General features: G+C 66.6%; 50 protein-coding genes and 2 pseudogenes. 11 read left to right on the top strand and 41 right to left on the bottom strand.

All coding sequences use genetic code 11. The features are described from left to right. Positions 1-316: 316 nt before the first annotated feature. Positions 317-709, bottom strand: a complete 393-nt coding sequence (locus AC1DCU_RS20305; protein WP_025878689.1) for a VanZ family protein — start codon at positions 707-709, stop codon at positions 317-319. Next, positions 706-1,890, bottom strand: a complete 1,185-nt coding sequence (locus tag AC1DCU_RS20300; RefSeq protein ID WP_025878690.1) for a class I SAM-dependent methyltransferase — start codon at positions 1,888-1,890, stop codon at positions 706-708. The genes AC1DCU_RS20305 and AC1DCU_RS20300 overlap by 4 nt, the downstream gene beginning before the upstream one ends. A gap of 59 nt (positions 1,891-1,949) precedes the next feature. Here AC1DCU_RS20300 and AC1DCU_RS20295 point away from each other — a divergent pair, with 59 nt between their 5' ends. Continuing rightward, positions 1,950-2,687: a pteridine reductase gene (locus tag AC1DCU_RS20295; RefSeq protein ID WP_025878691.1), complete on the top strand. Its 738-nt coding sequence runs from the start codon at positions 1,950-1,952 to the stop codon at positions 2,685-2,687. 76 nt (positions 2,688-2,763) lie between these two features. Here the strand turns inward: AC1DCU_RS20295 and folK are convergent, their stop codons facing one another. After that, positions 2,764-3,249 (bottom strand): 2-amino-4-hydroxy-6-hydroxymethyldihydropteridine diphosphokinase, encoded by a 486-nt coding sequence (folK, locus tag AC1DCU_RS20290; RefSeq protein WP_032975383.1) that lies wholly within the window; start codon positions 3,247-3,249, stop codon positions 2,764-2,766. Between the two features lie 93 nt (positions 3,250-3,342). Here folK and AC1DCU_RS20285 point away from each other — a divergent pair. Beyond that, positions 3,343-4,041: pseudogene (locus AC1DCU_RS20285) on the top strand (proteasome-type protease); the annotation flags it as partial. A 24-nt stretch (positions 4,042-4,065) separates the two neighbouring features. Here the strand turns inward: AC1DCU_RS20285 and AC1DCU_RS20280 are convergent. The 4 genes and pseudogenes from AC1DCU_RS20280 to AC1DCU_RS20265 all read right to left on the bottom strand — a co-directional run. Continuing rightward, positions 4,066-5,577, bottom strand: coding sequence for a hybrid sensor histidine kinase/response regulator (locus AC1DCU_RS20280; protein WP_032975381.1), 1,512 nt, complete (start codon positions 5,575-5,577; stop codon positions 4,066-4,068). A gap of 4 nt (positions 5,578-5,581) precedes the next feature. After that, positions 5,582-6,022, bottom strand: coding sequence for a response regulator (locus AC1DCU_RS20275; protein WP_208081819.1), 441 nt, complete (start codon positions 6,020-6,022; stop codon positions 5,582-5,584). Continuing rightward, the gene (locus AC1DCU_RS20270; RefSeq protein WP_025878696.1) at positions 6,019-7,836 is read right to left on the bottom strand and encodes a sensor histidine kinase; all 1,818 of its coding nucleotides are present in this window, start codon (positions 7,834-7,836) and stop codon (positions 6,019-6,021) included. The genes AC1DCU_RS20275 and AC1DCU_RS20270 overlap by 4 nt, the downstream gene beginning before the upstream one ends. 200 nt (positions 7,837-8,036) lie before the next feature. Next, positions 8,037-8,273, bottom strand: a pseudogene (locus tag AC1DCU_RS20265) (BON domain-containing protein); the annotation flags it as partial. A 335-nt stretch (positions 8,274-8,608) separates the two neighbouring features. On the opposite strand from AC1DCU_RS20265, the gene AC1DCU_RS20260 reads away from it, so the two are divergent. Then, on the top strand, positions 8,609-9,652 hold the full coding sequence (locus AC1DCU_RS20260; RefSeq protein ID WP_032975380.1) for an oxidoreductase: 1,044 nt from the start codon (positions 8,609-8,611) through the stop codon (positions 9,650-9,652). Positions 9,653-10,029: 377 nt separating this feature from the next. Here the strand turns inward: AC1DCU_RS20260 and gnd are convergent, their stop codons facing one another. The 7 genes from gnd to AC1DCU_RS20225 form a co-directional block, all read right to left on the bottom strand. Next, the gene (gene gnd, locus AC1DCU_RS20255) at positions 10,030-10,935 is read right to left on the bottom strand and encodes a phosphogluconate dehydrogenase (NAD(+)-dependent, decarboxylating) (RefSeq protein ID WP_032975379.1); all 906 of its coding nucleotides are present in this window, start codon (positions 10,933-10,935) and stop codon (positions 10,030-10,032) included. A gap of 10 nt (positions 10,936-10,945) precedes the next feature. Further along, positions 10,946-12,184, bottom strand: coding sequence for a hypothetical protein (locus AC1DCU_RS20250; protein WP_032975378.1), 1,239 nt, complete (start codon positions 12,182-12,184; stop codon positions 10,946-10,948). 17 nt (positions 12,185-12,201) lie between these two features. Then, on the bottom strand, positions 12,202-12,825 hold the full coding sequence (locus AC1DCU_RS20245) for a DUF2242 domain-containing protein (protein WP_032975376.1): 624 nt from the start codon (positions 12,823-12,825) through the stop codon (positions 12,202-12,204). A 175-nt stretch (positions 12,826-13,000) separates the two neighbouring features. Next, a complete protein-coding gene (locus tag AC1DCU_RS20240; protein WP_025878702.1) occupies positions 13,001-15,178 on the bottom strand; it encodes a carboxy terminal-processing peptidase in 2,178 nt (725 codons plus the stop codon). A gap of 318 nt (positions 15,179-15,496) precedes the next feature. Beyond that, on the bottom strand, positions 15,497-16,507 hold the full coding sequence (lipA, locus tag AC1DCU_RS20235) for a lipoyl synthase (protein ID WP_059065144.1): 1,011 nt from the start codon (positions 16,505-16,507) through the stop codon (positions 15,497-15,499). Positions 16,508-16,524: 17 nt separating this feature from the next. Further along, positions 16,525-17,169, bottom strand: coding sequence for a lipoyl(octanoyl) transferase LipB (lipB, locus tag AC1DCU_RS20230; RefSeq protein ID WP_244439085.1), 645 nt, complete (start codon positions 17,167-17,169; stop codon positions 16,525-16,527). A gap of 56 nt (positions 17,170-17,225) precedes the next feature. Continuing rightward, positions 17,226-17,504, bottom strand: coding sequence for a YbeD family protein (locus tag AC1DCU_RS20225; RefSeq protein ID WP_032975372.1), 279 nt, complete (start codon positions 17,502-17,504; stop codon positions 17,226-17,228). A 291-nt stretch (positions 17,505-17,795) separates the two neighbouring features. Here AC1DCU_RS20225 and AC1DCU_RS20220 point away from each other — a divergent pair, with 291 nt between their 5' ends. Next, positions 17,796-18,854 (top strand): lipid A deacylase LpxR family protein, encoded by a 1,059-nt coding sequence (locus tag AC1DCU_RS20220; protein ID WP_373695685.1) that lies wholly within the window; start codon positions 17,796-17,798, stop codon positions 18,852-18,854. Between the two features lie 166 nt (positions 18,855-19,020). Here AC1DCU_RS20220 and AC1DCU_RS20215 read toward each other — a convergent pair whose 3' ends face one another. The 5 genes from AC1DCU_RS20215 to rodA (AC1DCU_RS20195) all read right to left on the bottom strand — a co-directional run bounded on the left by AC1DCU_RS20215 (position 19,021) and on the right by rodA (AC1DCU_RS20195) (position 24,447). After that, positions 19,021-20,238, bottom strand: coding sequence for a D-alanyl-D-alanine carboxypeptidase family protein (locus tag AC1DCU_RS20215; RefSeq protein ID WP_032975369.1), 1,218 nt, complete (start codon positions 20,236-20,238; stop codon positions 19,021-19,023). Positions 20,239-20,340: 102 nt separating this feature from the next. Then, positions 20,341-21,579, bottom strand: a complete 1,239-nt coding sequence (locus tag AC1DCU_RS20210) for a septal ring lytic transglycosylase RlpA family protein (RefSeq protein WP_032975368.1) — start codon at positions 21,577-21,579, stop codon at positions 20,341-20,343. Then, positions 21,576-22,721 (bottom strand): lytic murein transglycosylase B, encoded by a 1,146-nt coding sequence (mltB, locus tag AC1DCU_RS20205; protein ID WP_032975367.1) that lies wholly within the window; start codon positions 22,719-22,721, stop codon positions 21,576-21,578. The genes AC1DCU_RS20210 and mltB overlap by 4 nt, the downstream gene beginning before the upstream one ends. A gap of 272 nt (positions 22,722-22,993) precedes the next feature. After that, positions 22,994-23,179: a hypothetical protein gene (locus tag AC1DCU_RS20200; protein ID WP_152543281.1), complete on the bottom strand. Its 186-nt coding sequence runs from the start codon at positions 23,177-23,179 to the stop codon at positions 22,994-22,996. Positions 23,180-23,370: 191 nt separating this feature from the next. Further along, positions 23,371-24,447 carry a rod shape-determining protein RodA gene (rodA, locus tag AC1DCU_RS20195; protein ID WP_032976536.1) on the bottom strand — a complete coding sequence of 359 codons (1,077 nt, stop codon included), beginning with the start codon at positions 24,445-24,447 and terminating at the stop codon, positions 23,371-23,373. Positions 24,448-24,869: 422 nt separating this feature from the next. On the opposite strand from rodA (AC1DCU_RS20195), the gene AC1DCU_RS20190 reads away from it, so the two are divergent. Next, positions 24,870-25,280 carry a hypothetical protein gene (locus AC1DCU_RS20190; protein WP_032976537.1) on the top strand — a complete coding sequence of 137 codons (411 nt, stop codon included), beginning with the start codon at positions 24,870-24,872 and terminating at the stop codon, positions 25,278-25,280. A 311-nt stretch (positions 25,281-25,591) separates the two neighbouring features. Here AC1DCU_RS20190 and rodA (AC1DCU_RS20185) read toward each other — a convergent pair whose 3' ends face one another. The 5 genes from rodA (AC1DCU_RS20185) to AC1DCU_RS20165 all read right to left on the bottom strand — a co-directional run bounded on the left by rodA (AC1DCU_RS20185) (position 25,592) and on the right by AC1DCU_RS20165 (position 31,560). Next, the gene (rodA, locus tag AC1DCU_RS20185; RefSeq protein WP_025877247.1) at positions 25,592-26,704 is read right to left on the bottom strand and encodes a rod shape-determining protein RodA; all 1,113 of its coding nucleotides are present in this window, start codon (positions 26,702-26,704) and stop codon (positions 25,592-25,594) included. Next, positions 26,701-28,779: a penicillin-binding protein 2 gene (gene mrdA, locus AC1DCU_RS20180; RefSeq protein WP_032976538.1), complete on the bottom strand. Its 2,079-nt coding sequence runs from the start codon at positions 28,777-28,779 to the stop codon at positions 26,701-26,703. Before mrdA ends, rodA (AC1DCU_RS20185) begins: the two co-directional genes overlap by 4 nt. 3 nt (positions 28,780-28,782) lie before the next feature. Further along, positions 28,783-29,268, bottom strand: a complete 486-nt coding sequence (gene mreD, locus AC1DCU_RS20175; protein ID WP_025877251.1) for a rod shape-determining protein MreD — start codon at positions 29,266-29,268, stop codon at positions 28,783-28,785. After that, complete coding sequence (gene mreC / locus AC1DCU_RS20170) at positions 29,265-30,392, bottom strand: rod shape-determining protein MreC (protein ID WP_442252015.1); 1,128 nt, start codon at positions 30,390-30,392, stop codon at positions 29,265-29,267. Before mreC ends, mreD begins: the two co-directional genes overlap by 4 nt. A gap of 121 nt (positions 30,393-30,513) precedes the next feature. Then, a complete protein-coding gene (locus tag AC1DCU_RS20165) occupies positions 30,514-31,560 on the bottom strand; it encodes a rod shape-determining protein (protein WP_025877255.1) in 1,047 nt (348 codons plus the stop codon). A 282-nt stretch (positions 31,561-31,842) separates the two neighbouring features. On the opposite strand from AC1DCU_RS20165, the gene AC1DCU_RS20160 reads away from it, so the two are divergent. Next, positions 31,843-32,781: a carbohydrate kinase family protein gene (locus AC1DCU_RS20160; protein WP_059065157.1), complete on the top strand. Its 939-nt coding sequence runs from the start codon at positions 31,843-31,845 to the stop codon at positions 32,779-32,781. Positions 32,782-32,965: 184 nt separating this feature from the next. On the opposite strand, the gene AC1DCU_RS20155 is transcribed toward AC1DCU_RS20160, so the two are convergent. The 5 genes from AC1DCU_RS20155 to ubiE all read right to left on the bottom strand — a co-directional run bounded on the left by AC1DCU_RS20155 (position 32,966) and on the right by ubiE (position 39,635). Continuing rightward, the gene (locus tag AC1DCU_RS20155; protein WP_442252016.1) at positions 32,966-34,936 is read right to left on the bottom strand and encodes an LTA synthase family protein; all 1,971 of its coding nucleotides are present in this window, start codon (positions 34,934-34,936) and stop codon (positions 32,966-32,968) included. A gap of 231 nt (positions 34,937-35,167) precedes the next feature. Beyond that, a complete protein-coding gene (locus AC1DCU_RS20150; RefSeq protein WP_345774644.1) occupies positions 35,168-35,797 on the bottom strand; it encodes an HAD family hydrolase in 630 nt (209 codons plus the stop codon). Then, positions 35,785-36,516: a lipoprotein gene (locus AC1DCU_RS20145; RefSeq protein WP_032976539.1), complete on the bottom strand. Its 732-nt coding sequence runs from the start codon at positions 36,514-36,516 to the stop codon at positions 35,785-35,787. Before AC1DCU_RS20145 ends, AC1DCU_RS20150 begins: the two co-directional genes overlap by 13 nt. Positions 36,517-36,642: 126 nt before the next feature. Then, a complete protein-coding gene (locus AC1DCU_RS20140) occupies positions 36,643-38,571 on the bottom strand; it encodes a M1 family metallopeptidase (RefSeq protein ID WP_442252017.1) in 1,929 nt (642 codons plus the stop codon). Positions 38,572-38,873: 302 nt separating this feature from the next. Next, a complete protein-coding gene (gene ubiE / locus AC1DCU_RS20135) occupies positions 38,874-39,635 on the bottom strand; it encodes a bifunctional demethylmenaquinone methyltransferase/2-methoxy-6-polyprenyl-1,4-benzoquinol methylase UbiE (RefSeq protein ID WP_025877269.1) in 762 nt (253 codons plus the stop codon). Between the two features lie 80 nt (positions 39,636-39,715). On the opposite strand from ubiE, the gene AC1DCU_RS20130 reads away from it, so the two are divergent. The 4 genes from AC1DCU_RS20130 to AC1DCU_RS20115 all read left to right on the top strand — a co-directional run bounded on the left by AC1DCU_RS20130 (position 39,716) and on the right by AC1DCU_RS20115 (position 41,524). Then, positions 39,716-40,168: a nucleoside deaminase gene (locus tag AC1DCU_RS20130; protein ID WP_005411083.1), complete on the top strand. Its 453-nt coding sequence runs from the start codon at positions 39,716-39,718 to the stop codon at positions 40,166-40,168. A gap of 199 nt (positions 40,169-40,367) precedes the next feature. Beyond that, positions 40,368-40,628: a hypothetical protein gene (locus AC1DCU_RS20125; protein ID WP_025877271.1), complete on the top strand. Its 261-nt coding sequence runs from the start codon at positions 40,368-40,370 to the stop codon at positions 40,626-40,628. A 74-nt stretch (positions 40,629-40,702) separates the two neighbouring features. After that, complete coding sequence (locus tag AC1DCU_RS20120) at positions 40,703-41,029, top strand: hypothetical protein (protein WP_025877273.1); 327 nt, start codon at positions 40,703-40,705, stop codon at positions 41,027-41,029. A 72-nt stretch (positions 41,030-41,101) separates the two neighbouring features. Next, positions 41,102-41,524: a low affinity iron permease family protein gene (locus AC1DCU_RS20115; RefSeq protein ID WP_025877275.1), complete on the top strand. Its 423-nt coding sequence runs from the start codon at positions 41,102-41,104 to the stop codon at positions 41,522-41,524. Positions 41,525-41,627: 103 nt separating this feature from the next. Here AC1DCU_RS20115 and smeF read toward each other — a convergent pair whose 3' ends face one another. The 3 genes from smeF to smeD form a co-directional block, all read right to left on the bottom strand. After that, positions 41,628-43,028 carry a multidrug efflux RND transporter outer membrane subunit SmeF gene (gene smeF, locus AC1DCU_RS20110; protein ID WP_117311417.1) on the bottom strand — a complete coding sequence of 467 codons (1,401 nt, stop codon included), beginning with the start codon at positions 43,026-43,028 and terminating at the stop codon, positions 41,628-41,630. A gap of 110 nt (positions 43,029-43,138) precedes the next feature. Beyond that, positions 43,139-46,264: a multidrug efflux RND transporter permease subunit SmeE gene (smeE, locus tag AC1DCU_RS20105; protein WP_080149814.1), complete on the bottom strand. Its 3,126-nt coding sequence runs from the start codon at positions 46,262-46,264 to the stop codon at positions 43,139-43,141. Positions 46,265-46,276: 12 nt separating this feature from the next. Continuing rightward, the gene (gene smeD / locus AC1DCU_RS20100; protein ID WP_032976547.1) at positions 46,277-47,458 is read right to left on the bottom strand and encodes a multidrug efflux RND transporter periplasmic adaptor subunit SmeD; all 1,182 of its coding nucleotides are present in this window, start codon (positions 47,456-47,458) and stop codon (positions 46,277-46,279) included. Positions 47,459-47,684: 226 nt separating this feature from the next. Between smeD and smeT the strand changes: the two genes are divergently transcribed. Continuing rightward, the gene (smeT, locus tag AC1DCU_RS20095; RefSeq protein ID WP_025877280.1) at positions 47,685-48,344 is read left to right on the top strand and encodes an efflux transporter SmeDEF transcriptional repressor SmeT; all 660 of its coding nucleotides are present in this window, start codon (positions 47,685-47,687) and stop codon (positions 48,342-48,344) included. A 164-nt stretch (positions 48,345-48,508) separates the two neighbouring features. Here smeT and hslU read toward each other — a convergent pair whose 3' ends face one another. The 9 genes from hslU to AC1DCU_RS20050 form a co-directional block, all read right to left on the bottom strand. Continuing rightward, positions 48,509-49,885 (bottom strand): ATP-dependent protease ATPase subunit HslU, encoded by a 1,377-nt coding sequence (gene hslU / locus AC1DCU_RS20090; protein WP_025877282.1) that lies wholly within the window; start codon positions 49,883-49,885, stop codon positions 48,509-48,511. A 76-nt stretch (positions 49,886-49,961) separates the two neighbouring features. Beyond that, a complete protein-coding gene (hslV, locus tag AC1DCU_RS20085) occupies positions 49,962-50,513 on the bottom strand; it encodes an ATP-dependent protease subunit HslV (RefSeq protein WP_025877284.1) in 552 nt (183 codons plus the stop codon). 74 nt (positions 50,514-50,587) lie between these two features. Further along, positions 50,588-50,788 carry a DUF3079 domain-containing protein gene (locus AC1DCU_RS20080; protein ID WP_313115464.1) on the bottom strand — a complete coding sequence of 67 codons (201 nt, stop codon included), beginning with the start codon at positions 50,786-50,788 and terminating at the stop codon, positions 50,588-50,590. 176 nt (positions 50,789-50,964) lie between these two features. After that, positions 50,965-51,858 (bottom strand): tyrosine recombinase XerC, encoded by an 894-nt coding sequence (xerC, locus tag AC1DCU_RS20075; RefSeq protein WP_032976548.1) that lies wholly within the window; start codon positions 51,856-51,858, stop codon positions 50,965-50,967. Positions 51,859-51,874: 16 nt separating this feature from the next. Further along, complete coding sequence (locus AC1DCU_RS20070) at positions 51,875-52,549, bottom strand: DUF484 family protein (protein ID WP_025877290.1); 675 nt, start codon at positions 52,547-52,549, stop codon at positions 51,875-51,877. Further along, entirely contained in the window at positions 52,546-53,397 is an 852-nt protein-coding gene (gene dapF / locus AC1DCU_RS20065) for a diaminopimelate epimerase (RefSeq protein WP_033832253.1), read from the bottom strand. Before dapF ends, AC1DCU_RS20070 begins: the two co-directional genes overlap by 4 nt. Further along, the gene (gene lptM, locus AC1DCU_RS20060; protein ID WP_025877294.1) at positions 53,390-53,629 is read right to left on the bottom strand and encodes an LPS translocon maturation chaperone LptM; all 240 of its coding nucleotides are present in this window, start codon (positions 53,627-53,629) and stop codon (positions 53,390-53,392) included. Before lptM ends, dapF begins: the two co-directional genes overlap by 8 nt. A 128-nt stretch (positions 53,630-53,757) precedes the next feature. After that, complete coding sequence (locus AC1DCU_RS20055) at positions 53,758-54,180, bottom strand: YbaN family protein (RefSeq protein WP_032976551.1); 423 nt, start codon at positions 54,178-54,180, stop codon at positions 53,758-53,760. 56 nt (positions 54,181-54,236) lie between these two features. Continuing rightward, positions 54,237-56,369 (bottom strand): S9 family peptidase, encoded by a 2,133-nt coding sequence (locus tag AC1DCU_RS20050; protein ID WP_313115457.1) that lies wholly within the window; start codon positions 56,367-56,369, stop codon positions 54,237-54,239. Positions 56,370-56,491: the final 122 nt, after the last annotated feature.

The following is a 56,491-nucleotide window of genomic DNA, read 5'->3' as shown; positions in this document are numbered from 1 at the left end:
ATCCACGCATGGCGTGGATCTACTGTAGAGCCAGGCCATGCCTGGCTGCCTTGGTAGACGCCAACCTTGGTTGGCGCCGCCGAGATTCATCCACGCATGGCGTGGATCTACAGTAGAGCCAGGCCATGCCTGGCTGCCTTTGGTAGATGCCAACCTTGGTTGGCGCCGCCGAGATCCATCCACGCATGGCGTGGATCTACTGTAGAGCCAGGCCATGCCTGGCTGCCTTTGGTAGTCGCCAACCTTGGTTGGCGCCGGCGAGATTCATCCACGCATGGCGTGGATCTACCGCGGAGCCAGGCCATGCCTGGCTGCCTTACCCCCGCCAGCGCAGCAGCATGTCGCGCAGCGGGGTCAATGCGGTAGCCATCCCCGCCAACACGCCAACGGTGTTGGCCACCGCATCCATCGGATCGGCCATGCGGTTGCTGGTCAACGCGCCCTGCGCGAACTCGATGCCGACGCCCATCAGCACCAGGCCAGCACCTACCCACAGCAGCGGGCGGCCTCGTCGGAACAACTGCACCGCGCTGCCAGCCAGGATGAAATAAGCCAGGAAATGCTCGCCCTTGTCGCTGTTTTCCGGCAACGGGATCGGCGGCGGCGGAATCAGGCAGACCACGATCACCGTCAGCACCGCCAACACCCACAACGCGGTCCACAGTCGCGGCCGCCGCAGCGGCTTGATCACCGGCAACGCTGCACTCACAGGCGCCAGCTCAGGTCGCCCAGTTCGAAAGCCGGTTCGAAATCGACGTCGCGCTGCAGGCCAATGGCCTGGAAACGCTCGCCCATCTCCGTTGGCAGGGTCAGCTTCTTCACCTGGTCGCGCAACTGGATGCGGCCCACCTCATCGGTGCGCTCCTCGGCCAGGGTCAGTACCTGGTCCAGGCCGTTGCCGAGCAGGAAACTGGCCTGGCTGCAGTACCCGGCCAATTCAAATCCGCCATGCAGGCCGGCCTCGGCCATGGCAGTGAAATCGACCGATGCGGTGATGTCCTGCAGGCCCGGCCAACGATGGATCTCGTTGTGCACGTGGTGACGGTAGAACGCGCGCACGGTGCCGTCATCGCGTTCTTCCTGGTAGAACTCGCCCCGGTTGTAGCCGTAGTCCACGAACAGCATCGCGCCACGCCGCAGGCCACCGGCCACCGCCTGCAGCCAGTACGGCAGCTGCGGCAGCACTTCAGAACGGTAGCCGTCGGCAAAGGGCTTTTCCAGGTAGCGCTCGAGATGGCGCACCGCGCCGTTGAGCAGCAGGTCGGCCGGCTGTGCGCCACGGATGAAGTTGCCCTGCCCGTCCAGTTCGACGGTTTCCTCGTATACCTCGCCGTCCTTGATGAGGAAGCGCGGTGTCGGCAGCGCATCGATCACCTCGTTGGCGAACACCACGCCGTCCCAGTCGTCCTCGAACGGACGATCAAGCCATTCCACCCGGCCGGCCAGTTCGGGCGGCAGGTTCTGCTGCAGGCGCTCCTGCTGGCGCTGGCGCAGGTCCGCACTGGGTTCGAGGATCGCGTAACGGGCCGGCAGCGCCTCCAGCTCGGCCAGGCGCAGCAGCACCGCCTCGGCGAAGGCGCCGGTGCCGCCGCCCAGTTCCAGCATCCGTGCGTGCGCATCGAGCTGGCCGAACACCGGCGCCAGTGCATTGGCCACGCTGCCGGCGAACAGGCTGCCGAGTTCCGGTGCGGTGGTGAAATCGCCGCTGCCGCCGAATTTGCTGGCACCGGCGCTGTAGTAGCCCCAGCCCGGCGTGTACAGGCACAGCTCCATGAAGCGGGAGAACGGCATCGCCCCACCCTGTGCGAGGATCTCGGCACGCAGGGCGGCGGCCAGTTGATCGCTGTGGGCCAGGGCATCGGCTTCGGGCAGGGGGAAGGTAGGCTGCATGGCGTCTTCGAATGCGGTGACAATGGTGCACAGGATAGCCGAGCCTTGGAGGACCCTCGATGAGTGACACCGCCCCCGTGGCCCTGATCACCGGCAGCGCACGCCGGATCGGCGCCGCCATCGCCCGCCAGTTCCACGCCTGTGGCTGGTCGGTGGTGCTGCACGCCCATACCTCCAGCGCCGAACTGCAGCAGGCCGCCTTCAACCTGGACAACGAGCGCCCCGGCAGCGTGCTGGCGTTGCAGGCCGACCTGCGCGACGCCGATGCCCTGGCCGATCTGGTCGAGCAGGCGGTCACCCACTTCGGCCGCCTGGATGCGCTGGTCAACAACGCCTCCAACTTCTTCCCCACCCCGCTCGGCCAGGTCACCGCCGAGGCGATGGACGAGCTGTACGCGGTCAATGCGCGGGCGCCGCTGCTGCTGGCCCAGGCCGCCGCGCCTTACCTGCGCCGCCAGCACGGCTGCATCGTCAACCTGACCGACCTGCACGGCACCGACCCGATGCGCGACCACATCGCTTACACGATGGCGAAGGCCGCGCTGGAAATGGCCACCCGCTCGCTGGCGCTGGAACTGGCGCCGAAGGTGCGGGTGAACGCGGTGGCACCCGGTGCGATCCTGTGGCCGGAACAGGGCAAGGACGATTTCGCCCGCGAGGCGCTGCTGGCGCGCACGCCGCTGGCGCGGATCGGCACGGTCGAGGAAATCGCCGAAGCGGTTTACTGGCTGGCGGCCGAGGCCAGCTTCGTCACCGGCCACACGTTGCGCGTGGATGGTGGGCGTACGGTCAGCTGAAATGTTGCCGGCCAGCGGCCGGCACTACCGGTAGCGCCGGGCCATGCCTGGCGAGCGCAGCGGCAACAACAACCCGTCATTCGAGGTCCACGACCTCGAACGCTTCGCCAAACTGCTTGTGCGCCCGCCACAGCGTGGCCAGGTCCAGGCCGCTGACCGGATCGACGAAGCCCGGGGCGATGTCAGCCAGCGGCTTCAGCACGAAGGCATGCTTCAGTTCCGGGCGCGGAATGCGCAGATGGCCGGGGCCCTCCACCACCAGGTCGCCATAGAACACCACATCGACGTCCAGGGTCCGGTCGGAGAAGCGCGGGCCGCTGCGGTCACGACCATGCGCATCTTCCAGCGCATGCAGCCAGTCATCCAGTTCCTGCAGCGGCAGGTCGGTCTCGAGGGCAACGCCGTTGTTGAGGAAGGCCGGACCGTCGAAACCGACGGCAGCGGTGCGGTAGGCGGCAGACACCTGCAGCGCGCCAAAGCGCTCGCGCAGGGCCGCCACCGCAGCGTGGAGGTAGCGGCGGGGATGGACGTTGCTGCCCAGGCTCAGGAGCACGGTGGTCATGCGGTTCCGGTGACGGCAATCAGGTGGAGCGCGGGCATGCCATCGTCACAACGGCCTGCCTACAATCCGGGACGCATATGATAGGGCACCGACATGACCTATTGCGTTGGAATCGAGGTGGACGAGGGCCTGGTCTTCGCCGCCGACACCCGCACCAATGCCGCGCTGGACGATGTCCGCGTGCACCGCAAACTGCACGTGTTCGAATATCCCGGCCAGGCCGCCTATGTGGTGATGGCCGCTGGCAACCTGGCCACGACCCAGTTGCTGGTGTCGCGGCTGAAGCGCGATGCCGAGGAGCGGCGCACGCCGAACCTGCGCGACATGGCCCATCTGTTCGAGGCTGCGGCCTACGTCGGCTCCCTGCTGGTGGACAGTCAGGTACAGAGCCAGCACACCGAGCATGGCCACGACGGGGTGAACACCCAGGCGACGCTGATCTTCGGTGGACAGATTGCCGGTGAACAGCCCGGCCTGTACATGGTCTATCCGCTGGGCAACGCCATTGCCGCCTCGCCGGAGACGCCCTATCTGCAGATCGGTGAGTCCAAGTACGGCAAGCCGATCCTGGACCGCATCCTGACCCCGTCCACGCGCCTGGAAGATGCCGCACGCACGGCGATCGTCTCGCTGGATTCGACCATCCGTTCCAACCTGTCGGTGGGCCTGCCGGTCGACTTGGCGCTGCTGCGCGCCGGCGAACTGCGGATCAGCCAGCAGCTGCGGCTGGGCGCCGATTCGCCGCTGTATGCCGACATCCACCAGAACTGGTCGCGACGGCTGGAACAGGCGCCGCGGCCGGCACTACCCCTGATTTCAGCCCAGCGCGTCGGCCACCGCGCGGAAGACCTGCTGCATCTGCAGCGGCTTGCGCAGCAGGTGCACCTCGATGCCAGCGGGGAACACATCTTCGGGCATCTCCCCGGCAGCGTCTTCCAGCACCAGCGCCGGGCCGCGGTAGCCGAGCGTGGCCATTTCGCCCAGCAGCTGGCTGGCCGACAACAGCTTGGAGCCGGCATCGGCAATCACCAGCGCCGGCATCGCCTCCTGCTGCATCCAGCGCAGCGCAGCCGGGCCATCGGAGGCCAACTGCAGCTGATAACCCTGGCTGGACAGTGCATTGCCCAACAGCGACAGGCGGGTGGCTTCACCATCGACCACCAGGATCGACTGGCCACTGCCCAGTGCCACCAGCTGTTCGATCGGTTCGCCGCCCTCGGCGCTGGCATGCATCGGCAAGCGCAGCTCGAAGCAGGTGCCCCGCCCCAGCTGGCTGTCGACGTGGATACTGCCACCGGCACCTTCAACGATGCGCTTGCAGGAAATCAGGCCCAGCCCGGTGCCATCGGCCTTGGTTGTGAAGAACGGGTTGAACAGGTGCGACAACGTGTCCGCATCCATGCCGGTGCCTTCATCGACCACCGCGATGCGCAGCCAGTCCTCGCCATCGCGCTGGCCACCATGGCTGGCGGTCAGGCTCAGGTTGCCACCCTGGGGCATCGCCTGGATCGCGTTGAGCGCCAGGTTCAACAACACCTGCTGCAACTCGGTGTAGTTGGCATCGACCACCAGCCCCTCATCCTCGACCACCAAGTCCAGACGGACGCCATCGGGCACGTTGCTGCGCAACAGCAGCGCCACGGCCTGGAACAGGTCATCGATGTGGATGCGTTCGCTGGCCTTGCGCGAGCCGCGCACGAACGACAGCATCGATTCGGCCATCTCATGGCCACGGCGACCGCATTCGGCGATCACGTCGGCCAGGTGGTGCAGCTGCGGATCTTCGGTACGCGCCTTCAGCAGGTCCGGCATGATCAGCAGCGGCTGCAGGATGTTGCGCAGATCGTGGCTGAGCCCGGCGGCCAGCAACGACAGGCTTTCCAGCCGTTGCGCGCGCATCAGCTCGGTTTCCACCCGCGAGCGCTCGATGGCGCTGCGTGCCTCACGCACCGCGCGCGCCACGGCCGACGGCAGGCGCGCCGGCTGGTGCTTGATGATGTAGTCGTTGGCTCCCTTCTGCAGGGCCGCCACCGCATTCTCCTCGCCCATGGTGCCGGAGACGAAGATGAAAGGTACCTCCGGCAACGCATCGCGCACGATGCGCAGCGCGTCGTCGCCGGAGAAACCGGGCATGCTCAGGTCGGACAGCACGATGTCCGGCTGGAAGCGCGCCAGCGCATGGCGCAGGTCGTCCGCGCTCTCGACACGCTCGAAGGTGGCCTCAAGGCCTGCATCGAGCATCTGTTCGGACATCAGCTCGGCATCCTCCGGGGAATCTTCCACCAGCAGGATGCGCAATGCGCCGAGCGCGGGACCGGTCAGGGGCATGGGCCTACTCGATCTCCGGAGCCTGGTTGATCAGTGCCCAGAACTTGCCCAGGGTCTGCACTGCGCCGAAGAACTGGTCCACGTCCACCGGCTTGACCACGTACGCGTTCACGCCCATGTCCCAGCTGCGGGCCAGGTCGCTTTCCTCGCGCGAGGAGGACAGGATCACCACCGGCAACCGCTTCAGCTCATCGTGTTCGCGGATCTGCCGCAGCACTTCCAGGCCATCCATGCGCGGCATCTTGATATCCAGCAGCAGCACCGCCGGCAGGCCATCTTCGCGGCTGGCGAAGGCGCCACGGCGCAGCAGGTAATCCATCACTTCCACGCCGTCTTCGACGTGCACGATGGGATTGGCCAGGCGCGCTTCCTGCAGCGCATCGATCGCCATTTCGGCGTCGGCCGGGCTGTCTTCGGCCAGGAGGATGGTGCGCAGCGTCGTCATGCGATGGGGCCCTGTTTGTCCGTGTCGAGCACGGGGGGAAGATAGAAGTGGAAGGTGGCGCCGGCATCCGGTGCGGCTTCGGCCCAGATGCGGCCGCCATGGCGGGTCAGCACCCTGCGAACGCTGGCCAGGCCGATACCGGTGCCGGGATAGTCGCTGGCCTTGTGCAGGCGCTGGAATACACCGAACAGCTTGCCGGCGTAGGCCATGTCAAAGCCTGCACCATTGTCGCTGACCGTGAACTGATGACCGCCATCGGGCTGCTGCTGGTAGTCCACGCGGACCTTGGCCGGCTCGCGGTTGGCTGAATACTTCACCGCGTTGCCCAGCAGGTTCAGCCAGACCTGGCGCAGCATGTTTTCGTCGCCCACCACGATCGGCAGCGGCGCGATGCTCCACTCCACCTGATGGGCGTGGCCACTGCTCTCGGCTTCGCTCTGCACGTTCGCGTCGAGCATCGCGCGCGTATCGGCCACCAGCGACTGCATGTCCACGGTCTGCTGGCGCATCGCCACACGGCCCAGGCGCGAATAGACCAGCAGGTCGTCGATCAACGTGGCCATGCGCCGCGCTGAACCGGAGATCACCCCCAGGTAGTGCTGGCTCTTCTCGTCGGCAGCCTCGCCCAGATGGCGCGACAGCTTGTCCGAGAAACCGGCGACATGGCGCAGCGGCGCGCGCAGGTCGTGCGACACCGAGTAGCTGAACGCTTCCAGTTCGCGGTTGACCTCCGAGACCTGGGCAACCTTGCCCTCCAGCTGCCGGTTCAGTTCTTCAACACGTGTCTGCACCGCACGCTGCACGGTCACATCGCTGACGGTCAGCAGCACCACTTCATCGTCGGTGTCAGGCAGCGGCATGCGCCGGGCGTTGAGCAGCATGTAACGGGACATGCCGTCGACGGTGCGTTGTTCGTGTTCGAAATCCCACAGTTCGCGGCCGCGCAGCAACACATCGGCCAGACGCTGGCGCACCACCGGGTCACGCCACGCGCCCTCGCCTACGTCTTCCAGCAGCAGGCCGTCGGCGCGCTCATCCTGCAGCCCGTACAATTCGGAGAACGCGGGATTGTGCAGCTGCACGCGCAGCTCGCGATCCAGCAGCACGATCGGTTCGCGCACGGTCTGCAGCACCGACGCCGCGCGTGCCGCCGCGCGCTGCGACTGCCGCTCTGCCTGCAGGCGGCGGCCGATCTGCCGTTGCAGCAGCCACAGCACCAGGCCGAGCAGTGCCAGCTGCACCAGCAGCGAGCTCCACGACACGAAGTTGGTCTGCCGCTTCTGTCGCTCCGCCTGCGCGGTGCGCTGGGCCAGCAGCGCTTCCTCACTGGCCTGCAGCTCTTCCACCAGGCCGCGGATCGGGTAGCGCGTGCTCAGGTCCTGCACCAGCTCGCGCTGGTCGCTGTTCGGCTCGGACTTCGCCAGTTCACGCGCAACCCCCAGCCGGCCTTCCAGCATCGACTGGATGCGGCCGATGCGGATCAGCTGGTCGGGATTGTCGCGGGTCATCCGGCCCAGTTCGGCCAGACGCTCGGGGATGTCGTTGGCCTTGCCCATGCGCTCGCGCAGGCCCGGCGCGTCCACGCCCTTGGACAGCGTCAACGCAGCAGATTCGATGTCGCGCACGTCGGTCTGCAGCTGCTGCAGGGCCACGGTCACCTGCTGGGTATGGGTCACCCAGCCCATGGCCAGTTCGTTGTCCTGCTGCAGTTTGCGCAGGGTCAACCACGGGACCACGATGATGGCTGCCGCTGCCAGTGCCAAAGCAGGCAGTCGCCAGCGATCCCAGATGTCATCACTGAAAACCAGCGCCATAGTTCCTCGTCAGCTCAGCCGGGGAGTGCGATCCGGGCAGGACCGGCCACGGCGGAACCGGCAATATAGCGCAGCCGGTCACATCTCTGGGGCAATGGGTCATTCGGCGAGGCGCCCACCAGCACGTATCGAGCAGGCGCCACAGCACAAAACAGGGGCGCCCCCGTGGGAGCGCCCCTGCCGATAACCTGCGGCGTCGATCAACGCTTGGCGGCACTGACCTTCAGTGCGGCGGCATCAACGCGGGTCACGCCCTTGATGCCCTTGGCCGTGGCGATGGCCTTGTCATGCTCCGCCTTGGTGGCAACGGTGCCACTCAGGCTGACCACGCCATTGACCGTCTCCACCTTTACTTCGGTACCCGGCACATTGCTGCTGGCGAGCAGATCGGCCTTGACCTTGGTGGTGATCCAGCTGTCGGTGACCGGCTCGTTGGAATCATGGCGGTCTGCATGGGTCATCGCCGAATGATCGGTTTTCGGCGGGCTCTTCGCTGCGGCGTCCTGGGCGAATGCGGCCGAGGAGGACAGCGCCAGGCCCAGGGTGAGGGCGGAAGCCAACAGCGTACGGGTCGTGGTGCTCATCGTTTGGTTCTCCTACTGGTTGGTACGCCCAGTGTCGCCAAGTGCTTGTAGTGCAGGCGTGGCGCTGCGGTCACGCTCACGTGAATGGGCGCACCCGCAGCGGGAATGGTTCAGCTTCCGGGCGCGTAGTCATCTCGTTTACCCTGAGGTTCCTGTCCTGCACTTCACGATCTGCGCGGAGTCTTCCCATGCGCCCTGAGCTGCAACTGGCCCTGATCGGCTACGGCCTTGCCGGCCGCGTCTTCCACGCCCCGCTGATCCAGCACACGCCGGGGCTGGCCCTGCACAGCGTGGTCAGTTCGCAGCGCGATACGCTGCTGCGCACCTTCAGCGACGTCCACGTACGCGCTACCGCACAGGAGGTCTTCGATGACCCGGCAGTAGATGCGGTGGTCATCGCCACGCCGAACGAACAGCACGCGCCATTGGCCATCGCCGCGCTGGCCGCCGGCAAGCATGTGCTGGTGGACAAACCGTTCGCCGTGAGCGTGCGCGAAGCCGAACAGGTGCTGGCCGCAGCGCGCGATGCTGGACGCATCGCTACCGTGTTCCAGAACCGGCGGTTCGATGCGGACTTCCTGACCCTGCGGGCGCTGCTTGCCGACGGCACGCTCGGTGACATCGCCGAATGCCACGCACATTTCGACCGCTACCGTCCGCAGGTGCGCGAACGCTGGCGCGAGCAGGACGGACCGGGCAGCGGCCTGTGGTACGACCTGGGGCCACACCTGCTGGACCAGATGCTGGTGCTGTTCGGCTGTCCGCAGGCGATCGATGCGGACCTTGCGGTGCAGCGCGAAGGCGGCGCTGGTATCGACTATTTCCATGCGGTGCTTCACTACCCACGCCATCGTGCGATCGTGCATGCCGGTTCACTGGTCGCTGCGCCTGCCCCCCGTTTTTCCGTGCATGGCACGCGGGCCAGTTGGATCAAGCATGGCCTGGACGTGCAGGAGGGGCAGCTGCGTCGCGGCATCGCGCCAGGTGCGCCGGGATGGGGTATCGATCCGCGCCACGGCGAGCTGCTGCACTGCGATGCGGAGGACAACGTCCTGCGCAGCACCGTGGACAACCTGCCGGGCGACTACCGGCGCCTGTATGCCGACTTCGCGGCGGCGATGCAGGGTGAGGGCGAGCCGACGGTCAGCGCGCAGCAGGCGCTGCAGGTGATGCGGCTGCTGCAGGCGGGGATGGATAGCGCGCGCGAAGGGCGGCGGGTGCAGGTGGGGTGATCGGCAGGGCTGCGCCCTGCACCTGCCGAATCAACGTCAACGTCAACGTCAMCGTAAACCCATCCCTGGGGGCTTGGCCGCGGCATCCATGCCGCGGACACCCCCGCAACCGGACCCACCCCGCCTTCGACAGTTGTCCGCTGCTCTTGGGGGTGTCGACCTTGGTCGACACGGCATGGCCTGCTCTTGGTGGGGGTCGACCTTGGTCGACACGGCATGGCCTGCTCTTGGGGGGTGTCGACCTTGGTCGACACGGCATGGCCTGCTCTTGGTGGGTGTCGACCTTGGTCGACACGGCATGGCCTGCTCTTGGTGGGTGTCGACCTTGGTCGACACAGTAGATCCACGCCATGCGTGGATCTACATAAAACCGGTGCTTACGACTTCTTGATGGCGTGGCCGCCGAATTCGTTGCGCATCGCTGACAGCAGGCGGTCGGTGAACGAATTGGATTCGCGCGAACGCAGGCGTTCGAGCAGCGACAGGGTGATCACCGGGGCCGGTACGTCCAGCGCGATCGCTTCGGCGACGGTCCAGCGGCCTTCACCGGAATCTTCCACATACGGTGCGATGCCATCCAGCGAGGGATTGCGCTTGAGCGCTTCGGTGCTGAGGTCCAGCAGCCACGAACGCACCACGCTGCCGTGGCGCCAGACCTCGGCCACCTGGGCCAGGTCCAGTTCCATCTCCTGCTTGCGCTCCATCAACGCGAAGCCTTCGGCGTAGGCCTGCATCATTCCGTACTCGATGCCGTTGTGGACCATCTTGGTGAAGTGGCCTGCGCCGGAAGGGCCGACGCGCGCCCAGCCGCGGTCCTCGGCCGGTGCCAGCGTGCGCAGCAGCGGTGCGATCTGTTCGACCACCGCTGCATCGCCACCCACCATCAGGCTGTAGCCTTCCTGCAGGCCCCACACGCCGCCGCTGGTGCCACAGTCCACGTAGCCCAGGTCATCTTCGGCCAGCGCCTTGGCGCGACGGATCGAGTCCTGGTAGTTGGAGTTGCCACCGTCGATGACGATGTCACCTTCGGCCAGGTGCGGGGTCAACTGGCCCAGCGTCTGGTCCACGGTATCGCCGGCGGGCACCATCAGCCACACCACGCGCGGCACCGGCAGCGCGGCCACTGCTGCGGCCAGCGAATCAACCACCTCCAGGCCGGCCTCGGCGGCGCGCTGGCGGGCGCCCTCGCCCGGGTCGTAGCCGACAACGCGGTGGCCACCGCGGTGCAGGCGCTGGGCCATGTTGGCGCCCATCCGGCCGAGGCCGATCATTGCAATATCCATTGTTTCACCTTCAGTTGGGGTCTAGGGTCAGGCTGCCTGGCCTGCCGGTGGCTGCGCAATGGCGCAACTGCGCCTCGCGCCAACGCCGGTAGAGCGTGGTATGCAGATTGTGCAACGCTAGGTCGATGGAAAACGGCGTGCGCGGATTCCGGTCGAGCAGGCGAATGATGTGGTAGCCGACAGGACGTATACCGCGTGGGTGCGCGTAGATCACGAACTGCTGGTAGAACGGATCGTCCAGCAACTGGTCCATCTGCTGCACGACGTCACGATAGCGCGGGGCCAGCTGCGCACGCAGCGCTGGATCGCGTTCGTACAACAGCCGCTCGAAATAGCGTTGGCCGACACGCGGAATGCCCTGCGCCAGCTGCCACAGGGCACGGTTGCGCTGGTCATACCAGGCCAGGCCACCGTGCTCCGCCAGTGCCTGCGCAGCGCCTGCGCCCACCTCCACCACGACGAAGTTCTCCGCCTGGTTGCTCAGATCGTCCAAGGTGCTTTTGTCGAAGACGTGTTCGATGAAGCCCGGCAGCCCGACAAAGGCCTGCCGCCCCATCGCCGACGTGCGCACGGCCTTGCCGTCGGCCATGAACTGGCCGGCCTGCGCGCCCAGCAGGATGCTGTCGGTGTCGTGCAGGCCAAGGAACGTGCCGATGGACAGTTCGGCGGGCGCGAATTCCGCATCGAAGGCCGCATCGCCGTACAGCTCGCGCTGCGTAGCCAGCTGCGCGACTTGGCGGCCGACACCGCACTCGGCACGAACGTGGCCCGTATAGAACGCATCCAGTGCGCGGCTGTTGCTGGCGGCAGGTACATAGCCGCGGCCGAAGCTGCGCACCCGCTGCCAACCCTGTGCCGGGGCGCCGCGTGCGCCAAAGCCTATCCAGCCCAGCTGCACACCGGTGAAGCGGAAGGATTCATTGTCCTGCAGTGCCTGCGTAGCGCGTTGCACGGCGCCGCCCAGTTCAAAGGCGTAGGCGCAGACCGTGGCCGGGTCATCCAGCAACTGCTGCAACAGGGCCTTCCTGTCGGCCTCGGCCAGCGTTCCCGGCCAACGCACGCGCAGATCACCGGCCGCCTGCGCCTCGGCCAGCGAGGCACGCGTACACACCGGCCCACCCTGTACCTGTGGCGTGGTGATCGTTGCGGTTTCAAAGCGCCATCCCAGCCGCTGCAGCAGGCCTTGGCTGCACTCGGCTGTAGCGGCCAGCGTGCTCAGGGGCCAGCCCAGCAGCAGGGCCCACGCCATCACCCTGCCGCGCACGCTCAGCCCTGGTCCGTTGCTGCCGGCGCTGGTTGGGGCTCAGGCCCGGCAGGAGGCTGCGGCGACGCGGCCGGTTGCGGTTGCGGTTGCGGCTCTGGCTTCGCTGCCGCTGGCAGGTACTGCTGCAGGCGCTGGAAGAAGCGCCGATAGAACTCGGCATCGGTGATCGTGCTGCTGGCCACTTTCACCAGTGAGTCGTCATTGCTGCCGAACGGCAGCGACACCGAGCCCAGCGCGCCCACGCCAACACTGGCCGAGGTCGGGCTCTTCTTCAGTGCATAGCGGTCCTGCACGGCGCTGACGAACACCAACGCCTGGCTGCCACGCGGCGCGCACGAGATACGCAGCACCAGCTGCTCATGGTCGTCCTCGCGCGGCTGGAAGTTCTTGTTGCCTTCCACCTGCGCATCGTCCGAGCGTGCGATCGCATAGCCCTGGCTGAGCAGCGTGCGCCGGGCTGCTTCGCAGGCTTCGGCGGGACGGCCATCGACGGTGCGCGAAAAGGTGTCGCCGGAGTCGAAGGACTCCCGCAGCAGACTGCTGTCGGCGGCACGACCGCCACAGGCGGTCAATGCCAAGGCACTGGTGGCAGCCAGCAGGGAAGCAGAAAGAAGGGAGGCCCGCATGGGTACTCCTGCGAAGACGTTATCCCCGAGGGTAGCCCCGTGCCCGTGTGCGCCGGGTCGAAAACACCGGTCCCGTCCGCCACCGTTGTACCCGGTTCATGCAAAAAGGGGACGGAAGGATCAAGTCGTTTGTGCCACTAACGACCTGATCCCTCCGTCCCCCTTTTTCAGTCAATCAGTCGGCCCAGCGGCCTGCGGCGGTGGACTGCGGCAGCACCTGCGCCGACAGCGGACGGTCGGCCTCCAGCAGGTTCACCGCGTCGGCCAGGATCGAGGCCGATTCACGCAGCAACGGATCCGGACGCTTCTCGGCGGCCTTCTCGCGGGCGGCATCCTTGACGATGTCGCGCTCGTTGCCGGTCAGGCCGTCATCGCTGCTGTCATCGGCCAACGGGTCCAGGGCCAGGCCCAGTTCCTTGCGCACGATCTGGCGCTGCTTGCGCTGGGTGTCCTGGCGCTCGCGCTCGGCACGTCGGGTCGCTTCATTCAGCGAGACGTACTTCTTCGCCGCTTCAGTACGGAACTGCTCCACGTCCTCGTTCCACCACTGGAATTCCTTGTCGGTGGCGATGCGCGCGTCATGGCGCGTTTCCAGCTTCGGCAGCAACGGCGCGAAGTTGCCGTACTGGGTGTGCGGCACCGCGGCGATACGGGTCCACGGCAGGGCATTGTCGTAGGTGCTCTCGCCGAACTCGGTGGCATCGACGCTGGCCGGGAACGCCAGGTCCGGCACCACACCCTTGTGCTGGGTGCTGCTGCCGCTGATGCGGAAGAACTGGGCGATGGTCAGCTTCACCTGGCCAAAGCGCTGGGCTTCGCCACTCGGCCAACGGTCCAGGTCGACGATGTTCTGCACCGTGCCCTTGCCGAAGCTGGTTTCACCGATGACCAGGCCGCGGCCGTAGTCCTGGATGGCACCAGCAAAGATCTCCGACGCCGAGGCCGAACCACGGTTGATCAGCACGGCCAGCGGACCGTCCCATGCCACGCCCTGGTTGCGGTCGCTGTTGACGGTGACCCGGCCACCGGATTCGCGCACCTGCACCACCGGACCCTGCTCGATGAACAGACCGGTCAGCTCGATGGCCTCATCCAGCGAACCGCCACCGTTGTTGCGCAGGTCCAGCACCACGCCGTCCAGCTTGTCGGTCTTGAAACCGGCCAGCAGCTTGGCCACATCGCGGGTGGCCGACGCGTAATCGGTGGCGTTGCGACGACGGCCTTCGAAGTCCTGGTAGAAGGTCGGCAGCTTGATCACGCCAACCTTCCGTGCCGGCTCGCCATTGACGGCCGGAATGGTCATGGTCTCGCCCTTGGCGGCCTGTTCGGCCAGGCGCACCTTCTGCCGGGTCAGCACCAGGGTGTGGTGCTTGCCGTCGACGCCCGCTTCGGCCGGAATGAACTCCAGCTTCACCTGGGTGTCCTTGGCGCCACGGATCTTGGCAACGACATCATCGATGCGCCAGCCGATCACATCTTCCACCAGCCCGGACTTGCCCTGGCCGACGCCGACGATGCGGTCACCCGGCTTCAGCGTGCCGTCCACGGCCGCCGGACCACCGGCGATGATCTCGCGGATCACCACCACGTCGTCCTGGCGCTGCAGCTGCGCGCCGATGCCTTCCAGCGACAGCGACATCGCCTGGTTGAAGTTCTCGGCGGTACGCGGGGTGAAGTAATCGGTGTGCGGATCAACCGCGCTGGTGTAGGCGTTCATGAAGAACTGGAAGGTGTCTTCGCCCTTCAGCTCGTTGACCGACTTTTCCAGGGTGGCGTAACGCTTGTCCAGCGTCTTGCGGATGTCATCGGACTTCTTGCCGGCCAGCTTCAGGCGCAGCCAGTCATTCTTCACCGACTTGCGCCACAGCTCGTCGAGTTCGGCGTTGGACGCTGCCCACGGCACGTCCTTGCGGTCGTACTCGAAGCGCTCGTCGGTGGTGAAATCCGGTTCCTGCTTCAGCAGCTTGCGCGCATAGGCCACGCGCTCGCCGACGCGCTGCTTGTAGACCGCGAACACCTGGAAGGCCGGCTCCAGCTCGCCGCCGCGGATGGCATTGGCAATGCCGGCCTGGAACGGTGCGAAGCGGGTGATGTCGGCCTGGGTGAAGTACTGCTTGCCGCCGTCCAGGGTCTCCAGGTAGCGCTTGAACACATCCTTGGAGGTGGCTTCATCGAGCGCACGCGGGCGATAGGCGTAGCGGCTGTCGGACAACAGGCCGTATACCAGCTTGGAGGTGGTCACCTGATCGGCGGTAGCCGCCGCCGGCAACGCCGGCGAGTCGGCCTTGGCCGCCAGCGCCAACGGCGCGACCAGCGCCAGGGCCATCAGGAATGCGGGGGCTTTGAATTTCATTGACGTGCTCGAAGGCGCCTTGCCAAGGGGGAGACTGCAGGGTGTTCAGACACCACGACAGTGCCGAAAGTTGCCGGGTTTGTCACCCGTCCACTTCCAGTGGAAAACCAGCCTAGCGGGGCCGGTGTAGCAAATTGTGAATGGCTGAAGAGCGGCCCACCTTGCGGTGACGTCTATCAGGTTACGGAGGCCGTCGGGTTGCAAGCCCCCTGAGTCAGGGGGCGGCCGCGAAGCGGCGGGGGTGTGGGTGGTGGTAAGCCGGGGCCCACGGTGTGCGCAGCACACCGTGGGAAGCGGTAGCGCGCATCGCGCAACCGCTTACTGGACGCCGGCACCCTTGGCCTGTACGTCGGCGTGGTACGACGAGCGCACCATCGGGCCGGAGGCCACGTGGCTGAAGCCCAGCTCGTAACCGTAGACTTCCAGCGCCTTGTAGTCGTCCGGGGTCCAGTACTTCAGCACCGGGTGGTGGTGCGCGGTCGGCTGCAGGTACTGGCCGATGGTGATCATGTCCACATTGTGCGCACGCAGGTCGCGCATGGTGGCCTTGATCTGTTCGAAGTCTTCGCCCAGGCCCAGCATGATGCCCGACTTGGTCGGTACGTCAGGGTGCTGCGCCTTGAAGTTCTTCAGCAGGTTCAACGACCACTGGTAATCGGCACCCGGGCGCACGTTGCGGTACAGGTCCGGCACGGTTTCGATGTTGTGGTTGAACACGTCCGGCGGGTTCTGCGCGAGGATCTCCAGCGCGCGCTCCATGCGGCCCTTGCCGCGGAAATCGGGGGTCAGCACTTCGATGCGGGTGCCCGGCGATTTCTCGCGGATGGCGGTGATGCAGTCGACGAAGTGCTGGGCACCGCCGTCGCGCAGGTCATCGCGGTCGACGCTGGTCACCACCACGTACTTCAGGCCCATGTCGGCCACGGTCTGGCCCAGGCTGGCCGGCTCGTTGGCATCGGGCGGCTTCGGCCGGCCGTGTGCCACGTCGCAGAACGAGCAGCGGCGGGTGCAGACCTCGCCCAGGATCATGAAAGTGGCGGTGCCGTGGCCGAAGCATTCGTGGATGTTCGGGCAGCTGGCTTCCTCGCACACGGTCACCAGGCGGTTCTCGCGCAGCTTGGCTTTCAGGTTCTGCACGGCATTGCCCGAAGGAATGCGCACGCGGATCCAGGAGGGCTTGCGCAGCACCGGCACGTCGGCGAACTGCACCGGCGAACGGTTGATCTTGTCCCCACCCATCTGCTTGACCCCGGCCTGCAACGGCGCGGTGGACGGAAGCTCGGCCTGCACGATCTGCAGGGGAATGGTGCGGGCAGTGGTTTCAGTCATGGCGTTTCCGGGGGCGGTCAGGCGGCCGCAGAGAGATCAGGCAGTTCAGGCACGGGCTGCAGCAGCAGGCCGAACTGGCGGGCCAGGTGGTCCAGCAGCACCGGCTTGACGGCGTCCATCCCGGACGGACCACCCAAGTCTAGCACCGTGGTCACCTGCAACCCCTCGTAACCACAGGGGTTGATGCGGTGGAAAGGGTCGAGGTCCATGGCCACGTTGAAGGCCAGGCCGTGGAAGGTGCAGCCGCGCCGCACGCGGATGCCGAGCGCGGCGATCTTGGCGCCGCCGACGTAGACGCCCGGGGCGCCATCGAGCCGTTCGGCACCGATGTTCCATTCCGCCAGGGTGTCGATGATGGCCTGCTCGATGCGGCATACGTAGTCGCGCACGCCGATGCCCAGCCGCGGCAGCCGCAGCAGCGGATAGATCACGATCTGGCCGGGGCCGTGGTAGGTCACCTGGCCACCGCGATCGACGTGGACCACCGGGATCTCACCCGGCGCCAGCACGTGTTCGACCTTGCCGGCCTGGCCCAGGGTGAACACCGGCTCGTGCTCGACCACCCACAGCTCGTCCAGCGTGTCATCGTCGCGCTGGTCGGTGAAACGCTGCATGGCGTGCCAGACCGGCTCGTAGGCCTGGCGCCCCAGGTCACGGACCACCGCCGGGCGCGGCGGGCGCGCCTCGGGGGCAGCCGCTTCGGCAGCGCAGCTGACGGCTACACCGTCCACTTCACTTCCGGGTGGTCGCGCAGGGCCTGGTGGGCCACGTCGTACTGTTCACGGTTCTCGGCCCGGAAGACCAGGCGCACCGAGACGTACTTGCCGTTGGACGAATGCTTCCAGCTGATGCGCTCGTTCACCACGTCGACGCCAGCAGCCAGCAGCAGGCGGGGGAGTTCATGCTCCAGGCCGCGGTTGGCCGGGCCCATCGCGCTGAGCTCGAACTGACCGGGGAACTGGAAGCCGTGTTCGGGGTTGTCGGACTTGATTTCCATGCGCCCATTATCGGGCCGCAGGGCAACAAACCCAAGAGTATTCATGTAAGCCGGCGGCACTGCGGGCGGGCCGCTGCGTTGCAGCTGAACATCCATTCAGGCTGGGACCCAGCTCCCAGGGTGCCCCATCGCTGCGGCTTCACCTGCGGTAATCGATTGTATCGATCAGACAATGTTGTTTTCGGAACAGACAAGTGATCCCAGCGCGCTCGTTCCATCACAGCGCCGGGAGTACCGTGTCGTTGCATAAAACGACAGACAAAAGCCCCCTTCCCGATGATCATCCCATCCATGCGCTACCTCGCATCCTTTGGATTGTCCGGCCTGCTGGCCACCGCCCTCCCCCTTTCCGCCTACGCAGCCGAGCAATGCGGCCCGGACGCGATGCGCGAGCACCCGCCGCAGGTCAATTTCCGCGTCGACAACGACCTGTTCGGCGGCCGCCACCAGGACCAGGGCTATACCAACGGCGCCCAGCTGACCCTGGTCTCGCCCAACCTGGTCGATTACACCGACGACCCGTGCCTGCCGCGCCTGGCCCGCTGGGTGAACAGCCACCTGGAGGCACTGCACCCGGGCAGGTTCGAACAGCAGAACATGATCTTCAGTCTGGCCCAGGGGATCTTCACCCCCACCGATTTCACCCGGAAGGACCTGATCGAAGACGACCGCCCGTATGCGGGCGTGCTGGTGGCCAGCTTCGGCTACAACGCACGCAGCGGCGACCACCTGCAGACCACCCAGCTGACCCTGGGCGTGGTGGGCCCGTGGGCGCAGGGCCGGCAGGTGCAGAACGCGGTGCACGACGTGCTGGGTGATGAGAAATTCCAGGGCTGGGACAACCAGCTGCACAACGAACCGGTGTTCATGCTGACCCACGAGCGCATGCGCCGCTGGCCGGGCGATGCCAGCATCAATGCCGACGGCTGGGGCTGGGATGCGATCAGCCATTACGGCGGCTCGATCGGCAACCTGGAAACCAAGGCCAACGTCGGCGGCGAAGTGCGTTTCGGCTGGAAGCTGCCCGACGATTTCGGCAGCACCCCGCTGCGCCCGGCCGGCGAGAACACCGCGCCGACCCGGGGTGGCAAGCCCAGTGGCTGGTCGTGGCACATGTTCGCCACCACCGATGCGGCGTGGGTGATCCGCGATATCACCCTGGACGGCAACACGTTCCGCAACAGCCACAGCGTGGACAAGCGCCACGTGGTCGCCTACGGCGGTTACGGCGTGGCAGTGATGCGCGGCCGCTGGAAATTCGCGGTAGCCCGTTACCACAGCACCCGCGAGTTCAATGGCCAGCGCGAAGCCCCGGTGTTCGGCAGCTTCACCATCAGCCGCTCGCTGTAAGCGAGGGGCTGATGGTGAAGCGGGTAGGTGCCGACCGTTGGTCGGCACACCGGATTGAATCGCTCGCTGTAATCCGGGACTGCGTCCGCCGGGCCATGCCCGGCGGAATCCCACGAAAAAGGCCGGCATTCGCCGGCCTTTTTCATTCACCGCAGCAGGCTGCGGATCATTCCGATTCCCACCACATCCAGAAGCTGTCCCACAGGCGCTTGAAGAAGCCGGCCTGCTCGACGGCGGCCACAGCCACCAGCGGCGCTTCGGCCACCAGCTTGCCATCCAGGGTGACCTTGACGGTGCCGATCTGCTGGCCAGCGGTGAACGGCGCTTCCAGGGTCTTGGGCACGTCGATGCTCGGCTTCAGGTCGTTGTAGCGACCGCGCGGCACGCTGACCAGCATCGGCTGCGCCACGCCCAGCTGCACCTTGTCGGTGGTGCCCTTCCATACCTTGTGCTCGGCCACGGCCTTGCCCGGCTCGTACAGGCGGTGGGTCTCGAAGAAGCGGAAGCCCCAGTTCAACAGGGCCAGGCTGTCATCGGCGCGCTGCTTTTCCGACGCGCCGCCCAGCACCACCGCGACCAGGCGCTGGTCACCGCGCTGGGCCGAGCTCATCAGGCAGTAGCCGGCCTCGGAGGTGTGGCCGGTCTTGATGCCGTCCACGCTGCCATCGCGCCACAACAGCAGATTGCGGTTGGGCTGCTTGATGGTGCCGACCTGGAATTCCTTGATCTTGTTGTACGCGTAGGTTTCCGGGTAGTCGCGCACCATCGCGCGGCCCAGCAGGGCCAGGTCGTAGGCACTGCTGTGATGGCCCGGGGCGGTCAGGCCGTGGGCGTTCACGAAGTGCGAGTTCTTCATGCCGATCTTGGCGGCGTAGCTGTTCATCAGCGAAGCAAAGGCTTCTTCGCTGCCGGCCACGTGCTCGGCCAGGGCGATCGCGGCGTCATTGCCGGACTGGATCGCCATGCCCTTTTCCATGTCTTCCAGGCGCGCGGTCTGGTTGACCGGGAAGCCGCTGTAGCTGCCATCGGTGCCGGCACCACCTTCGCGCCAGGCGCGTTCGCTCATCATCACCTGGTCATCGGGACGGACCTTGCCGTTCTTGACCTCGGCGGCGATCACGTACGACGTCATCACCTTGGTGATGCTGGCCGGGGCCAGCTGTTCGTTGATGTTCTCGCCTGCCAGCACCTGGCCGGTGGCGTAGTCCATCAGCACCCAGGCCTTGGAAACGCTGGGTGCAGGCGCCGGCGGCGTGGCCACGGTGGCGGGGGCAGCAGCGGCGGCAGGCGCCGGGGTGGCCGGGGTCGGCAGCGGCGTCTGGGCGGAGGCCAGGCCCACCACCAGGGTGGCGGCCAGGGCAGTGGCGGCGGAACGGAAATTCATGGGACAGCAGGCTCCAGGGGACGGCCGGAAAATGAAGGATGGGGCGAGGTGGCCATTGTAAGGCCGAGGTGGCAAGGGCCGGCAGCACCGGCCCGAGCGGAATCAGTCCTTGACGATCTGTGGCGAGCCAAAGCCCAGACCCGAGATGCGCCCGGCAAGTTCCGCCGCGCTGGCATGGTCGCTGGCGGGAACCCGCAGGCGCCACAGGGTACGGCCGCCCGCAGCGATGTCGCTGATGGTGGCACCGACGATGCCGGCAGCGTTGAGCTGGCCCATCGCCCGGTTGGCGTTGTCGCGGTTGGAGAAGCTGGCGACCTGCAGCATCACCGCGCCCACCACCTTCTGCGACAGGCTGGGGCTGCTGGCCGGGGCCGGGCTGCGCGGCATGGCGGTGGCCACGACCGGCGCTGCCGGACGCGACGCGGGTGCGCTGGGCGGCAGGCTGCTGACCGCCACTTCCGGCATCGTGCTGACAGCGGCCTGGGTGGTAGCCGGCTGGCCGCGCTCGGGCGCGGCGTCGGCCGGCAGGCGCTTGACCAGTCGATCGATGTCGCTGTCGGCAACCGCACGTGCGGCGGGTGCGGGGCGTGCGCTGGCAACGGCAGCGGCAGCCGCTTCAGCAGCACGGCGTTCGCGGCGCGACGGCTTCTGCGCCATCAGGTTGGTTTCACCCGGCTGCACTGCGCGCACTTCCACGTTGCCGGTACCGCGCTGGGTGATGCCCAGGCGCACAGCGGCGGCGTAACTGAGATCGACCACGCGGCCATCGTGGAACGGGCCACGATCATTGACGCGCACGATCACCGATTCGCCGTTGTCCAGGTTGGTCACGCGGGCGAAGCTGGGCAGCGGCAGGGTCTTGTGCGCAGCGGTGAACTGGTACATGTCGTAGACCTCGCGGTTGGAGGTCAGGCGGCCATGGAACTTGGCGCCGTAGTACGAAGCGGTGCCGCGTTCAACGTAGTTGCGGGTGTCGTCGAGCACCTTGTACTGCTTGCCCAGCACCACGTAGGGCGACTTGTTGCCGATCGCCGAGCGGTCCTCATTGGTCACCACCGGCTCGGGAATACAGGCCACGTTGGGCACGTAACTGGGCGTGGTGTCTTTCACGCCAGGCTTGTACAGGCCACCGGCAGTGTAGTTGCCACGGGTGGACAGGTCCTCGGTGGCGGCCGCGTACGGCGAGCCCTCCGGACAATGCGCTGGACGCCCGCCCTTGCCCTGCACCACCGTGCCGGACGGCTTGCCACCGTGGCCGGCGGTCGCCGGCTTTTTCGGCGCGCTGCTGCAGGCGGCCAGCGCGAGGACGATCAATCCAGGGACCAGCCATCTGATGTTCATGCCGGGGGCAGCTCCTGTCCGGCAATGGCCTGCGACAACTGGAACACGGCCATCGCGTACATCTTCGAGAGGTTGTAGCGGGTGATTGCGTAGTAGTTCTGGAAGCCCAGCCAGTACTGCTTGCCGGTGCTGCCTTCAAGGGTGATCGGGGTGGCGGTGGCACCCGGCTGCACCGGCGCGCTGGGCTGGTAGCCGCGCTGGGCCAGGTCGGCCAGCGACCAGGTGGGCATCCACTCGGTCGGGTTGAACTCCTCGCGGCCGGCGGCGAGCGTGGCCGGCACGGCAACCTGGCCGCCGCGCACCCAACCGCCCTTCTTCACGAAGTAGTTGGCGATGGACGAGAACACGTCGTCGTAGCTGGTGAACAGGTCACGGCGACCATCGCCATTGCCGTCCACGGCGTAATCCAGGTAGCTGGAGGGCATGAACTGGCCCATGCCCATCGCACCGGCATAGCTGCCCTTGAGCGTGGTGATGTCCAGCTTTTCCTCGCGACCCAGCTCGAACAGCTTGGCCAGTTCATCGCGGAAGAACAGCTCGCGGCGCACTTCGCGCTCCAGCTTGGCCGGGTCGCCACTGCGCGGGTAATAGAAGGCCAGGGTGTACAGCGCATCGAGCACGCGATGGCTGCCGGCATTCTTGCCGTAGCTGGTTTCCACGCCAATGATCGCCACGATCACTTCCGCCGGTACGCCGGTGCGCTGCTGCACACGGTCCAGTTCGGCGCGATGCCGGGCAAGAAACGCCTTGCCGCCATCGATGCGTGCCTTGCTGATGAACATCGGCCGGTATTCGTTCCACGGCTTGACCCGTTCGGCCGGCCGCGACATGGCGGCGATGATCGGCTGGCGCACCTGCGCCTGGTCGAGCACGTTGCGGATCTCGTCGGGCTTGAGTCCGTAGCGCTTGGCGGTGTCGGCAATGAATCTGGCGCGCGCGGTCTCGAAGGGCACCGGGGTGAGATCGACCGGTGCTGCCGTGGCCGCGGTCGCTTCCGGCGCGGCCTCGGCCGGGCCGTGGGGCTTGGCAGCCGGGTGGCGCGGCGTACTGCTGGCCTGTGGCGAAGTCGGTGGGGACGTCGGCTGGGTCGCGCAGGCGACCAGGCCGAGGGTGAGCATGCAGGCCAGAGAACGTCGAATCATCACCGCAGGTTAGCAGGTCATGGATGAATTAAAACCCCTAACACCATGAATCACAACGATTTGCACGCGTTCAGTGCGAAATGTGAAGACGTTGTGATTGACCTGCCCCATTCAGGCAGAGGTTGCCGGTTGCGTCCCCATCCCCGCAGACGCAACCGGCCGCCGGACCCGGTCGGTACCTGCGCGGCTGCCGCTCCCCAGTGGCAGTGCTCCGCGCTCCCTGTACCCGTTGGATCAGTACTGCTTTCCCATCCGACGCCCCTCGCGCTGCATCAAAGACTGCGCGCCATGCCGAACGGGCCGCCATTGTGCAGGCCGATTGCGACAAGTCCATTGATCAGGATCAACGCGGCGTCAAAATGTGAATTGGCGCCCACTTTTAATGGAACTTCGTCAGCGGCGATGCTGCTGTGCGGCGTTGTGGGAACGATTACAGAAATGCGCTTGCGCAGATTCATGCGCGCATCGGCGGCGAAGGTCGGCCAACGGCGCAGCCCCTCGTGGGTGAGCGCTGAAAGCAACAGCCGTGGTTGGCCGGGCGGGTGGGGTTCGCGGGGGACTATCCACCCGCCCGGCCAGCCCTCAGCAATCCAGCTTTCCACGACCCGCCCGCCCCCACCCACGAGGGGCTGCGCCGTTGGCTGGAAACCTACGCGTGCACCGGCCGATGCCCCCGCACCGCCATCACCAGCCCGATCCCCGCCAGCAACGACACCGCCGAGGTGCCGCCATAACTGATCAACGGCATCGGAATGCCCACCACCGGCAGCAATCCGGAAATCATTCCGCCGTTGACCAGCACGTACACGAAGAACGCCAGGCCGAGGCTGCCGGCCAACAACCGCGCGTGCGTGTCGCGTGCCTGCACCGCGATCGACAGGCAACGCCCGACCACGAACAGATACAGGGCGAACACCACCACCACGCCAATCCAGCCGAATTCCTCGGCCAAAACCGAGAACGCGAAATCGGTGGTGTACTCGGGCAGGAAATCCAGCGTGGCCTGTGTGCCGTGGCCCCAGCCGCGCCCCTGCATGCCACCCGAGCCGATGGCGATGCGCGACTGCAGGATGTTCCAGCCGGTGCCCAACGGATCGGCAGCCGGATCCAGGAAGGTCAGCACGCGATTCTTCTGGTATTGCCGCAGCAGCCCGAACCACGCCAGTGGCGCAGCCACCGATACCGCACTCAAGCCGGCCACCACCCAGCGCCACTGCAGTCCAGCCAGCAGCAACGCAAACACGCCACTGGCCGTCACCAGGGTGGCGGTACCCAGGTTGGGCTGCATCAGGATCAGCACGGCTGGCACCCCGATCAGGACCGCTGCCGTCAGCACCGTGCGCGGCGATGGCGGCAGCGGCTGGCGGTGCAGATACCAGGCCATCATCAACGGCAGGCTGAGCTTGAGCAGTTCCGAAGGCTGCAGGTAGAACACGCCGAGGTTGAGCCAGCGCTGCCCGTATTTGCCGGTGCCGATCACGTACACCGCCATCAGCGGCAGCATCGACAGTGCATAGATCGCCGGCGTCCACGCGCGCAGGCGCAGCAGCGAAACCCGCGACAGCAGCCACATCGCTGCCAGGCCACCGGCAAAGCGCATCGCCTGCCCGTGCACCGGCCCGTTCACGCTGTGCAGCACCGCCAGGCCTGCGCCCATCAGGATCAACAACGCGATCAGCAACGGCAGATCGATCGTGCGCAGCGCCTCACGGCAGCCACCAAGCATTCGTTTCCATTTCACCCGCGGCACGGTAGCAACCGGCGCTTTCGCGAAGCTGTCAGCGCTGTTTGACGCTATCGACTCCTTCGGCGACAACTGCCTTGGGCGCCCGGATTTTTCGGGTTTCAAACAATTCTGATTGGAGCCGCAAGGGCCCCGTGCACATCATGTGCGGCCACCGACAACGGGTGGCACGGGACTCCAATCCCGTTTGATAGATGCGTTGTTTACGCTTGCCAGCCGGCGTCGCTTTTTCTTGTTGAGCGGCGTCGGCTGGCAATCCGTCCGTGCGTCTTTGGCGGGCGGTGCGTGGAGGGCCTCGTGCCCGCCGGCGTTCCAGCGTCTATCACCGGTATTGGAGCCACGCATCGCCTGCCACCCTCGCCTCCACGCGGGGTGGCCCTTGCCGACCGCACGAGGCCCCCGCCATGTCCGCTTCCACCTACCCGTACCTGTTCGCCACGCTGGGCGAGGCTGCTCACCAGCTGCCGCATGACATCGCCCGCGCGCTGGAAACCACGCTCACTGCAACGCAGGCCGCCAACGCGCCTGGCGGCCCTACCCTGCTGGACTGCCTGCAGCGCATCCGCCAGGTGGAAGCGGCAGATGGCCAGCCGTGGCCGAGCCAAGGGCGAACGCAGGCGCAGTGCATGGCGATGGCGCGCATCGACCGCGCCAATGCCGGGCTGACCTTCCTGCTGGAACTGCTGCACGCCAGCGAACGCGTGCGCGTGGACGGGGACGACACGCAGCACCTGCCCGACGACGCCCGCGAAGGCCTGCTGCTGGCCTGCCGAGGCCTGTCGGAATACGTGGCTGTGCAGTTGCAGGCCGCGTAATGCGCACGTCGCTGTGCCCTCGCCTGCCTCTCGTACAGCGCATGCCGGCCCTGAGCCGAGCATGGCTCGGCACTACAAAGAGCGAAGCGACCCGCTTCTGCTCTGCTTTATTTCTCTTTGCGTGGGTGGCCACCGCAGGAAACTGTCAGAGGCCGGGCGGGGTGGGTTCGCGGGGGTGTCCGCGGCATGGATGCCGCGGCCAAGCCCCCAGGGATGGGTTCACGGCGTCCCCCGCGAATCCACCCCGCCCGGCCAACCACGGCTGTTGCTTTCAGCAACCACCCACGAGGGGCTGCGCCGATGGCTGGAAACTACCCGTAACCGCCATGCACCGGATTGTGACGACGCACCGCCATCACCAACCCGAACCCCGCCAGCAGCGACACCGCCGACGTACCGCCGTAACTGATCAACGGCATCGGCACACCCACCACCGGCAGCAGGCCGGAAATCATCCCGCCGTTCACCAGTACATAGACGAAGAACGCCAGACCCGTGGCACCGGCCAGCAGGCGCGAGTACGAATCGCGCGACTGGCTGGCGATCCACAGACAGCGCCCGATCACCACCAGGTACAGCGTCAGCACCAGCGCCACGCCGATCCAGCCGAACTCCTCGCTCAGCACCGAGAACGCGAAGTCGGTGGTCTGCTCGGGAATGAAATTCAGGTGCGACTGCGAGCCTTCGCCCCAGCCCTTGCCGTCGAAACCGCCGGAACCAATGGCGATCTTCGACTGGATGATGTTCCAGCCCGCGCCCAGCGCATCCATTTCCGGGTCGAGGAACATCATGATGCGGTCCTTCTGGTACGGCCGCAGCAACCAGAACCAGGCGACCGGCGCCACCGCTGCCACGCCGCCCACGCCCAGCCCCACCCACCACCACGGCAGGCCCGCCAGCAGCAGCACGAACACACCACTGGCGGCGATCAGCACGCCGGTGCCGAAGTCCGGCTGCAGCATCACCAGCCCGGTCGGCACACCGATGATCACCATCGCCACCAGCACCGTGTTGAAGCGCGGCGGCAGCGGCATCTTGTGCAGGTACCAGGCCACCATCATCGGCAGGCTGACCTTGAGCAGTTCGGCCGGCTGCAGGTAGAAGAACTTGAGGTCCAGCCACTGCCGGCCGTATTTTCCCGTTCCCAGCGCGAACACCGCCAGCAACGGGATCATCGAGATGGCGTAGATCAGTGGCGTGGCCGAGCGGATGCGCAGGATCGGCGCCCGCGAAATGCCCCACATCGCCGCCAGACCCACGGCAAAACGCACGCCCTGCGCCATCACCAGGCCATCGCCGCCAGCACTCTTCAACGTTGCCAGGCCGATCACCATCAGCGCGCCCAGCGCCAGGCACAGCAGCCAGTCGAGGCTGCTGAAGAACCGCTGCAGCATTTCCCCGGCCCAGCGCAGGAAGGCGCTCATCGGCTGGCCTCCGCCGCGACGGTCGGGCGAGGACCGACGGGCAACGCCGCAGCAGATGGCGAACCCGGAACCGGTGCCGGCGCCGGTGGCGGTGCGGGCATGCCGATCAGCACCGGGTGCTCGCCCAGCTCGGCGGCGGCGGCGTCGCCGGCCGGGCGCGCGTTCACGTCCTCATTGTCGAAGGCGGTGATGCCGATGGCGGTGGTGCCGCGTTCGCTGTCCAGCGGCTGCATGCCTTCAGGCATCTTGCCCAGCAGCCAGGCATCGAAGATCTTGCGCGCGATCGGTGCGGCCGCCGCGCCGCCGTAACCGCCGCCTTCCACGGCGATGGCCAGCGCGATCACCGGCTGCTCGGCCGGCGCGAAGCCGACGAACAGCGCACGGTGGCGCAGGTGCATCGGCAGGCTTCTGGGATTGACCGCGGCCGTGCCCTTGCGGCTGACGACCTGTGCCGTGCCTGTCTTGCCCGCCATCGTGTACGGCGCGCCGGCCGCCATGCGTGCGGCGCTGCCGCCGGGAAGCATGGTGGCCATCATGCCTTCGCGCACGGCCTGAAGATTGTTCGGGTTGGGGCTGACCGGCTTGCTCGGGCCGGGCTCCGCCGCCACCCAGTCGCTGTCGAAACCAGCACGCTGCTGCATCACCAGATGCGGCGTGCGCAGCTGGCCATTGGCCAGGCCGCTGACACCACGGGCCAGCTGCAGCGGGGTAACCTTCCAGTCGCCCTGGCCGATGCTGATGTTCACCGTGTCGCCGGGATACCAGGCTTCCTTGCGGCTCTTCCGCTTGTAGGCCGGCGACGGCAGGATGCCGGAGATCTCGCCGGTCAGATCGATGCCGGTCGGCTGGCCGAAGCCGTAGTACTCCATGTAATGGTCGAACCGCTCGATGCCCAGGTCCAATGCCAGCCGGTAGTAGTACGTATTGACCGACTGCGCGATGGACTTGCGCAGATCGGTCCAGCCGTGACCGCCACGATGTGAATCACCCCAGCCACGCGAGGTGCCCGGCAGGTAGAACATGCCGGTCGACAGCACCTTGTCCTCCGGACGGCGGACGCCCGAATCGAGGCCGGCCAGGCCGATCAGCGGCTTCAGGGTCGAACCGGGGGCAACGCCGCCGAGTACCAGGCGATTGAACTGCGGGCGCGACGGGTTGTCGTTCAGCGCCTTGAAATCGGCATGCGAGATGCCGTTGACGAACAGGTTCGGGTCGTAGGACGGCAGGCTGACCATCGCCAGCACTTCACCGGTACGCGGGTCCATCGCCACGGCCGAACCTTCCTGATCACCGAAGGCAGCCACCATCGCCCGCTGCAGGTCGGCGTCGATCGACAGCCGCAGGTCGGCGCCGGATTGCGCAGCGACACGACCGATGGTGCGGATCGCGCGGCCCTGCACGTTGGTCTCGACCTGCTCGTAGCCGACCTTGCCGCGCAGTTCCTGCTCGTAATAACGCTCCAGGCCGGACTTGCCGATGTGGGTCAATGCGGCATTGCCCTCGCCGAGGATCTCCAGATCCTTGTCATCGACCCGGCCAACGTAGCCGATGATGTGCGCGAAGAGGTCGCCATAGGGATAGCGACGGGTCAGGTACGGTTCCAGCTCGACGCCGGGAAAGCGCCAGCGGTCCACCGCGAAGCGCGCCATTTCCTCATCGCTCATGCGCAGCTTCAGCGTGACCGGCAGGAACTTGCGGCGCGCCTTGCGCGACTTGTTGAACGCTTCCAGCTCTTCCGGGCTGATCTGGATGATCTTCGCCAGCCCTTCCAGGGTGGCGTCCATGTCCTTGACCTTGTCCGGGGTCACATCCAGGCGGAATGCCGGCACGTTCTCGGCCAACAACCGACCATTGCGGTCATAGATCATGCCGCGCCCGGGCACCACCGGCCGCGGCTTGATGCGGTTGGCTTCGGATCGGGTGGCGTAGATGTCGTGGTCCAGCACCTGCAGCTTGAAGTACCAGCCGCCCAGGCCCAGCAGGCAGACCAGCACGCCGAAGAAGCCCAACGCCGCACGGCGCCGGAACTGTTCGGCTTCGGCGTGCGGATTCTTGACCTGGCGGCGCGGCAGCATGGCTCAGCGCCCGCGCTTGCCGAAGCGCACCGCGTCCAGCAGTACGAACACCAGCGGCCATAGGCCCATGCCCAGCAACGGTGCCCACCAGTACGACCACGGCAGGGTCGGCTCGCCCACCAGGATATGGACCAGCGCGCTGACGATGCGATCGTTGAACAGCAGGCCGCCGATGGCCAGCATCTGCTGCGACATCGGGAAGAAGCGGATGCGCGCGCGGAAGCGCTGCAGGATGAAGGCCAGCATCACCAAGCGCAGCGCCTGCTCGCCCAGCACCCCGCCATACAGCAGGTCGGCGACGACGCCGCTGGCGAAGGCGATGCCGAGGCCGACGCGCTCGGGTGCTTCGATGACCCAGTAGGCCAGCACCAGTGCGAGCCAATATGGACGCAGCGGCTGCAGCAGCGCGGGCAACGGCAGCAGGCCCAGCAGCAGGGCCACCACCAGGCTGGCCGGCAGCACCCATCGGTTGTCGCGAAGGCGGCTCATCGCTGCGCCTCCGGCTGCGGTTGGGTGGGCTGCGGTTGGGTGGGCTGCGGTTGAGTTTGCTGCGGTTGCCGGCCAGCGGCCGGCACTACCGGGGAGGGCTGCATCGTCGAAGGCGCGGGGGCCGACGAGTTCGTCGCAGAAGGGGACGGCTGCCGGCCAGCGGCCGGCACTACCGGGGTAGCCTGCGTTGCTGCAGGCGCGGGGCCGGTCGGCAGCGCTGTGGCATCGGCCGGGCCACCGGGAGCGGCCTGTTCCATCTGCAGGCGCAGGTTCGGCGGAATGCGGATCGCAGCGCCGGGGCGCAGCAGCAGCACGTCGCGACCGCGATCAAGCTGCGCGGCCGGTTTCAGTTCGCCCACCAGGAAGGCATGGGTATCGTCCGGGCGCAGCCCGGTGATGGTGCCGACCGGGAATCCGGCAGGGAAGCGGCCACCGAGACCGGACGTGACGATCTCATCGCCCACTTCCACGCCGGCGCTGAGCGGGATGTCGCGCAGTTCCAGCTTGTCGCCGCGGCCGTAGACGATCAGGCGCACGCCATTGCGGGCCACGGTCACCGGCACCGCGTGGTCGGGGTCGGTCAGCAACAGCACGGTGGAGCTGCCCGCGGTCACGCTGATCACCTGGCCCATCAGGCCGCCGGAATCGATCACCGCCTGGCCGACGTGCACGCCTTCGCGGCTGCCGGCGTCCAGCACCAGGCGCTGTTTGACCGGGTCCAGGTCGATGTCCAGGATCGGCGCCAGCTGCACGTCCAGGCCACTGCGCTCGGCCACGTTCAGCAGTTCGCGCAGCTGCGCGTTGTCCAGTGCGGCGGTCTGCAGGCGGGTCAGGCGGGCGTTGGCCAGCAGCAGCTGGTTGCGCAGCTCGCGGTTCTCGGTCACCAGCTGGCCGTGGCTGGCGGCGGTGTCGCGCACCTGGCCGCCGAGCTTGCCGGGCAGGCCGGCCAGGGCCCACACCGGCTGCACCAGGCTGTTGGCCTGCTCGCGCAGACGCGCCAGCCAGCCAGCCTGGTCGTCGAGGACGATCAAGGTGATTGCCAGTGCGAGATAGGCCAGCAGCCGCAGCGGGCTGGCGGCATCACCGGATCGGGAAGCGACGGGAGGTCCGGCGTAGGGCGGCACGGCAGCGATTCAACTGGCAGAAGGCGGAAGGGAAACACGCGGGCGCCCCGCCGGTGCCGACCCGCCGATGTGGCGGGCCGCACCCCGGAGGGGCGCTGCGGGCGCAGGCAGCCGGGACGGCTTATTCCGGCGCAAAGAACTCGTTGCCGTGCATGTCGACCAGTTCCAGCGCACGACCGCCACCGCGGGCCACGCAGGTCAGCGGGTCATCAGCCACCTGCACGTGCAGACCGGTTTCCTCGGAAATCAGGCGGTCCATGTCGCGCAGCAGGGCGCCACCACCGGTCAGCACGATGCCGCGCTCGGCGACGTCGGCGCACAGTTCCGGCGGGGTCTGTTCCAGTGCCAGCTTGACCGCGCTGACAATGCCGGACAGCGGCTCGTGCAGCGCTTCAAGCACTTCGTTGGAGCTGATCTTGATCATCTTCGGCACGCCCTCGGCGAGGTTGCGGCCGGAGATTTCCATCTCGATCGCTTCCGCCTGCGGGTAGGCACAGCCCAGTTCGACCTTGATGCGCTCGGCGGTGGCTTCACCGATCAGCATGCCGTGGTTGCGGCGCACGTAGTTGGTGATCGATTCGTCGAAGCGGTCGCCGCCGATACGCACCGAGGCGGAATAGACGATGCCGTTGAGCGAGATCACCGCCACTTCAGTGGTGCCGCCGCCGATATCGATGACCATCGAGCCACGGGCCTCGGTGACCGGCATGCCGGCACCGATCGCAGCCGCCATCGGCTCTTCGATCAGGAACACGTCACGGGCACCGGCCTCCTCGGCCGATTCCTTGATGGCGCGGCGCTCGACCTGGGTCGAGCCGGCCGGCACGCAGACCAGCACGCGCGGGCTCGGGCGCAGGAAGCGCGACTTGTGCACCTTCTTGATGAAGTGCTTGAGCATCGCTTCGGTGTAGGTGAAGTCGGCGATGACACCGTCCTTCATCGGGCGGATGGTGGTGATGTGGCCCGGGGTACGGCCAAGCATCTGCTTGGCCTCGGCGCCAACGGCTGCCACCGACCGGGTACCACCAATGGCGCGATCCTGGCGCACAGCGACCACGGACGGCTCGTTCAGCACGATTCCCTGCCCACGCACATAGATGAGGGTGTTGGCCGTGCCCAGGTCGATGGACAGGTCATTGGAGAACATGCCGCGCAGTTTCTTGAACATCTGGGAGTTGATCCTGAGGGGTGTCGCGCCCAACGCGGGATGGCGAAAAAATGGGCAGAAATCGAGGTCGACAAGCCTAGCAACCTGCCTGCCGCCGAGCAAGGAGAAAACTAGCTGAACCCGCGCCTTCACAGGCTTTCGGCCTGATCGGGCATCACCCGGTTCTGGCCCTGAGCGGCACCAGCGGGTAACCTTTGCGCCGTCGGGCGCCCAAGGGCGCCGTTTGCTTGCCTGCCTAAGTGGGCAGGCCCACCCCAAAATTCACCGCATAGGCTTACATCGATGTCCGCTCTGATCTGTGGTTCTCTTGCCTTCGACACCATCATGGTGTTCCCGGACCAGTTCAAGAATCACATCCTGCCGGACAAGGTGCACATCCTGAACGTGTCCTTCCTGGTGCCGCGCATGCGCCGCGAATTCGGCGGCTGCGCCGGCAACATCGCCTACAACCTGCACCTGCTCGGTGGCGATCCGATCCCGATGGGCACGGTGGGTTCGGACTTCGGCCCGTACCGCGAGCACTTCGATGCCCTGGGCATCGACCTCACCCGCGTGCGCGTGATCGATGAGCTGTTCACCCCGCAGGCGTTCATCACCACCGACCACGACAACAACCAGATCACCGCCTTCCACCCGGGCGCGATGATGCGTTCCTACGAAAACCACGTGCGCGACGTGCCGGGCGTCAGCCTGGGCCTGGTCGGCCCGGACGGCCGCGAAGGCATGATCCAGAACGCGCTGGAATTCCACGAAGACGGCGTGCCGTTCATCTTCGACCCGGGCCAGGCCATGCCGCTGTTCAACGGCCCGGAACTGCGCGAGTTCATCGAGCAGGCCGATTACGTGGTGGTCAACGACTATGAGTCGAACCTGCTGCAGGAACGCACCGGCTGGAACGAAAAAGAGATCGTCAGCCGGGTCAAGGCCTACATCACCACCCGCGGCCCGAAGGGCGCAGTGATCCACACCCCGGAAAAGAGCTACGACATCCCGCCGGCGCACGAGCGCCGCGTGGTCGATCCGACCGGCTGTGGCGACGCGTTCCGCGCCGGCCTGATCTACGGCATCCAGAAGGGCTTCGACTGGCTGACCATCGGCCGCATGGGCAACCTGATGGGCGCGCTGAAGGTCGAGCACCCGGGCACCCAGAACCAGCGCTTCACCTTCGATGAGTTCAACGAGCAGTTCAAGCAGCAGTTCGGTTACGCGTTGAACGCGTAAACGAACTGCCCGCGCATTTCTCCTTATCCCCGCGCCTTCGGCGCGCCCCCTTGAACAACAAGGGGGCTCTCCACCCGAGGCGCTATCGGGAATGCTTCTGGCGGGAATGCCTCTGGTAGGTGTCGACCTTGGTCGACACTGCCGGCCAACGGCCGGCACCGCATCGCCGCCCCGCCCTTCCGGCTCAGGGCCTGGCCTTCGGCAACCGGTACAGCTCTTTTTCGTAGGCCAGCGTGCCCCACATCGCGTAGGCATGTGCGCGCCGTGCCAGTTCCGGCCGCAGCGGCTGCGGCTGCAGCTGGTCGCTGGCCGGGTCGTAGCGGAAGCCCTGCGCTGGCTTGTCCGGCTGCAGGATGGCCACGTCGTTGCCCTCCATCCACGCCAGATTGCGGTCGTACTGCATCAGCGCGCGTCCGGGCTGCAGCCGCTGCAGGTCGGTCAGGTCCTGGCCAACGGTGGGGGTGGCATCGGCAATGCCCAGCAATGACAACAGCGTCGGCGGCAGATCGATCTGGCTGACGATGCGGGCATCGCGGCGCGCCTCGATGCCGCCGCCAAGGATCAACCCGGGAATATGGAAGTTGCCGATCGGCACCATGTTCCTGCCGAACACCCGCGAATCATGGTCGGCCACCACCAGGAACACGGTGTCCTGCCAGTACGGTGAGGCCATCGCCTTGCGGAAGAACTCGCCCAGCGCGTAGTCGGCGTACTTGGCGGCGTTGTCGCGGGTCTGCTTCGGTTGCTCGTACAGGTCGATTCGGCCGTCGGGGAACTCGAAGGGATCGTGGTTGCTGGAGGTGAACACCAGGCCGAAGAACGGCGTGCCCTGCGCTTTCAGCTGCCGGAACTGCTGGTCGGCGCGAGCGAACAGATCCTCGTCCGACGCGCCCCAGGAGCCGACGAAGGCCGGCTTGCGGTAATCCTTGCGGTCCACAATGCGGGTGAAGCCATTGGCGAGAAAGAACTCGCGCATGTTGTCGAAGTGGCTTTCACCGCCGTAGTAGAAGCCGGTGTCGTAGCCATGCCGCCCCAGCACATCGGCCAGGGTGAAAAAGCGCTGGCGGCTGGCGGGCAGCTTCACCACCGATTCGGCCGGGGTCGGCGGGAACCCGGTCAGGACCGCCTCGATGCCGCGCACCGAACGCGTGCCGGTGGCATACAGCCGCTCGAACGCCCAGCCCTGCCTGCTCAGGCGGTCGTAGCTGGGCGACAGCGGTCGTCCGCCGAGACTGCCGATGAACTGCGCGCCCAGGCTTTCTTCCAGCACGATCACCAGATTGCGCGGCTTGCCCTGGTACTGCGGCGGACGCAGCGCCAGGCTCGGCAACGCGTCGGAGACGTACGCCGATGCCGGCAGGCCGCTGCTGGCGCGCAGTTCGCTGACCACCTCGGCAAGCGGCAGGTCACCGTAGACGCGAGAGGTTTCGCTGCGGGTCGCCAGTTGCCGCGCGGCATAGCCGACGGTGTACAGCGAATTCAGCGGCAAGGCGTTGATGGTGGGGTCGGTGGAGAATGCCACCAGCGCCGGATTCAAGGGCCGATGACCCAGGCTGGAACGCACGCCCAGCGCCGCCAGCAGCAGCACCAGCAACGCCAATGGCAGCCGCCATAGCCATCCGGCTTCGACTGCGAGCGCCGGGCTGTTGCCGACCCAGCGCCGCGACCCGCGAAGCAATGCCCAGAACAGCACGATCACAGCGGCAACTTCGATCACCACGGCCAGCAGATGGCCGCGCAGCAGCGTCATCCCGACTTCTTCGGGATAGATCAGATACTCCAGGAACAGCCGATTGGGGCGCAGGCCGTACTCGGCCATGAAGCTCGGCGTGGCCAGTTCCATGAACACCAGCAGCACGCTCGCCAGGATCAGCCACCACCGCAACAGATGGCGCCACGCGCGGCCCACGCGTCCCTCCAGCGGCAACAGCAGCGCCAGCACCGCAGGGATGCCGTACAGCAGGCACAGGGTCGACACATCCACCCGCAGCCCCTGCAGCAACACCGTGGACCAGCCGTCGGCAGCACTCACCCGCGCGGCATGCCACAGCGACAGCCCCAGCCGGGACAACGACAGGGCGACCAGGCCAAACAGGAAGAAGGCGGCAATCGGACACAGACGCCGGTACAGCGACACCCACACAGCTCGGAGCATGAAAGGAATCCAGAAATGGAGCAAAGGACACCCATGCCCCATCCCTGGCAGCGGGCCACACCGGACAACGTGTTACCCGACACAACCACCAGCGCAGCGAAACTTCCCGCCGGCACCTTCAGCATCCACCTCAGCTTCAACCGACCGCGCACAATACACTGTGATGACAGTCGGCAGTTGACTGCAGGTGCGGCCCCTGGCTACCCGCCAGCGCGCGCGCAGAGCACCGCGCTAGCCTCCCCAGCGCTCCAGCACCGCCCCGCAATCGGCCAGGTGCCAACAGGCCATGCCCGGCCACGGGTTCTCCGGAGCATTGACCAGAAGCGTACGGCTGCCCGCCGCCCGGCCGCATTCCAGATCGAAGCGGTAATCGCCCACCATCACCACCTGCGCGGGCTCAACCTGCCAGCGCTGCTGGAAGTACTGCAGGCCGGCCGGTGAGGGTTTCGGCTCGGCCTCGTCGCGGCCGATGATGTCGTCTTCGGCAAAGACGTCGCCCAGCCCGATCGCCTGCAGGGTGACCTGGGCCAGGCTGCGCACGTTGCGGGTCAGAATGCCCAGCCGGCAGCCGGCGCCCTGCAGCGCGCGTACCAGCGCCACCGCTCCCGTTGCCGGCTGGGAAGCAGCGGCCAGCGCACGCTCGTGCGCCAGCAGCCAGGCGTGCTTGGCGCTGGCCTCTGCGGCCGGCAACCCGGCCAAGTGGGTGAGTATGTCATCCTCCTGCGGAATCGCCAGTTCGCGCTTGATCCGCGCGAAATCATGCACCGCCACGGTCAGCGTGCCATCCATGTCGAACACCCAGTGGCGGATCGCCGACAGCGACGACGCAGCCGCCGGTGCCTGCACGGTCAACGCCACCACGCCGGCATGCGGCTGGCATCCACGCCACCGGTCTCGAACACGGCCGTGCGCGTGCCACCGGCCTTGACCGGGAACTCGATGCTGATCGACTTGCCCTTGGCTGCCAGCTTCCACAACGCCTTCTGGTCGGTGATGAACATGGCGATCGCCTCGTCGGTCTTCGGCCGCCAGGCCGCCATGGAGACCGGCTTGCCGCCGTCCACCGTGACCTTCACCGTGCACTGCGGGCAACGGAAATCGCCGGCCTGCAGCACCAGGTAGGCATGACGCTTCCATTCGGGGTGGTCGCGGAACACCAGCTGCACCGGCTTGGCGCCGCTGCCATCCACATCCACCCGCTCCTTGCTGAAGATCTGCGCCGACACCTGGTTGCCCTTGCTGCCAACCGGAATCTGGTTGTACTGCCACAGCGCCTGCATGCGGCGCAGGTCGCGCGCGGCATCGCCCTTGGCCTTGACCTCGTCGAAGCCGGCGGCGATGCGCTCGGCGGCGGCGGTGTCCTTGTACTGGTCCAGCAGCGAGGCGCCATGCAGGCGCGCACGCTCCCAGTCCTGCGCGGCCACGGCCATGTCGTACTGCTTGGCCACGTCTTCGGCCTTGGCCTCCTTCTGCGCCTGCACGGCGGCCGCGGCGGCTTCCTGCGCCTTGCGCTCTTCCTCGGGGTTACTGCAGGCGGCCAGGGCCAGGGTGCAGGCGGTGAGCAGGATCAGTCGTTTCATGGCGGAGTCCTTTACGGGTGCATCCCGATTCTATCGGCAGCGAAAAGCGGATACAGCAACGGCGGGTTTCCCCGCCGTTGCTGGTAAAGCAGTATCGGGTTGCCGGCCAGCGGCCGGCACTACCGTTTACTTGGCTTCAGCCTTGGCCAGCATGTCCTGCACCGAGGCGGTGGTGATCGGGTGGTAGCCCGGCTTGGCCTTCTCGAAGGCCTGCTTGGCCAGCTCCAGACCCTTCGGGGTCTTCACCAGTTCGGCGTAGATCGGCAGGATCAGCTTGCGACGGCCGACACGCTCGATGAACGCAGCGGCCGCTTCATTGGCCTGCTCGTAGCCGCTGCGGATGGTCAGCGGGTACCAGCGCATGGCGATCTCGCCATTGGGGGTGCCAGTGAAGTGGAACGCCTTGTCCAGCGTGGCCAGCTTGTCCAACGGCTGGGTGGCACCCAGGCCGTCGATGAAACGGACCCACTCCTGGGTGCTCCACTCGGCGATCACCTGGCTGCTCGGCACGGTGCCGGCGCTGGCGAAGGCGATGCGCGCGGTATCGACGCTGCTGAAATTGCGCGACTGCGCCTTGGCTGCGAACGCCGGAATGCCCGGCTCGTCCAGCCACGCCTTCAGTTCGGCCTCGGTCACCGCCGACGGATTCTTCGGCAGCAGGTTCTTCTTCAGGTACTCGACGAACTGGTCGGTGTTGGCGCTCTGGAAGGCGTGGTCATCGAACCAGCCGCGCAGGAACGGGTCGAAGGTTTCGCGGCCGAAGCGCTGTTCCAGGAATTCCAGGAACCAAGAACCCTTGACGTAAGCCACTTGGCTCAGGGCTTCGTCCGGGTCACGTTCGTTCAGCGGCGGCAGCGCCAACGCCTGGTCGGCCGGACTCATGTCCTTCACTTCGGCCAGCAGATCGGTCTGGTCGATCTGCTTTTCCATCTCGGCCATCTCCTTGCCGTACAGGGCTTCGGTGATGCGGCCCTGGACGTAGGTGGTGAAGCCTTCGTTGAGCCAGATGTCCTTCCAGCTTGCATTGGTCACCAGGTTGCCCGACCAGCTGTGTGCCAGTTCATGGGCGACCAGCGATACCAGCGACTTGTCGCCGACGATCACGGTCGGCGTGGCGAAGGTCAGGCGCGGGTTTTCCATGCCGCCGAACGGGAACGACGGCGGCAGCACCAGCATGTCGTAGCGGCCCCAGCGGTATTCGCCGTACAGCTTTTCGGCGGCACCGATCATCTTCTCGGTGTCTTCGAATTCCTTGGCGGCCTTGTTGACCATGGTCGGCTCGGCCCAGACGCCGGAGCGGCCGGAGATCGGCTCGAACACCAGGTCGCCGGCGGCGATGGCCAGCAGGTAGGACGGAATCGGCTGCGGCATCTTGAAGGTGTAGTCACCGTCACGCGCGGCCTTGGGATCGTTGTCGGCGCTCATCAGCACCATCACGTCCGGGCGCGAGACCACGTGCGCGCTGTAGGTGAAGCGCACGCTCGGGGTGTCCTGCAGCGGTACCCAGGAACGGGCGTGGATCGCCTGCGACTGGCTGAACATGAAGGGCAGCTTCTTGCCCTCGGTCATCGACGGCGCCAGCCACTGCAGGCCCGAAGCGGTCGGTGCTGTGTGGTAGGTCACTTCGACCTTGGCCGGCTGTTGCGGGGTTTCGATGGTCAGCTTGCTGCCGAACACCTTGTCGGCCGGGGCCAGCACGAACTGCAGCGAGCTGCGCGCGCCGTCAGCGGCGATCGCTTCGACCTTGGCGATGCTCAGCTCGCGGGTGTCCAGCACCAGCTGCTTGGCGTCCTTCTGCTTCCATTCCAGGGTGTAGGTGGCGGTGCCGCCGATCTGCTTCTGGTCGAAGTCCAGCTTCAGGTCCAGCGCGATGTCCTTGACGACGACCTTGTCCGGCTCGGCGTACGAGCTTTCATCGTGGCTGCGGTTTTCGGCGTTCACGGGGGCGGCGGGAGCCTTCTGGGCAGTCGGAGCGGCGGCGGGTGCGGCCGCCTCCTGGGAGCAGCCGGCGGCCAGGGCCACGGCCAGCGGAAGGAGCATCAGCGGATTGCGCATGAATCGGGACCGTTACGGGGAACAAACCCCAATGGTACCTCTCCCCCGACCGGGAAGCGTTGCGCGGTGCGGGGTAATGGCCGGCCCCGCGATGGCCCGGTAGGTGCCAACCTTGGTTGGCACGGATCCATCATCGCTCGCGCCACGTGCCGAACTTGCTGCTTCTGGCAGGTGCCAACCTTGGTTGGCACGGACCTGTCAGCGCTCGCGGACGGGCGTGTGCCAACCAAGGTTGGCACCTACCAGGACCGTGCCTGGACGTTGCGTGGTAGCGCCGGGCCATGCCCGGCGACCGTCAAGGCTTACAGCTTGTAGCCGGAGTGGATCGAGACGATGCCGCCGGTCAGGTTCTTGTAGTGGCAGCGCTCGAAGCCGGCCTGCCCCATCATCGCCTTCAGCTCTTCCTGCGGCGGATGCTTGCGGATGCTCTCGGCCAGGTACTGGTAGCTGTCCGAATCGTTGGCGAACAGCTTGCCCAGCTTCGGCAGGATCTTGAACGAGTGGAAGTCGTAGATCGGCTTGAACCAGTCGGCGGTGACTTCGGAGAACTCCAGCACGCGGGCCTGGCCGCCCACCTTCAGCACGCGGAACATCTCGCGCAGGCCAGCGTCCTTGTCGGTCACGTTGCGCAGACCAAAGGCGATGGTCACCAGGTCGAAGCTGTTGTCCGGGAACGGCAGGGCCTCGGCGTTGCACTGCACGTAGTCCAGGCCCAGCACCAGGCCGCGGTTGGTCAGGCGGTCACGGCCGACCGACAGCATGCCGGCGTTGATGTCGCCCAGCACCACCGAGCCCTCGGCACCGACGCGCTCCTTCAGCAGCGCGGCGATATCGCCGGTGCCACCGGCCAGGTCGAGCACGCGGTCACCCGGCTTCACCTGCGCGGTGGCGACGTAGTAGCGCTTCCATGCCCGGTGCACGCCCATGCTCATCAGGTCGTTCATCAGGTCGTAGTTGCGCGCGACCGACGTGAACACCTGGCCGACCAGCTTCTGCTTGTCCTTGGCGTCAACGTCGCGGAACCCGAAATGGGTGGTACCGGATTTGTAGGGGGATTCGCTCATGCCCCCGATTATCGCACCGCCGGGCCCCTGCGGGGAACGCTGGCCGTATCATGGCGCCCCACGACCTACCGGAGCCCCGCATGATCACCACGCCCGACTACCAGGCCCTGCTGCAGACCGCCATTGCCGAAGCCCGCCAGGGGCTGGCCGAAGGCGGCGTGCCGATCGGCGCGGCGCTGTACCACAACGACGGCCGCCTGCTCGGCTGCGGCCACAACCGCCGCGTGCAGGAAGGTGACCCGTCCGTGCATGGCGAAACCGATGCCTTCCGCAAGGCCGGCCGCCAGCGCCGCTACCAGGACACCATCATGGTCACGACCCTGGCCCCCTGCTGGTACTGCTCGGGCCTGGTGCGGCAGTTCAACATCGGCACGGTGGTGGTCGGCGAATCGCGCACTTTCCAGGGCGGCATCGACTGGCTGCGGGAAAACGGCGTCAACGTGATCGACCTGGACAGCCAGGAATGCGTGGACCTGCTTGGCGGTTTCATTGCGCAACATCCGGAAATCTGGAACGAAGACATCGGCGAATGAGCATCCGCCACGGCTGATGAGCCCGCCTTGATGAACGCTTCAGTGCCGGCACAGCCTTGTGCCGGCAGCGTCTGCACGCTTCAACGTGAACTGCTGCGCAGTCAGCTGCGTGCGGTCAACACGCGCCACTAACATCCTGCTGCGCAGCGACGTCTAGGGTGGAATGCAACCGGGCCCCCGCCCCGGATTGGAGCCGACCATGCAAGCGCATGCCGTACGTCCTCGCAGTGACCCGGCCCTCGCCGCGATCTGGAGCCGACTGCAGCAGCAATACGCACTGCACCAGCGCAGTGCCCCTTTCTGGAGCGCCTACCAGGACATGCAGCAGGATCTGCTGCACGACCATCCCCGCGACTTGGTGCGCCTGTGCAATGCGATGGCCGCCATGGCCGAACGCCTGGGTGCGGTTGAACACGCACAGCTGCTGCGCCATCGCCACGCTGGCTGCACATCACGCTGACGCGGCATGCACCGCCGCCCGGGCCACACTGTAATGGGCCCCCACTCCCTTCACCTCCAACCGATTGGATCGTCATGCACGCTGAAGTTCCCGCCATTCCCCCTGTCATCAATGTCGATGCGGAGCTGGATTACTGGCGCCGCCAGCACGCCGATGGCGCACTCGCGCACACCTCGTTCGGCACCTATGTCCCGTGGATCAAGTTCGCCTGTGATTCGCTGATCACCCAGCCACGCGCCAGCAACGCCCAGCGCGATGAGCTGTTCCAGACCCAGTACGCCCTGCAGATCATGCCGCGCCTGAGTGAAGCGCAGGCCCGCGAATTCGTCGAACGCTGCTGGCAGCACGTCTACCTGGCCAGCCCGGTGCGCAGCCAGGAAGCACCGCGCCTGCGCGCCTGAGTCCACGCCTGCTGCACGGCACCTGCACGGCCATGTGCCGATGATCGTCGCCATTCCCGTGGAACGATGACGATGAGCGCAAGGAACCTGTTCAATACGATCGCCAAGAAGGCCGCGGCCGCCACCGGCTCGCCGTGGACCTTCCTGGCCGCAGTATCGATCGTCGTGCTGTGGGGCATCAGCGGCCCCATATTCAAGTTCAACGACACCTGGCAGCTGGTGATCAACACCGGCACCACCATCATCACCTTCCTGATGGTGTTCCTGATCCAGCACACGCAGAACTCGGACACCGCGGCGATGCAGATCAAGCTGGACGAGCTGATCCGCGCCACCGCCGAGGCCAACAACGAGCTGCTGGACCTGGAAGAGCTGGACGAAGAGCGCCTGGAAGAGATCCGCGCCGAGTACGAAAGGATGGCGCGCGAAGCCGGCGACGCATTGACGCGGGTACGCGCCTGCCGCACCGAGCGGCGCGACGACGAAGCGGTGTAGCCCTGCTCATTGACCGGTAGCGCCGGCCGCTGGCCGGCAACTGCACGATCCCTGTTGATCCCGCGCGCTGCCGGCCAGCGGCCGGCACTACCGGTCTGCGCGCTTACCCGCGCTCGTGCCAGCCGCCGCCCAGCACCTTGTACAGCGTGATGCGGTTGGCCTGCTGCGCAAGCTGCGTCTGCAGCTGGCTCTGCTGCGCGTTGTAGGCGGTACGACGTGCATCCAGCAGGGTGACGAAGCTGTCCAGGCCCGCGTCATAGCGCGCCTGCGACAGGCGGTTGGCCTGCTCGGCCGCTTCCACCAGGCGCTGCTGCGAGGCCGCCTGTTCATCCAGGCTGACATTCAATGCCAGCGCATCGGCGGTTTCGCGGAAACCACTCTGGATCGACTTTTCGTACTGCGCGAGTGCGATATCACGATCGGCGTTGGCCACGGCCAGGTTCGCGCGCAGCTTGCCGCCCTGGAAGATCGGCAAGGTGATCTTCGGCAGGAAGCTCCACACCCGCGTACCGCTGTCGAACAGGCCGGACAATTCACCCGAACCACTGCCGATGCTGCCGGTCAGCGAGATGCTGGGGAAGAAGGCAGCGCGTGCGGCACCGATGTTGGCATTGGCCGCCAACAGCTGATGCTCCGCCGCCATGATGTCCGGGCGCTGCAGCAGCACGTCGCTGGGCAGGCCAGCCGGCGGTGGTGCCAACGCAAGCACCTGCGGCGCGATGCTGTCCGGCAGCAGCGCCGGATCCAGCTGGCCACCGGCCAGCAGCGCCAGCGCGTTGCGGTCCTGGGCCAGCTGCCCACGCAGGCGTGCGGCATCGGTACGCGCAGTCTCGACCAGGGTGCGGGTCTGGGTCAGTTCCAACCCCGAACTGCCACCGCGTTCATGGCGTGCTTCGGCCAGGCGCAGCGAATCCTCATAGGTCTTCACCGTGGCTTCGGCGATTTTCAACTGTTGCGCGTCGGCACCGTAGGTCAACCACGCGGTGGCGGTCTCGGCCACCAGGCTCAGCTGCGCGTTGCGGCGGTTGGCGGCTACAGCGAAGTACTGCTGCAGCGCGGCTTCGCTCAGGTTGCGCACGCGGCCGAACAGGTCCAGTTCGAACTCGGCCACGCCGACGCCCGCGCTGAACTGCTCGGTGACCGGCACGTCGCCACCGCGGCGGTCCATCTGCCCGGTCACGGCCACGCCCGGCACCCGGTCTGCGCGCTGCACGCGATACTGGCCACGCGCCTTTTCGACGTTGAGCACGGCCACGCGCAGGTCGCGGTTGTTGTCCAGCGCCTGGCCGATCACCTGCTGCAGGCGCTCGTCGGTGAAGAAGTCACGCCAGCCGACCGCGGCCGCATCGGCCACTTCGCCCTGCGCGGCTTCGGCCGGCCACTGCGACGGAATGGCCGGGGCCACTGCGGTGTTCTTCGGCGCCAGGGTGCCGCAGCCGGCAAGCGCCAGTGCCGCAGCGATGGAGAGGAACAGAGATGCACTTTTCATTGGAATGACTTCCATCGGTACTGCCGGATGGCAGGAGGTAGTGCCGGCCGCTGGCCGGCAACCTCATTGGATTCGCATCAAGCGATCAGCAGCTGCCGGCCAGCGGCCGGCACTACCGTTTCAAATCAGCTGGTGGCGTTGCGCTTCTTGAACACGCGCTGCACCACGACGAAGAACAGCGGCACGAAGAACACGCCGAGTACGGTGCCGACCACCATGCCGCCGAGCACGCCGGTGCCGATCGCCTGCTTGGCGCCGGAGCCGGCACCGCTGGAGATCGCCAGCGGCAGCACGCCCATGCCGAAGGCCAGCGAGGTCATGATGATCGGGCGCAGACGGTCGCGGACCGCGTGCATCGTCGCTTCGATCAGCCCCGCGCCCTTCTCCAGATGCTCCTTGGCGAACTCGACGATCAGGATCGCGTTCTTGCTGGTCAAGCCCACCGTGGTCAGCATCGCCACCTGGAAATAGATGTCGCGCTCCATGCCACGGAAGGTATTGGCCAGCACCGCACCGAGGATGCCCAGCGGCGCCACCAGCAGCACCGAGGTCGGCACGCTCCAGCTTTCATACAACGCGGCAAGGCACAGGAACACGATCATCAGCGACAGGGTGTACAGCAGCGGCGTCTGCGAGCCCGCCTGGCGTTCCTGGTAGGACATCGCCGTCCACTCGACGCCGAAGCCCGCCGGCAACTGCTTGGCCAGCTGTTCGATCTCGGCCATGGCATCACCGGACGCCACGCCCGGGGCCGGTTCGCCCTGGATTTCGGTAGCCGACACGCCGTTGTAGCGTTCCAGGCGCGGCGAGCCGTAGTCCCAATGCTTGCTGGCGAAGGCGCTGAACGGAACCATCTCGCCCTTGTCGTTCTTCACCGACCAGAGATCGAAGTCCTCCGGCACCATGCGGAACGGCTGGTCAGCCTGCACGAACACGCGCTTGACGCGGCCGCGATCGATGAAGTCATCGATGTACGAGCTGCCCCACGCGGTGGCCAGGGTGGTGTTGACCTGGTCGATCGACAGGCCCAGCGAGCTGGCCTTGGCCACATCGATATCGATGCGGAACTGCGGCGTGTCCTCCTGGCCGTTCGGTCGCACGTTGGCCAGCTTCTTGCTGCCGGCCGCCAGGCCCAGCAGCTGGTTGCGGGCCGCCAGCAATGCCTCGTGGCCCTGGCCGCTGTTGTCCTTCAGGAAGAAGGTGTAGCCGGAGGCCGTGCCCAGTTCCGGAATGGCCGGCGGCGGGAAGGCAAAGATGAAGGCATCCTTGATCTGCCCCAGCGCGGCCATCGCGCGTCCGGTGATCGGCATCACACCGTTGTCGGCGTCACGATCCTTCCAGTCCTTCAGCTTGACGAAGGCCATGCCCGCGTTCTGGCCCATGCCGGCGAAGCTGAAGCCCTGCACCGAGAACACCGACTCGACGGCACCCTTCTCGTTTTCCATGAAGTGCTTTTCGAGCGCGGCGATCGATTCCAGCGTGCGCTCCTGGGTTGCGCCCACCGGCGCCTGCACCAGCGCCATCAGCACGCCCTGGTCTTCGTTGGGCAGGAACGAGCTGGGCAGGCGCACGAACAGCACGCCCATCAGCAGGAACAGCGCGGCCACGATGCCCATGAACCGCCACGGGCGATGCAGAATGCCGCGCACGCCGCGCTGGTAGCTCTCGCTGGTGCGGTCGAAGCCACGGTTGAAACCGTTGAAGAAGCGACCGGCGAAACCGCGGTGGGCGACATGGTGCTCACCCTTCTTCAGCGGCTTGAGCATGGTGGCGCACAGCGCTGGCGTCAGCACGATCGCGACCAGCACCGACAACGCCATCGCCGAGACGATCGTCGCAGAGAACTGCCGGTAGATCACGCCGGTGGAGCCGCTCATGAAGGCCATCGGCACGAACACCGCCGACAACACCAGGCCGATACCCACCAGCGCGCCGGTGATCTGGCTCATCGACTTGCGGGTGGCTTCCAGCGGCGACAGGCCCTCTTCGGACATGATGCGCTCGACGTTCTCCACCACCACGATGGCATCGTCCACCAGCAGGCCGATGGCCAGCACCATCGCGAACATGGTCAGCATGTTCACCGAGAAGCCCAGCACCGACAGCACGCCGAAGGTACCCAGCAGCACCACCGGCACGGCGATGGTCGGGATCAGGGTGGCGCGGAAGTTCTGCAGGAACAGGTACATCACCACGAACACCAGCACGATCGCTTCGAGCAGGGTCTGCACCACGCCCTTGATCGACACGCGCACGAACGGGGTGGTGTCGTACGGGATCTCGGCCTTCAGGCCGGCCGGGAAGAAGCCTTCCAGTTCCTTCAGCGTTTCATCGACACCGGCAGCGGTATCCAGCGCGTTGGCGCCGGTGGCCAGGGTGACCGCCAGGCCGCTAGCCGGCTGCCCGTTGTAACGGGTGACGAAGTCGTACGACTCGGCGCCCAGCTCGACGCGGGCTACATCGCCCAGGCGCAGTTCGGCACCGTCCTGCGCACCGCGCACGATGATGTTGCGGAACTGTTCCGGGGTCTGCAGGCGCGACTGCGCGTTGATGGTGGCGTTGAGCTGCTGGCCCTTCACCGACGGCGCACCACCCAGCTGACCGATGGCCACCTGCGCGTTCTGTGCCTTCACCGCAGCGACCACTTCCGGCACCGACATGCCGTAGGTGTGCAGCTTGTTCGGGTCCAGCCAGATGCGCATGGCGTACTTGCCACCGAACACCTGGATGTTGCCCACGCCCGGAACGCGGCTGAGACGGTCCACGACGTTGGAACCGACGTAGTCGGCGATGTCGTTGGCATCCATGCTGCCATCTTCGGACACGAACGCGATGACGTTCAGGAAGCCCGAGCTGGACTTGGCCACGTTGATGCCCTGCCGCTGCACTTCCTGCGGCAGCAGCGGCATCGCCAGCTGCAGCTTGTTCTGCACCTGCACCTGGGCGATGTCGGGGTTGGTCCCGCTCTCGAAGGTCAGGGTGATGGTGGCCTGGCCGTTGGACGAACTGTTGGAGGAGAAATAGATCAGGCCATCAAGGCCCTTCATGTTCTGCTCGATGATCTGCGTCACCGAGTCTTCGACCACCTTGGCCGAAGCACCCGGGTAGCTGGCGCTGATTTCCACCGCCGGCGGTGCGACGTTGGGGTACATCGAGATCGGCAGCTTGAACAGGGCCAGGCCGCCGGCGAGCATGATGATGATCGCGATGACCCACGCGAAGATGGGTCGATCGATGAAGAAACGTGCCATGGAGTTCTCCGCTTACTTCGCGCCTGCGGCCGCAGCTGCAGGTTGGGCGGCGGCCGGCTTGGCCGGGGCGGCGCCCTGTTCGGTGGCATTCACGGGCATGCCCGGGCCGATCTTCTGCAGGCCTTCGACGATGACCTTGTCGCCGGCCTTCAGGCCGTCCTCGACCAGCCACTTGTCGCCGACGGTGCGGCTGACCTTGACCGGGCGCACTTCGACCTTGTTGTCCTTGCCGACCACCATTGCACTGGTATCGCCCTTCGGATCGCGGGCGATGCCCTGCATCGGCACCAGCACCGCATCGCTGCGCACACCGCCGCCGATCACCGCGCGCACGTACATGCCCGGCATCAGCAGGCCATCGGGGTTGTCGACCCTGACCCGCAGCGCGAAGCTGCCGGTGGCCGGATCGACGCTGACTTCGGAGAACTCCAGCGTGCCCTTGTGTTCGAAGGTGCTGCCGTCTTCCATCAGGATGCTGACCGGCGTCTGCTGGTTGTCCTGCAGGCGGCCGGCGGCCAGTTCGCGGCGCAGCTGCAGCAGCTCGGCCGAGGACTGGGTCAGGTCGACGTAGATCGGGTCCAGCTGCTGCACGGTTGCCAGCGCCGTGGCCTGGCCGGCGCTGACCAGCGCGCCCTGGGTGACGCTGGACTTGCCGATGCGGCCGCTGATCGGCGCGGTGATGCGCGCATAGCCGAGGGTCACGTTGGCGGCATCCAATGAGGCCTTGGCGGCGCCGACATCGGCCTCTGCCTGCTTCTGCGCAGCCACGGCGTTTTCCAGATCCTGCTGGCTGACCGCGTCGACCTTGGCCAGCTCGGTGATGCGCTTGGCGCTCAGCCGCGCCGCATTGGCGGTGGCTTCGGCGCGGGCCAGCTGTGCACGCGCACTGTTGGCCTGGGCGCGGTAGCTGGCGTCCTCGATCTGGTACAGCGGCTCGCCGGCCTTGACCATCCCACCCTCGGTGAACAGGCGCTTGGCGACGATGCCGTTGACCTGCGGGCGCACTTCGGCCACCAGGAAGGCGTTGGTGCGGCCCGGCAGCTCACGGGTCAACCCGACGGTCTCGGACTTCAGCGTGACCACGCTGACCTGGCCCGGTCCCTGTTCGGGTGCCTGGGGTTGGCCGCCACAGGCAGCGACGGTGGCAGCGATCGCCAGCGACAACGCGAAGGGTCGGATTCGGCTCAGCAACATGATGGGAATGGCTCTTGAAGGGAGGGATCTCAGCAGGTGCTGATACGACGGACCCTCCCCTTGCAGGAGTAAGTCCGCGCGAACAGCGCCCACCCGCGTGAAGTGGGAGCCAGGACGGGCCTGCCACGCACACGACGGGAATGATGGGACGGAAATATACATACATGCGTGTTTGTTTGTAAAGCAGTACAATTCAGCCACGTTTCACCCGCACTCGTACCCGCTCATGGCCCGCAAAACCAAAGAGGACACCCAGGCAACCCGCGAAGGCATCCTGGATGCCGCCGAAGCCTGTTTCCACGAACACGGCGTGGCCCGGACCACGCTGGAGATGATCGGTGCCCGCGCCGGCTACACCCGCGGCGCCGTGTACTGGCATTTCAAGAACAAGGGCGAGGTGCTGACCGCGATCGTCGAACGGGTGCACCTGCCCTTCATGCAGGAGCTGGAGCGCACCTCCACCGACCAGCGCGACACGCCGGTGCATGACCTGCGCGCGGTGATGATCCACTCGTTCATCGAGCTGTCCGAGGACGAGCGCCTGCGCAAGACCATGGAGATCATGCTGCGCAGCGATGCCTCGGCCGACACCAGGGTGCTGACCGAACTGCAGCAGAGCGGTTTCCGCGATGCCCTGGACCGGATGGAACGCGCCCTGCGCCGTGCCCAGGACCTGGGCCAGCTGCGCGACGGCGCCGACCCGAAGATCGCCGCGCGCATGCTGCACGCCACCGTGCTCGGCGTGCTGCACGGGGCGATGGTCGAACCGGACCTGATGGACCTCAAGCGCGACGGCATGCTGGCGCTGGACATGACCCTGGCCGCCTACGTGAAGGAAGGCGTGTTCGTACCGGGTTCGGTGCCCGAGCCGCTGCCGGAGGCGTGACGGCGCCGCCGGGCATGGCCCGGCGCTACCGCAGATTCGGCCACAAAGGTAGCGCCGGGCCATGCCCGGCGAGTACGTAACGGGTCGGAGCCCTCGCCATGGCGAGGGATCCGACCCTGCATAACGAAAAAGGCCGCCTTTCGGCGGCCTTTTCGCATTCCCGGTTACAGGATGTAACGGCTCAGGTCCGGGTCCTGCACCAGTTCACCCAGGTGCGCATCGACATAGGCACTGTCGATGGCCAAGGTTTCACCATCGCGGTCCGGTGCTTCGTAGCTGAGCGAATCCAGCAGGCGCTCCAGCACGGTATGCAGGCGGCGCGCACCGATGTTCTCCTGGCGCTCGTTCACCTGGAAGGCGATCTCGGCCAGGCGGTCGATGGCATCGGTGGTGAAGCTGACCTTGACGCCTTCGGTGGCCAGCAGCGCTTCGTACTGCTTGGTCAGCGCAGCCTTCGGCTCGGTCAGGATGCGCACGAAATCAGCCTTGCTCAGCGCACCCAGCTCCACGCGGATCGGGAAGCGACCCTGCAGTTCCGGGATCAGGTCGCTGGGCTTGGCCAGGTGGAACGCACCCGATGCGATGAACAGGATGTGGTCGGTCTTGATCGTGCCGTACTTGGTGGACACGTTGGAACCTTCCACCAGCGGCAGCAGATCGCGCTGCACGCCTTCGCGCGAGACATCGCCACCGCCCACGTTGTCACCCCGCTTGGCGACCTTGTCGATCTCGTCGATGAACACGATGCCGTGCTGCTCGCAGGCCTCGATCGCGGCGGTGCGGATGTCATCCTCGTTGACCAGCTTGCCGGCCTCTTCCTCCTGCAGCAGCGGACGCGCGGCCTTGATGGTCAGCGTGCGCTTGTGGGCCTTGGCGCCACCACCGAGGTTGGCGAACATCGACTTCAGCTGCTGGCCCATTTCCTCCATGCCCGGCGGGGTCATGATGTCCATGCTGACGTTGGCAGTCAGGTCGAGCTCGATCTCGCGATCGTCCAGCTCGCCGTTGCGCAGCATCTTGCGGAACTTGATGCGGGTCTCGTTGTCCTGCGCCGACGGTTCGTTGCGCGCAGCCTCCGGGTCGAAGCCGATGCCACCGCTGCGGCGCGGCAGCAGCGCATCGAGGATGCGGTCTTCGGCGCGCTCTTCGGCCTGCGTGCGCACGCGCACCTTGGCCTGCTCGCGGTACAGCTTGACGGCGGTATCGGCCAGGTCACGGATGATCTGCTCGACATCCTTGCCGACATAGCCGACTTCGGTGAAGCGGGTCGCTTCGACCTTGACGAACGGCGCGTTGGCCAGCGTGGCCAGGCGGCGCGCGATCTCGGTCTTGCCGACGCCGGTCGGGCCGATCATCAGGATGTTCTTGGGCATGACCTCGTTGCGCAGCTCGGGCTGCAGCTGCATGCGGCGCCAGCGGTTGCGCAGGGCGATGGCGACCGCGCGCTTGGCGTCGTGCTGGCCGACGATGTGCCGGTCCAGCTCCTGCACGATCTCGCGCGGGGTCATGGTGGCGGAGGAAACTTCGATCTTGTGCGGCATGGGTGTGCTCACGAATGCGTTGTCGGTAGCGCCGGGCCATGCCCGGCGGATCAGGAATGTGTGTGACGGTTCCCCGTCACAACTCCTCGACCACCACGTTGCGGTTGGTGTAGATGCAGATGTCGCCGGCGATGTTGATCGCTTCGCTGGCGATGGTGCGTGCATCCAGTTCGGTGTGCGCCATCAGCGCGCGTGCAGCGGACAGCGCATACGAGCCACCGGAACCGATGGCGATGATGCCGTCCTCCGGCTCGATCACGTCGCCGGTGCCGCTGATGATCAGCGAGGTTTCCTTGTCGGCCACCGCCAGCAGGGCTTCGAGCTTGCCGAGGCGGCGCTCGGTGCGCCAATCCTTGGCCAGTTCCACCGCGGCACGCTGCAGCTGGCCATGCTTTTCCAGCTTGGCTTCGAACAGCTCGAACAGGGTGAAGGCATCGGCGGCGGCACCGGCAAAGCCGGCCAGTACCTGGCCATCGCGGCCAAGGCGGCGGACCTTGCGTGCGTTGCCCTTCATCACCGTGTGGCCGAGGGTGACCTGGCCGTCGCCGGCAATGGCCACGTGCTCGCCGCGACGAACGCAGACGATGGTGGTGGCGTGGAAAACGGTGGGATTCTGACTGGGGTCCATGCGGCCTCCGATAGCTGTTCACGGGACATGGGGACAGCCGCCGAAGCGATCAAGCCCGCACCGATAGCTGCCGTTCAGCGCTTGGCATGCGATGGCCGGCCCGGATTGGGTTCAATGCCCCACGCCACGTACCAGTCCTCACCCTGCGTCTCGATCGGGTGCTGGGTGCGGCCCGAGCCGTTGCCACAGGCCAGTGCGTCGGCAGCGCAGTAACGGTCGCAGCCCCAGCAGATACGCTCGGGGTGCTTGGGACGCAGCGGAATGGGCTTTGCCATGGTCGGTATCTCGTCGTGGCCTGCGGCCACGATGCACCGGCGACCACTGCCCCGCCCTGATCCAGATCAAGCGGCGGCCGTTCCGGTAGCACCGGGCCATGCCCGGCGAGCGCGCAGCGCGGGCGGTGTCGCGTACACGACACATGGATCGCACAGCCGCCGGGCATGGCCCAGCGCTACCCCACCGTGTCGGGCGGGTCTTTGCGACGTTTCGCGCGCGGATGCGCGGCATCGTAGACCTTGGCCAGATGCTGGAAATCCAGATGGGTGTAGATCTGCGTGGTGGCGATGTCGGCATGGCCGAGCAGTTCCTGCACACCGCGCAGGTCACCGGAGGATTCCAGGATGTGGCTGGCGAAACTGTGCCGCAGCATGTGCGGGTGCACGTGCTTGAACAGGCCCTGGCGCTGCGCCAGCTGGCGGATGCGGATCTGCACCGCGCGCTGGCTGATCGGCCCGTTGCGGCCGGGGAAAACCGGTGTGGCGCCACTACCACCGCTTTCGCTGCGCCAGGTCAGCAGCGCTTCGCGTGCCGGCTTTCCGAAGGGGACGCGACGTTGCCGGTTGCCCTTGCCCATCACGTTGACCAGGCCACTGGCGAAATCCAGATCGCGCCAGGTCAGCGCACAGACTTCGCTCAACCGCAGGCCGGAGGAATAGAACAGTTCCAGCAGCGCGCGGTCACGACGACCCAGCTCGCCTTCCGGTTCCAGTTCAACCAGCTGCACGGCTTCATCGGCGTCGAGCACCTGCGGCAGCCGTCGCGGCGCACGCGGCGCCTTCAGCGTCGCTGCCGGGCTGGCCTCGATGCGGCCATGCTTGAGCAGCCAGGCATAGAAGCTGCGGCAGGCCGACAGCCGGCGTTGCAGGCTCTTGGCCGACAGGCCACGGCGGTGTTCATCGGCAACGAACTGGCGCACCGCGTCGGTATCCAGCGCCTCCACGGCCACCCCGCGGGGTTCGGCCCACACCGACAACGCATCCAGGTCGCGGCGGTAGGCGTCGAGCGTATGCGCCGACATCCGCCGCTCCACCTGCAGGTGCTGCAGGAACGCCTGCACCGCGCTCATCGTCGTCGTTTCCCGCTCAATCCGCGAAGCGCTTGAGCCCGGTCACCAGGGCCTCGCCCATCATCCGCAGGAACAGCGTGCCCATGCCGGGATAGAAGCGGTTCGGATCATGGCTGCCCACCGCGATCAGGCCAACACCCGGCAGCGGCAGCAGCGCGGTGGTCTGCACCTCCTCGCTGCGCGCGCCGTACAGCACCGCGTTCTTGTCGCTGTGCAGGCGGCCGCAGATCGGCTCACCATCCTTCAGGCAGTCGCGGAACGGGCCCAGCTGCGCATCATCGGCAGCCAGCACCTGCAGCCACTCGGCCTGCTCCAGCCCGGCCACCGGCGCATGCACGACCAGCCGTACCAGATCGCCGGCGAAATCTTCCTGCAGTGACGCCGCCATCGCGCGCAGCGTGTCGGCGGCGTTGTCCTGCTTCATCAGGGCCAGGGTGAGCTGATGCGTGCGCACCGCCAACCGCTCGTTGACCTGCGCGGTCGCGCCCAGGTCGGCCAACCGTCGCGCCAGCTCGCGGTTCTTCTCGCGCAGCACTTCCAGCTGGTAGCTGGCCAGCGATGCGGTCGGGCCGTCATCGCGTGGCACCACCAGGGTCAGCGCCAGGTCCGGGAACTGCTTGAGGAAACCCGGATGGCGCCGCAACCAGGCGGCGACTTCATGGGCACCGAGCTTGTCGACGGTCTCAGTCATGCGATCCACTCCCCTTCGAAGACGAATGCGGTCGGGCCCGCCATCACCACCGGCTGGCCATCGCCCGGCCACTGGATGCGCAGGTCGCCACCAGGCAGGCTGATGCGCGCATCGCGCTGCAGGCGGCCGCGATGCATCAGGGTCACTGCGGCCGCGCAGGCGCCACTGCCGCAGGCCAGGGTTTCACCCACGCCGCGCTCGAACACGCGCAGGCGCACATGTTCCGGGCCCATTACCTGGGCGAAGCCCACGTTCACCGACTTCGGGAACGAGGCATGCTGCTGCAGCAGTCCGCCCACGCGCTCGACCGGTGCGGCATCGACCAGGCCCACTTCAATCACCGCGTGCGGATTACCCATCGACACCGCCGCGAAGCGCACGGTCTCACCCTGCAGTGGCAGCAGGTACTCCTCGCGCGGGTGGGCGAAGCCGATCAGCGGCACCTGCGCCGGATCGAACAGCGGCACGCCCATCGCCACCGCGTACTGGCCATCGCCGAGGACATCCACGGCATGGCTGGCCAGCGGGCTGTCGATGACGAAGCGGTCGCCCTGCGCACTGCCCTCGCGCACCAGCCAGGCAGCGATGCAGCGCGCGCCGTTGCCGCACTGCTCGGAATTGGAACCATCGGCGTTCCAGATGCGGTAAGAGGCGACGGAGCCTTCGGCGCGCGGCGGCTCGATGGTCAGGATCTGGTCGCAGCCGACGCCGGTATGGCGGTCGGCCAGGCGCGCGGCCAGTTCCGGGGTGGGCGGCGGGGTGCCGTCGCGCAGGTCGATCACTACGAAATCGTTGCCCGCGCCGTGCATCTTGCTGAAGCGCAGGCCGTTGGTACCGGCCTTACTCATTCCCGTCGTCCACCTTCTTGGCCGGATCAGGAGTGACGGACGGACTGCCGTCGCGCGGGGCCTGGGTGGCAGCAGGCGTGGCGTCGGCATCAGCGGCCGGTTCGACGGTTTCTTCCACCGGCACCGGCTTCTGCGGCAGCACCAGCGGGCCCTTGTTGCCGCATGCGGCGAGGAACAGCAGCGAGGCCGCTGCCAGCGGAATCAGGATGACATTGCGATGGGGGATGTTCATGCCCCGAGTATAGCCATTGGCGGCTGAGCGGTTGGTGCAGGGTGCCGCACCACGCATCCGCCGGGCATGGCCCGGCGCTGCCGCAACCCGGCACCGTGGCAACGCCGGGCCATGCCCGGCGGGAGAGATCAATCGGCCGGCGGCAGCGGCCGGGTCCACAGCCAGATCGCCACCACGGTCATGCTGCCGATGGAGAACCACTTCACCCAGGCCACCGGCACGCACCACAGCATGATGCCGGCGCACACCGCCATGGTGATCGTGGCCATCCATTTGCCGTACCGGCTCACCGCACCATGTGCCTGCCAGTTGGCGATGGCCGGGCCGAAGCGCGGGTGCTGCAGCAGCCAGCCGTGCAGGCGCTCGGAGCCGCGCGAGGCGGCCCAGGCCGAGATCAGGATGAATACGGTGGTAGGCAGCCCCGGCACGAAGATGCCGACGATGCCGGTGCCCAGGCTGGCATAGGCCAGCAGCCACCACGCCCAACGGAACCGCACCGGCCGGGCGGGCGTTGGCAGGTCCTTGGTGGCGGGCGGTTCGGGCGGGCGCATCGCGCAAGGATACCGAGCGCAGGTGGCGGCGGCGATATCACCGCCGCCACGATGCGTCATTCCGTCGCAGCACCGGCCGCGGGCGTTTCGATGCCCAGCTGCTGCAGCACGAATGCATACGACTCGGACAGTTCGCGGTAACGCTGGAAGCGCCCGGACTTGCCGCCGTGGCCGGCTTCCATGTTGGTGCGGAACAGGATCGGGAAGGTGCTGGTGTTGTCATCACGCAGCTTGGCCACCCACTTGGCCGGTTCCCAGTACTGCACCTGCGAATCCCACAGGCCGGTACCCACGAACAGCGACGGATAGGCCTGCTTTTTCACGTTGTCGTAGGGCGAGTAGGACAGCATGTACTCGTAGTACGGCTTCTGTTCGGGGTTGCCCCACTCGTCGTACTCGTTGGTGGTCAGCGGGATGGTCGGGTCAAGCATGGTGGTGACCACGTCCACGAACGGCACCTGCGCCACCAGCACGCGGTAGTCCTGCGGCGCCTGGTTGGCGATGGCGCCCATCAGCAGGCCACCGGCGCTGCCACCGGACGCGGCGACACGGTCCTTCGCGGCCCAGCCCTGTGCCACCAGGCCACGGGTGACGTCGATGAAGTCGTTGAAGGTGTTCTGCTTGTGCAGCAGCTTGCCGTTCTCGTACCAGTCGCGACCCATTTCCTGGCCACCGCGGATGTGGGCGATGGCGTACACCACGCCACGGTCGAGCAGGCTCACCGCCGTCTGGTTGAAGTAGGGGTCCATCGACATGCCGTAGCTGCCGTAGGCGTACTGGAACAGCGCGCCGGTGCCATCCTTCCTGTAGCCCTTGCGATAGACCAGCGACACCGGCACCTTCACCCCGTCGCGCGCGGTGATCCACACCCGGTCGGTCTCGTACTTCGAGGCGTCATAGCCGATCACCGGCTGCTGCTTGAGCTGGCGACGCTCGCCGGTGGCGGTGTTCAGTTCGTACACCGTGGTCGGCGTGGTCATCGAGGTGTACACGTAGCGCAGCCACGTGGTGTCAGCCTCGGTGTTGTCGCCCAGGCCCATCGAATAGGCCGGTTCGTCGGCCTTTACGTAGTCGTTGCGACCGTCCTTGAACAGCAGGCGGATGCGCTCCAGGCCTTCGGAACGTTCGGCGATGGCGGTGTAGGTATCGAACAGTTCGAAGCCTTCGATGAACACCGCATCGTCATGGGCGATCCAGTCCTTCCACTGCGCACGCGAGGTGGCATCGGTCGGTGCGGTCACCAGCTTGAAGTTCTTCGCGCCATCGTTGGTGCGGATCACCCAGCGGCCATCATAGTGGTCGGCGTCGTACTCCACGTCGCGCTGGCGCGGGGCGAGCACGGTGAACGTGGTCGGGTCGCTGGCCGGCGCGTAGCGCTCTTCGGAGGACACGGTGCTGTGCACGCCGATGGTGATGAAGCGATCGTCGCGGGTGCGGCCGATGCCCATGTAGAAGCTGTCGTCCTTCTCTTCGTAGACGACGGTGTCGGCGCTGGCCGGGGTGCCCAGCACGTGCTTCTTCACCCGCACGGTCAGCAGGGTTTCCGGATCGTTCTCGACATACAGCACGGTGCGGTTGTCGTCGGCCCAGACCAGGTCGCCCGAGGTGCCGGTGATCGTGTCCGGCAGCACCGCGCCGGTGCGCAGGTCCTTGAAGCGGATGACGTACTGGCGGCGGCCCACGTCATCGTCGGCCCAGGCCAGCAGCTGGTTGTCCTGGCTGACCTCCATCGAGCCGACGCTGAAATAGCCCTTGCCGGCGGCCATCGTGTTGACGTTGAGCAGGACCTCTTCCGGCGCGTCCATGCTGGCCTTGCGGCGCGCATGGATGGGATAGTCCTGGCCGGTCTCGTAGCGGCTGTAGTACCAGTAGCCGCGCTCGCGCGCCGGCACGCTGGCATCGTCCTGCTTGATGCGGCCGACGATCTCGCCGTACAGCGCATCCTCCAGCGGCTTCAGTGGTGCCAGCAGCTGGTCGGCGTAGGCGTTCTCGGCCTGCAGGTAGGCCAGCATGGCCTTGTCCTCGCGCTTGTCGTCGCGCAGCCAGTAATAGTCATCGTTGCGGGTCGCGCCGAACGGCGCCTTGACCACGTGCGGACGCTTCTCAACATCCGGCGGAACGGGCGGGGTGGCGGCGGTAGCGGTGCTGGTCATCAGGCTCGCAAGCAACAGGCAGAGAATGGATTTCATGAAATAAGGCTCCTTGATCGGCAATGCAATGGCGTCCTTGCGTCTGAGTCTGGGTGGCAGGGGGGCTGCGGGCAACCCTGCGGATCGTCATGGGTGCGCGGGGGTAGTGCCGGGCGCCGGCC

It is taken from the genome of Stenotrophomonas sp. 10L48 (assembly GCF_056395105.1).
Note: the sequence above shows the minus strand (reverse complement) of the source record. Positions and strands in the feature narration are given on the sequence as shown.

Bases quoted from the DNA above. Each gene is read 5' to 3' on its own strand.
- AC1DCU_RS20165 (WP_025877255.1), bottom strand. From the start codon at position 31,560: ATGTTCAAGAAACTGCGCGGCATGTTCTCCAATGACCTGTCCATCGAC.
- AC1DCU_RS20200 (WP_152543281.1), bottom strand. From the start codon at position 23,179: ATGAATCTGCGCAAGCGCATTTCTGTAATCGTTCCCACAACGCCGCAC.
- xerC (WP_032976548.1), bottom strand. From the start codon at position 51,858: ATGAGCGCGGTGCAGGCGTTCCTGCAGCACCTGCAGGTGGAGCGGCGG.
- AC1DCU_RS20155 (WP_442252016.1), bottom strand. From the start codon at position 34,936: ATGCTCCGAGCTGTGTGGGTGTCGCTGTACCGGCGTCTGTGTCCGATT.
- AC1DCU_RS20250 (WP_032975378.1), bottom strand. From the start codon at position 12,184: ATGGCGTGGGCCCTGCTGCTGGGCTGGCCCCTGAGCACGCTGGCCGCT.
- hslU (WP_025877282.1), bottom strand. From the start codon at position 49,885: ATGCCGCACAAGATCGAAGTTTCCTCCGCCACCATGACCCCGCGCGAG.
- smeD (WP_032976547.1), bottom strand. From the start codon at position 47,458: ATGTTGCTGAGCCGAATCCGACCCTTCGCGTTGTCGCTGGCGATCGCT.
- dapF (WP_033832253.1), bottom strand. From the start codon at position 53,397: ATGAGTAAGGCCGGTACCAACGGCCTGCGCTTCAGCAAGATGCACGGC.
- folK (WP_032975383.1), bottom strand. From the start codon at position 3,249: ATGACCACCGTGCTCCTGAGCCTGGGCAGCAACGTCCATCCCCGCCGC.
- AC1DCU_RS20240 (WP_025878702.1), bottom strand. From the start codon at position 15,178: ATGAAATTCAAAGCCCCCGCATTCCTGATGGCCCTGGCGCTGGTCGCG.
- AC1DCU_RS20270 (WP_025878696.1), bottom strand. From the start codon at position 7,836: ATGGCGCTGGTTTTCAGTGATGACATCTGGGATCGCTGGCGACTGCCT.
- mltB (WP_032975367.1), bottom strand. From the start codon at position 22,721: ATGATTCGACGTTCTCTGGCCTGCATGCTCACCCTCGGCCTGGTCGCC.
- AC1DCU_RS20160 (WP_059065157.1), top strand. From the start codon at position 31,843: ATGTCCGCTCTGATCTGTGGTTCTCTTGCCTTCGACACCATCATGGTG.
- AC1DCU_RS20120 (WP_025877273.1), top strand. From the start codon at position 40,703: ATGCACGCTGAAGTTCCCGCCATTCCCCCTGTCATCAATGTCGATGCG.
- AC1DCU_RS20260 (WP_032975380.1), top strand. From the start codon at position 8,609: ATGCGCCCTGAGCTGCAACTGGCCCTGATCGGCTACGGCCTTGCCGGC.
- gnd (WP_032975379.1), bottom strand. From the start codon at position 10,935: ATGGATATTGCAATGATCGGCCTCGGCCGGATGGGCGCCAACATGGCC.
- AC1DCU_RS20225 (WP_032975372.1), bottom strand. From the start codon at position 17,504: ATGGAAATCAAGTCCGACAACCCCGAACACGGCTTCCAGTTCCCCGGT.
- AC1DCU_RS20050 (WP_313115457.1), bottom strand. From the start codon at position 56,369: ATGAAATCCATTCTCTGCCTGTTGCTTGCGAGCCTGATGACCAGCACC.
- AC1DCU_RS20055 (WP_032976551.1), bottom strand. From the start codon at position 54,180: ATGCGCCCGCCCGAACCGCCCGCCACCAAGGACCTGCCAACGCCCGCC.
- AC1DCU_RS20125 (WP_025877271.1), top strand. From the start codon at position 40,368: ATGCAAGCGCATGCCGTACGTCCTCGCAGTGACCCGGCCCTCGCCGCG.
- AC1DCU_RS20300 (WP_025878690.1), bottom strand. From the start codon at position 1,890: ATGCAGCCTACCTTCCCCCTGCCCGAAGCCGATGCCCTGGCCCACAGC.
- mreD (WP_025877251.1), bottom strand. From the start codon at position 29,268: ATGAGCCGCCTTCGCGACAACCGATGGGTGCTGCCGGCCAGCCTGGTG.
- AC1DCU_RS20210 (WP_032975368.1), bottom strand. From the start codon at position 21,579: ATGAACATCAGATGGCTGGTCCCTGGATTGATCGTCCTCGCGCTGGCC.
- AC1DCU_RS20295 (WP_025878691.1), top strand. From the start codon at position 1,950: ATGAGTGACACCGCCCCCGTGGCCCTGATCACCGGCAGCGCACGCCGG.
- AC1DCU_RS20280 (WP_032975381.1), bottom strand. From the start codon at position 5,577: ATGCCCCTGACCGGTCCCGCGCTCGGCGCATTGCGCATCCTGCTGGTG.
- AC1DCU_RS20215 (WP_032975369.1), bottom strand. From the start codon at position 20,238: ATGAATTTCCGTTCCGCCGCCACTGCCCTGGCCGCCACCCTGGTGGTG.
- mrdA (WP_032976538.1), bottom strand. From the start codon at position 28,779: ATGCTGCCGCGCCGCCAGGTCAAGAATCCGCACGCCGAAGCCGAACAG.
- AC1DCU_RS20190 (WP_032976537.1), top strand. From the start codon at position 24,870: ATGTCCGCTTCCACCTACCCGTACCTGTTCGCCACGCTGGGCGAGGCT.
- AC1DCU_RS20140 (WP_442252017.1), bottom strand. From the start codon at position 38,571: ATGCGCAATCCGCTGATGCTCCTTCCGCTGGCCGTGGCCCTGGCCGCC.
- AC1DCU_RS20070 (WP_025877290.1), bottom strand. From the start codon at position 52,549: ATGACTGAGACCGTCGACAAGCTCGGTGCCCATGAAGTCGCCGCCTGG.
- AC1DCU_RS20115 (WP_025877275.1), top strand. From the start codon at position 41,102: ATGAGCGCAAGGAACCTGTTCAATACGATCGCCAAGAAGGCCGCGGCC.
- lptM (WP_025877294.1), bottom strand. From the start codon at position 53,629: ATGAACATCCCCCATCGCAATGTCATCCTGATTCCGCTGGCAGCGGCC.
- hslV (WP_025877284.1), bottom strand. From the start codon at position 50,513: ATGGACCCCAGTCAGAATCCCACCGTTTTCCACGCCACCACCATCGTC.
- rodA (WP_032976536.1), bottom strand. From the start codon at position 24,447: ATGCTTGGTGGCTGCCGTGAGGCGCTGCGCACGATCGATCTGCCGTTG.
- AC1DCU_RS20245 (WP_032975376.1), bottom strand. From the start codon at position 12,825: ATGCGGGCCTCCCTTCTTTCTGCTTCCCTGCTGGCTGCCACCAGTGCC.
- smeF (WP_117311417.1), bottom strand. From the start codon at position 43,028: ATGGAAGTCATTCCAATGAAAAGTGCATCTCTGTTCCTCTCCATCGCT.
- ubiE (WP_025877269.1), bottom strand. From the start codon at position 39,635: ATGAGCGAATCCCCCTACAAATCCGGTACCACCCATTTCGGGTTCCGC.
- AC1DCU_RS20220 (WP_373695685.1), top strand. From the start codon at position 17,796: ATGCGCTACCTCGCATCCTTTGGATTGTCCGGCCTGCTGGCCACCGCC.
- rodA (WP_025877247.1), bottom strand. From the start codon at position 26,704: ATGAGCGCCTTCCTGCGCTGGGCCGGGGAAATGCTGCAGCGGTTCTTC.
- AC1DCU_RS20275 (WP_208081819.1), bottom strand. From the start codon at position 6,022: ATGACGACGCTGCGCACCATCCTCCTGGCCGAAGACAGCCCGGCCGAC.
- AC1DCU_RS20145 (WP_032976539.1), bottom strand. From the start codon at position 36,516: ATGAAACGACTGATCCTGCTCACCGCCTGCACCCTGGCCCTGGCCGCC.
- AC1DCU_RS20080 (WP_313115464.1), bottom strand. From the start codon at position 50,788: ATGGCAAAGCCCATTCCGCTGCGTCCCAAGCACCCCGAGCGTATCTGC.
- lipA (WP_059065144.1), bottom strand. From the start codon at position 16,507: ATGACTGAAACCACTGCCCGCACCATTCCCCTGCAGATCGTGCAGGCC.
- smeT (WP_025877280.1), top strand. From the start codon at position 47,685: ATGGCCCGCAAAACCAAAGAGGACACCCAGGCAACCCGCGAAGGCATC.
- AC1DCU_RS20130 (WP_005411083.1), top strand. From the start codon at position 39,716: ATGATCACCACGCCCGACTACCAGGCCCTGCTGCAGACCGCCATTGCC.
- smeE (WP_080149814.1), bottom strand. From the start codon at position 46,264: ATGGCACGTTTCTTCATCGATCGACCCATCTTCGCGTGGGTCATCGCG.